This window comes from Tenacibaculum litoreum (assembly GCF_964513915.1).
In the GTDB taxonomy this organism is placed as follows: Bacteria; Bacteroidota; Bacteroidia; order Flavobacteriales; family Flavobacteriaceae; genus Polaribacter; species Polaribacter litoreum.
In genome coordinates this window covers 576,716-634,386 of record NZ_CAZEQS010000002.1, presented here as the reverse complement: position 1 = coordinate 634,386, position 57,671 = coordinate 576,716, and the positions used below count along the sequence as shown (strand labels likewise).

Genomic DNA, 57,671 nt, shown 5'->3' with positions numbered 1-57,671 from the left:
CCGCTTTAGCTGATGCTGTAAATTTATGTACAGTTATATTTAATTTAGCTTTTAACTCTCCACCACCTAATATTTTAACTAAGTCGTTTTTACGAGCTAATCTGTTTTCTACTAAAACGTCTAAATTAACTGTATCTGTTATCTTTCCGTTATCTACTAATGATTGTAACTTGTCTAAATTTACACCAACATATTCTTTACGATTAATGTTAGTGAAACCAAATTTAGGCACACGTCTTTGAAGTGGCATTTGTCCTCCTTCAAATCCTATTTTACGAGAATAACCAGAACGAGATTTAGCTCCTTTATGTCCTCTTGTAGAGGTACCTCCGTGACCAGAACCTTCTCCACGAGCGATTCTTTTACCGCTTTTTGTAGATCCTGCTGCTGGTTTTAAGTTGTGTAAACTCATCTTTATATTGTCTTATTTAATTTCTTCTACAGAAACTAAGTGTGAAACTTTACTTACCATACCCAAAATTGTAGCTGATGCTTCATGTTCTACAGTTTGGTTCATTTTACGTAAACCTAACGCCTCTAACGTTCTTTTTTGATTTTTAAGGCGACCGATTTGACTTTTTACTTGTGTAACTCTAATTTTACTCATCGTCTTAAATTTTAACCGTTAAAAACTTTCTCTAAAGATATACCTCTTTGCTTTGCAATAGTAGCAGCGCTACGTAATTGTAATAAAGCGTCAAAAGTTGCTTTTACAACGTTATGAGGGTTTGATGATCCTTGAGACTTTGATAATACGTCTTTAATACCTACAGCTTCTAATACTAAACGTACAGCACCCCCGGCAATAACTCCGGTACCGTGTGAAGCAGGCTTGATGAATACTTTTGCTCCACCAAATTTACCTTTTTGTTCGTGTGGTAATGTTCCGTCTAAAATAGGAATACGTACTAAATTTTTCTTTGCATCTTCTACTGCTTTTGCAATTGCAGAAGAAACATCTTTAGACTTCCCTAATCCGTGACCTACAACTCCGTTACCATCTCCAACTACTACGATTGCAGAGAAACCAAATGCTCTACCTCCTTTAGTTACTTTGGTAACACGTTGTACACCTACTAATTTATCTACAAGCTCTAATCCGCTTGGTTTTACTCTTTCTACGTTTTTATATCCTAACATAATATAATTTCTTAAAATTTTAAACCAGCTTCTCTTGCAGCGTCTGCTAATACTTTAACTCTTCCGTGGTATAAATATCCGTTACGGTCAAAAGCAACAGTATCAACACCAGCCTTTACAGCTTTTTCAGCAATAGCTTTACCTACAGCTGTAGCCGCTTCTGCTTTAGAACTAGATGTAATTTCTTTATCTCTTGATGATGCAGATGCTAATGTAACTCCTGCAACGTCATCAATTAACTGAGCATAGATTTCTTTGTTACTTCTAAAAACTGATAACCTTGGTTTTTCAGCTGTACCTGTAACAATCTTTCTAATTCTATGCTTAATTCGTTGTCTTCTTTCAAGCTTTGATAATGCCATAATAATTTCTCTTATTTATTATGCAGATTTACCTGCTTTTCTTCTTAATACTTCTCCTACAAACTTAATTCCTTTTCCTTTGTAAGGCTCTGGCTTACGGAATGAACGAATTTTTGCTGCAACTTGACCAACTAATTGCTTGTCATGTGAAGTTAATTTTACGATTGGGTTCTTACCTTTTTCAGATACTGTTTCAACCTTAACTTCTGGAGCTAAATCTATTACAATATTGTGAGAGAAACCTAAGGCTAAATCTAATTTTTGTCCTTGGTTAGATGCTCTATAACCAACACCTACTAACTCTAACTCTTTAGTAAAACCTTTGCTAACACCCTCAACCATATTATTGATTAAAGCACGGTATAAACCATGTGCAGCTCTATGATCTTTACTTTCTGATGGTCTTTCTAAAGTGATAGTACCATCTTCAACTTTTACAGTAATTCCAGACTTAATTTCTTGAGTTAACTCTCCTAATTTTCCTTTTACTGTAACCACATTTCCGTCTACTTTAACTTCAACACCTTGTGGCAATGCGATTGGATTCTTTCCTATTCTACTCATCTTACAAAATGTTTTTTTAGTAAACGTAACATAATACTTCTCCACCAACGTTCTCTTGTCTTGCTTTTTTGTTTGTCATTACACCTTTTGATGTAGAAACAATTGCAATACCTAATCCGTTTAATACTCTTGGCATTTCTTTAGCGCCAACGTATCTACGTAAACCTGGTGTTGAAATTCTTTGAATCTTTCTGATTACTGATTCTTTCGTATCACGATCGTATTTTAAAGCTATCTTAATTGTTCCTTGAACTTTATCTTCATTGAACTGATAACTTAAAATGTAACCTTGATCGAACAAAATCTTCGTCATTTCCTTCTTCAACTTTGAAGCAGGAACTTCAACTACTCTGTGATTTGCTGCAATAGCATTTCTCACTCGAGTAAGAAAATCCGCGATTGGATCTGTATACATAGTTAATTAATTTTCGGTTTTGGTTTTTAGCATCTTTATCTTATCAACGTAAATACTAAACCTGAAACCAGTTAATACTTATTTAATTGTTTTTTGAGTAAAATCTCGTAGGCATTATACCATTTGATTAGTATTTACTTACAAGGCATAATTTACCCTATAAAAACAGAGTGCAAATATACATAAACTTTTTGAAAATCAAACCTTTTTGGTGATTATCATTTTTAGTATCAAAATATTACGTTTTAGTAGGTATATTTTAAGCTAAAATAAAGTTTGCTTATTTGTTAATTACAACTTTTCATTAAGCACAAAAAGGCGTACAACCTTGTTATGTTGTACACCTTTGTTTTTGTATTTAAAGAGCTATTTTACCAGCTTGCTTTCTTTACTCCTGGAATTAATCCTTGGTTAGCCATTTCACGGAAAGTAACACGTGAAATTCCGAACTGACGCATATATCCTTTTGGACGTCCAGTTAGTTTACAACGATTGTGCATTCTAATTGGTGATGCGTTTTTTGGTAACTTTTGTAATGCTTCGTAGTCTCCAGCTTCTTTTAAAGCTTTTCTCTTTTCAGCATACTTAGCAACCATTTTAGCTCTTTTGCGCTCACGCGCTTTCATTGATTCTTTAGCCATCTTATTAATTCTTTTTAAATGGTAATCCTAATTCTCCTAATAATGATTTAGCTTCCTTATCAGTGTTTGCAGATGTTACAAAAGTAATATCCATACCACTAATTTTTTTCACTTGATCAATATTAATCTCTGGGTAGATGATTTGTTCAGTAATTCCTAAATTGTAGTTACCTCTACCATCAAAACCATTTGCTTTGATACCGTTAAAGTCTCTTACACGTGGTAAAGAAGCTGTAACTAATCTATCTAAAAACTCGTACATTTTATCTCCTCTTAACGTAACTTTTGCTCCAATTGGCATTCCTTTACGTAATTTGAAGTTTGCAACGTCTTTCTTAGAAATTGTAGGTACTGCTTTTTGACCTGTAATAGTAGTTAACTCATCAATAGCGTATTCTATTAATTTCTTATCTGCTATAGCTGCACCAACACCTTTACTTACAACGATTTTTTGTAATTTAGGTACCTGCATTACATTGCTATAACCAAATTCATCAGTAAGAGCTTTGATAACTCTGCTCTTGTACTCTTCTCTTAATCTTGGTACGTAACTCATTGTTATATTGCTTTATCTGATTTTTTTGATACTCTTACTTTCTTATCTCCTTCAACTTTATATCCAATTCTTACAGCTTCACCATTTTCGGTTAAAGCTACGTTTGATATGTGTAATGGAGCTTCTTTCTTTACAATTCCTCCTTGTGGATTAGCAGCACTTGGTTTAGTGTGTTTAGACACCATATTAACACCTTCTACTACTACTCTATCCTTATCTTTAAGAATTTGTAAAACCTTTCCTTCAGATCCTTTGTGATCTCCTGCTATAACTTTAACAGTATCTCCTGATTTAATTTTAAATTTTTTCATTTTAAAATCTGATTTTATAACACCTCAGGTGCTAATGATACTATTTTCATAAATTGTTTCTCACGTAATTCACGAGCCACAGGTCCGAATACACGAGTTCCTCTCATTTCCTCTGTAGGATTTAAAAGTACACAAGCATTATCATCAAATCTGATATATGATCCGTCTTTACGTCTAACTTCTTTCTTAGTACGAACAACAACTGCACGAGATACTTGACCTTTCTTTACAGTTCCGTTTGGAGTTGCAGATTTAACTGAAACTACAATTTTATCTCCAACGCTAGCGTAACGCTTTTTTGTTCCTCCTAAAACTCTAATCACTAAAACTTCTTTTGCTCCAGTGTTATCTGCGACTTTTAATCTTGATTCTGTCTGTAACATATTATTTAGCTCTTTCTAGGATTTCTACTAATCTCCAACGCTTAGATTTACTCATAGGACGTGTTTCCATGATCCTTACAGTATCACCTTCGTTGCAATCGTTATTCTCGTCATGTGCAACGTACTTCTTAGTCTTTAATACGAACTTTCCGTACATTGGGTGCTTTACTCTTTTTACCTCGTTTACAACGATAGATTTCTCCATCTTGTTACTAGATACTACACCGATTCTCTCTTTTCTAAGATTTCTTTTTTCCATCTTTAAAACTGACTAGAATTATTGTAATTCTCTTTTAGTTAACTCTGTAGCAATTCTTGCTACAGTTTTTCTTAAGCTACGTAACTCTAATGGGTTTTCCAATGGAGTTATGGCGTGAGCCATCTTAAGATCAGTATAATTTTTCTTCAACGCCCCTAGCTTTTCTTGTAAGTCAGCTGTTGATAATTCTTTAATTTCTGATTGTTTCATGATCTAATAGAATTAAGCGTTATAATCAAAATCTCTTGCTATTACAAACTTCGTTTTTACAGGAAGTTTTTGCGCTGCTAAACGTAAAGCTTCTTTTGCTACTTCCATTGGTACTCCACCAATTTCGAACAAAATTCTACCTGGTTTTACAACTGCTACAAAGTGATCTGGTGCACCTTTACCTTTACCCATACGTACCTCTAACGGTTTCTTTGTTATTGGTTTGTCTGGGAAAATTTTAATCCAAAGTTGCCCCTCTCTTTTCATATAACGAGTTGCCGCAATACGAGCTGCCTCAATTTGACGAGAGGTAAGTAAGTTCTGGTCTAATGATTTGATACCAAACATTCCGTTAGAAAGTTGAGTACCTCTACCAGAGTTACCTTTCATATTTCCTTTCGCCTTCTGTACCTTACGGTATTTTACTCTTTTTGGCTGTAACATTGTTAATTTCTTTTAAAAATTATTTTCTTCTGCGAGGTTGACGTTTACCACCACCTTTGTTTCCACTACCTTTTTGCTTAGATAGTCCAACTAATGGAGATAATTCACGCTTTCCATAAACCTCACCTTTCATAATCCATACTTTCACACCGATTCTTCCGTATGTAGTATGTGATTCAACAAGTGCATAATCGATGTCTGCTCTAAAGGTAGAAAGAGGAATTCTTCCTTCTTTGTAATGCTCAGAACGTGCCATTTCAGCCCCATTTAAACGACCTGATAATTGCACTTTAATTCCTTCAGCATTCATTCTCATTGCAGCAGCAATTGCCATTTTAGTAGCTCGCTTGTAAGAAATTCTGTTTTCAATTTGACGTGCGATACTAGCTGCAACTAATTTTGCATCTAATTCTGGACGCTTAATCTCGAAAATATTAATTTGAACTTCTTTACCAGTAATTTTCTTAAGCTCTTCTTTTAACTTGTCTACCTCTTGACCTCCTTTACCAATAATGATACCTGGACGTGCAGTAGTGATAGTAACGGTTACAAGTTTTAAAGTACGCTCAATAATAACTCTTGATACACTTGCTTTAGATAATCTAGCATATAAATACTTTCTTATCTTATCATCTTCAGCAATCTTATCTCCGTAGTCATTTCCACCATACCAGTTAGATTCCCATCCTCTGATAATTCCTAAACGATTTCCTATTGGATTTGTCTTTTGTCCCATTTCTACTTTGATTAATTACTGTTATTTTTAGTTCCTAACTCTAAAGTTACGTGATTAGAACGCTTACGAATTCTGTGTGCACGACCTTGTGGAGCTGGTCTTAACCTTTTTAACATACCTGCGCTATCAACACAAATTGATTTTACGTATAATCCAGCATCTTCGATACTTGCATCTTCATTTTTAGCTTGCCAGTTGGCAATTGCTGATAATAATAACTTTTCTAAGTTACGTGATGCTTCTTTTGGACTGAACTTTAAGATTTGTAAAGCTTTTTCAACTTCTACTCCTCTTACTAAATCTGCTACCAAGCGCATTTTTCTTGGTGATGTAGGACAATTAGTTAATTTAGCGAAAGCTCTAGACTTTCTAGCTTCTTTTAACTGTGTTGCCATGTTATGTTTACGACTTCCCATAATTTCCTACTATTTTTTACCTTTATTTTTTGCACCAGCATGTCCTCTAAATGAGCGTGTTGGTGAAAATTCGCCTAATTTATGACCTACCATGTTTTCAGTAACGTAAACTGGTACAAACTGACGTCCGTTGTGAACTGCAATTGTTTGCCCAACGAAATCAGGAGTAATCATACTTGCTCTAGACCAAGTTTTGATAACTGACTTACTACCTGCTTCTACGTTAGCTAACACTTTTTTCTCTAACTTATAGTGAACGTAAGGTCCTTTTTTTAATGATCTTGCCATGGTTTATTATTTCTTTCTACGTTCTACGATATACTTATTACTAGCTTTGGTCTTTGATCTAGTCTTAAATCCTTTAGCAGGAATACCGTTTCTAGATCTTGGATGCCCTCCAGAAGAACGTCCTTCACCACCTCCCATTGGGTGATCAACTGGGTTCATTCTAACAGCATTTGTTCTTGGTCTTCTTCCTAACCATCTACTTCTACCTGCTTTACCTGAAACTAATAACTGGTGGTCTGAGTTAGACACTACTCCAATTGTAGCCATACAAGTTAATAAGATAAATCTTGTTTCTCCAGAAGGTAATTTAACTGTTGCATATTTACCTTCTTTTGCAACTAACTGAGCAAAAGCTCCAGCAGAACGAGCCATAACAGCTCCTTGACCTGGGTGTAATTCAATACAAGAAATTGTAGTACCTAAAGGAATTTCACTTAAGTACATAGCATTTCCTACTTCTGGAGATGCTTCTTTTCCTGAAATGATTGTTTGACCTACTTTTAATCCGTTTTGTGCGATTACATAACGCTTCTCACCATCAGCATAACTAACTAATGCAATAAATGCAGTACGGTTTGGATCGTACTCAATAGTTTTTACTGTTGCAGGAATACCTTGCTTATCTCTTTTAAAATCGATAATACGGTATTTTTGTTTATGACCTCCACCGATGTTACGCGTAGTCATTCTACCCTGGTTGTTTCGACCTCCAGATCGTTTTTTCGGAGCTAATAAAGATTTCTCCGGCTTATCAGTAGTAATGGTGTCGAACCCATTTACAACTCTAAAACGCTGACCTGGTGTTATTGGTTTTAATTTTCTAACTGACATTCTGTCTTTTCTTAAAGATTGTTATAAAAATCAATAGTTTCTCCTTCAGCTAACTGAACGATTGCTTTCTTGTATCCACCTGTTAATCCAGTTACTAAACCTTTTTTAGTGTATTTAGTTTTTCTTTGTACTGGATAATTCATTGTTTTTACAGATTCAATCGCTACACCATAAGCAGCTTCAACAGCTCCTTTGATTTCTAACTTGTTAGCTTTCTTATTTACAACAAATGTATAACGGTTGTTTAACTCGCTATCATTTGTAGCTTTTTCTGTAATAATAGGTTTAATTAAAATACTCATCTTGTTCCCTATTTACTTAAATTAGACTCAATTCCTTCTAGAGAGCTTTCAGAAATAACCACTTTGTTAGCATTTAAAACGCTATATGTGTTAATACCTGAAGCATCTACTACTTTAGAACCTTTTAAGTTACGAGATGATAAGTAAACATTTTTACTTTCTTCACCTAATACGAATAAAGACTTTTTAGAGTCTAATTCTAAAGCTTTTAATACATTGATAAACTCTTTAGTTTTTGGAGCTTCAAAGTTGAAGTCTTCAACAACTACTAAATTGTTTTCTTTTGCTTGAATACTTAAAGCTGACTTACGTGCTAAACGCTTTAAGTTTTTATTTAACTTAAAAGAATAGTTTCTTGGTCTTGGACCAAACATACGTCCACCACCTCTAAAAACACCAGACTTGATACTACCCGCACGAGCTGTACCAGTTCCTTTTTGTTTTTTTATCTTTCTTGTACTACCAGCAATCTCAGCTCTTTCTTTCGATTTATGAGTACCTTGTCTTTGATTAGCCAAATACTGCTTTACATCTAAATAAATCGCGTGATCATTTGGCTCAATTCCGAATACCTCGCTAGAAAGTTCAACTTTTCTACCAGTATCTTTTCCTGTAATATCTAATACTGCTACTTTCATTATTTCTCGATAGTTACATAAGAGTTTTTGTGACCAGGAATAGCTCCTTTTACAACGATAAGATTCTTATCTGCAACCACTTTTAAAACTCTTAAATTTTGAACTTTTACTTTGTCTCCACCCATACGACCTGCCATACGCATTCCTTTGAATACTCTTGCAGGGTAAGATGCTGCACCAATTGAACCTGGAGCTCTTAAACGGTTATGTTGACCGTGAGTTGCTTGTCCAACTCCGGCAAAACCATGACGTTTAACAACACCTTGAAAACCTTTACCTTTAGAAACTCCTGATACATCAACGAATTCCCCTTCAGCAAAGTGTTCAACAGTAATTGAGTCACCTAATTTGTACTCACCTTCGAATCCTTGAAATTCAATGACTTTTCTTTTAGCAGATGTACCAGCTTTTTTAAAGTGACCATCCAAAGCTTTATTAGAGCTTTTTGCTTTTTTGTCATCGAAACCAAGTTGTAACGCGTTATAGCCGTCAACCTCTTCGGTTCTGACTTGGGTAACAACGCAAGGACCTGCTTCGATTACAGTACAAGGAATATTCTTCCCGTTCTCATCGAATAAGCTGGTCATTCCTACTTTTCTTCCTATTAACCCAGACATATTTGTTAATTTTCAGACGATTAGATATTTTTTATCCAGCGCGTCTATTAATAAAATAAATATTTGAAACAAATGTTTCTTGTTTTTCCTTTGAATTTCTCAAAAAAAAAGAGCGAAAACACCTTCACTCTCTGAATTTGTTTTTTACCGTTTTTCCTTCGCGAAACCCTCAGGACATGTCGTTTCTGAAAACTTTTCAGAAATTTTCACACTCCGAAACCAAAATTTCGGTGTGCAAAAGTAAAAAAAACTTTCGGCTTAACAAAATTAAACCGAAAGTTATTGACTTACTTATACTTTGATCTCAACTTCAACTCCACTTGGTAACTCAAGTTTCATTAACGCATCAATAGTTTTTGAAGAAGAACTATAAATGTCTAATAATCTCTTGTAAGCAGATAATTGAAATTGCTCTCTTGATTTTTTGTTTACGTGTGGTGAACGTAATACGGTAAAAATCTTTTTATTTGTTGGTAAAGGAATTGGTCCGTTTACTACAGCACCAGTACTCTTTACTGTCTTTACGATTTTTTCAGCAGACTTGTCTACTAAATTATAATCGTAAGATTTTAACTTTATTCTAATTTTTTGACTCATCTTAATTAACCTTTAGCGTTTGCGATTACTTCTTCTGAAATGTTACTTGGAGTTTCTGCATAGTGAGAGAATTCCATAGTTGAAGTTGCTCTACCTGAAGATAATGTTCTTAAAGAAGTAACATATCCAAACATTTCTGATAAAGGAACGATAGCTTTTACTACTTTAGATCCAGCACGGTCGCTCATATCGTTTACTTGTCCTCTTCTTCTGTTTAAGTCTCCAACGATGTCTCCCATGTTCTCCTCTGGAGTTAACACTTCTAATTTCATCATTGGTTCCATAATTACAGCTCTTGCAGCTTTTGCAGCAGCTTTATAACCTAACTTAGCAGCTAATTCGAATGATAATTGATCAGAATCTACAGGGTGGAAAGATCCATCCTTTAAAGTAATCTTCATCGAATCCATTTCGTAACCAGCTAAAGGACCATTCTTCATTGCTTCTTTGAATCCTTTCTCTACAGAAGGTACAAATTCCTTAGGAACGTTACCACCCTTAATAATAGATTCAAATTGTAATCCTGTTACACCTTCATCAGCAGGCTCCATAGTAAATACAATATCAGCAAACTTACCACGTCCACCAGATTGTTTTTTATAAACCTCTCTGTGTTCTGCTGTAGCTGTTAAAGCTTCTTTATACTCTACTTGTGGTTGTCCTTGATTTACTTCAACCTTAAACTCACGTTTTAAACGGTCTACAATAATATCTAAGTGTAACTCACCCATTCCTGAAATTACAGTTTGCCCTGAAGCTTCATCTGTTTTTACAGTAAATGTTGGATCCTCTTCTGCTAATTTAGCTAAAGACATACCTAATTTATCAACATCAGCCTTTGTCTTTGGCTCAACAGCAATACCAATTACTGGATCTGGGAAATCCATTGATTCTAATACAATTGGATTCTTCTCATCAGATAAAGTATCTCCTGTTTTAATATCTTTAAATCCTACTCCAGCTCCAATATCTCCTGCTTCGATATAATCGATTGCATTTTGCTTATTAGAGTGCATTTGATAGATACGAGAAATACGTTCTTTTTTTCCTGAACGGTTATTTAATATATAAGAACCTGCATCTAAGCGACCTGAATAAGCACGGAAGAATGCTAAACGACCTACGAAAGGATCGGTAGCGATTTTAAATGCTAATGCAGAGAAAGGCGCTTTTGCATCTGGCTTACGAATTTCTTCTTCACCTGTATCAGGGTTAGTACCTATAATATTATCTCTATCTACAGGAGAAGGTAAATAACGACATACAGCATCTAATAAGAACTGTACTCCTTTATTTTTAAATGATGAACCACATACCATTGGAATGATAGACATATCCATTACAGCAGCTCTAAGTGCAGCATGCACTTCTTCTTCTGTAATTGAATCTTCATCTTCCATATATTTTTCTAATAAGTTTTCGTCATAAGCAGCAACCTCTTCGATTAACTTACCACGTAACTCACGAGCTTCTTCTTTTAATTCTTCTGGAATATCTACAACATCAAAAGTTGACCCATAGTTATCATCATGCCATACAATAGCACGGTTCTTTACTAAATCAACAATACCTTTAAAATCTGCTTCATCACCAATATTTAATACGATTGGCACTGCATTAGATTTTAACATGTCTTTTACCTGTTGACATACTGCTAAAAAGTTAGCTCCTTGACGGTCCATTTTGTTAACGAAACCTATACGAGGTACTTTATAGTTATCAGCTAAACGCCAGTTAGTTTCAGACTGTGGCTCAACTCCATCAACTGCAGAGAATAAGAACACTAATCCATCTAATACACGTAATGAACGGTTTACCTCTACAGTAAAATCAACGTGACCTGGAGTATCAATTATATTAAAATGATAATCTTTTGTTTCAGGTAATGGCTTAGCATTCTCTAATGGAAACTGCCAAGTACAAGTAGTTGCTGCTGAAGTAATTGTAATACCTCTTTCAGCCTCTTGCTCCATCCAGTCCATTGTAGAAGCACCATCATGCACCTCACCAATTTTATGAGAAACTCCTGTATAGAAAAGAATACGTTCAGTTGTTGTTGTTTTTCCTGCATCAATATGCGCAGCAATACCTATGTTTCTTGTAAATTTTAAATCTCTACTCATTTCTATTAAAATCTAAAGTGTGAGAATGCCTTGTTAGCCTCAGCCATTTTGTGAGTATCTACTCTTTTCTTAACAGCAGCACCTTCTTCCTTAGCAGCAGCTAATACTTCTGCAGCTAAACGCTGTGCCATTGTTTTTTCATTACGCTTACGCGCATACGAGATCATCCATTTAATCGCCATAGAAACCTTACGGTCTGGACGAATTTGCATTGGAATCTGAAAAGTTGCACCACCAACACGGCGAGAACGAACTTCTACGTGAGGCATCACGTTAGATAAACCATCTTTCCAAATCTCTAAAGCCGACTTTTCTTCGTCAGTTTTCTTTTCATTTACGATATCCATTGCATCGTAAAACACTTTGAACGCTACAGATTTCTTACCGTCCCACATTAAGTTATTCACAAAACGTGTAACTAATTGATCGTTGAATCTAGGATCCGGTAACAAAACTCTTTTTTTAGCTCTTCTTTTCCTCATGTCTTTACATTAAAAAAGTTACTAATTAATTTTTACTTTTTGTCTTTTGGGCGTTTTGCACCATACTTAGATCTACGTTGGGTTCTACCCTCAACTCCTGCAGTATCTAATGCTCCACGTACCACGTGATATTTAACACCTGGTAAATCTTTTACCCTTCCACCTCTAACTAATACTATCGAGTGCTCTTGCAAGTTGTGTCCCTCACCTGGAATATACGCGTTGATTTCGTTACCATTCGTTAAACGAACCCTTGCCACCTTACGCATTGCTGAGTTAGGTTTTTTAGGTGTAGTGGTATACACACGCGTACAAACTCCACGTCTTTGTGGACATGCTTGTAAAGCAGCCGATTTACTCTTCTTAGTTATTTTGGCTCTTCCTTTACGAACTAATTGTTGAATAGTTGGCATACTAAATTATTACTTGTTTTTAATTTGTACTTAAATTACTCTAATTTTAAGAGTGTGCAAATGTACGATAATTTTCTATTTATTCAAATATCAAGGAGTTATTTTTAAACACACAATTAAAAACACGAAACTTTACCCCAACACCACTCCTCGTTACCAAACACAATTAAAAACACACAAACCACCTTACTTTATGTTAAAAAAATAAACATTCCTCAAAACAAAAACTAAATCAATAAACCATAACCTAAAAACAAACATTTAAACTTAAAATATTTCAATATTTTTAGAACATTTTAACAAATACCTTGTTTTTTTAAGTTTTATTTATGACTTTTGACTCAATTAATTCAAATAATTACATAATGAAAACAAAGTTTAATGGAATTTTAACGCTACTACTAGCGTTAATTGTGCAAATATCCTTTGCACAAGAAAAAACAATTTCAGGTACAGTTTCTGACGGAACAGGTCCTTTACCTGGAGTTAACGTATTAATAAAAGGTACGACAACTGGTGTAGAAACAGATTTTGACGGAAAGTTTTCCATCAAAGCAAAAACTGGTGACATACTTGTTTTTAGTTTTGTAGGAATGAAAACTGTTGAAAAAACAGTTGGAACCTCTAACTCTTTCAACATTTCTATGACCAGTGATAATGTTCTAGATGAAGTTGTAGTAACCTCTTTAGGTATAAAAAGAGAAAAAAAATCACTTGGTTACGCATCACAAGAAGTAGGTGGCAAAGAAGTATCTACTGTTAAGCTTAACAACGTTGTTAACTCTTTAAGTGGTAAAGTAAGCGGTGTTCAAATTAAAGCAAACAATAACTTTGGTGGATCTGCTAATTTCTTAATTCGTGGTGTAAGCTCATTCACTGGTAACAACCAACCTTTATTTGTTATTGATGGTATTCCAATGTCTAACAGAATTAACAACTCTGCAAGACAAGCTGGAGGTAGTAAAGGTTACGACTATGGTAACGCAGCTTCAGATATTAACCCTGACGACGTTGAATCTATCAACATTTTAAAAGGTGCAGCTGCATCTGCAATTTATGGTTCACGTGGTGCTAACGGTGTAGTAATCATTACAACTAAAAAAGGAAAACAAGGAAAATCTAAAATTTCTATTAGCTCAAGTACAACAATAGGAACTATAGATAAAAACACCTTTATAGAGTACCAAGATGAATATGGTGCTGGTTACGGACCATACTACGGTAGTACTGGATACTTCGAAGATATTGATGCTAACGGTGACGGTGTAGCTGATTTAGTTGTACCAACATATGATGATGCTTCATACGGTGCCCCTCTGGACGGTAGCCTAGTATATCAATGGGACGCTTTTGTACCTGAGCACAGAAACTACCAAAAAGCCACTCCTTATCTTGCGGGTAAAGCTACTCCAGCAGACTTTTTTGAAACTGCTTTCCAATACAACAACTCCGTATCTTTTACAGGAGGAAATGAAAGAAGTACTTATAGGTTAGGTTACACTAATTATGACGCTACAGGTATGTTACCTAATTCTAAGATTAACAAAAACACTTTCAACATTAATGGTACATTAAAAGTTTCTGATAAACTAAATGTTGGTTCTAATGCTACCTTCATTGCCCAAAGAACAAAAGGTAGAAACTCTACAGGTTATAGCGACAACTTAATGTCTCAATTTAGACAATGGTGGCAAGTTAATGTTGACATAGATGAACAAAGAGACATCTTTAATCAAACTGGTAAAAATTACTCTTGGAACAGTGAAGCTGGTTTACCTACTAGCGGTGTTTCTGGTGGGTCTGCATTACAACCACACTACTGGGACAACCCATATTGGACACGTTATAAAAACTTCCAAACAGACAGAAGAAACCGTTTCGTAGGAAATGTTAACGCTACCTACTCTATAACTGATTGGTTAGATGCAACAGTAAAAGCATCTGTAGATACTTATTCTGAATTAAGAGAAGAAAGAAGAGCTAATGGCTCGGTAGCAACTCCATTTGGTATTTTAGGAGATGATGAAGCTTCTGGATATGACAGAATCGACATACGTTTTTCTGAATACAACTACGACTTCATGCTTAACTTTAATAAAGATTTAACTGAAGACCTTACATTAACGGGTGTACTAGGTATGAACATAAGAAGAGATAGCTACGACTACTTACACCAATCAACTGCTGGTGGTTTAACTATTCCTGGATTATATTCTTTAAGTAACTCTGCTAATCCAAATCCAAAACCTGTTGAAACTTTATCTAAAAAAGCCGTAAACGGTTATTATGTACAAGCTAACTTAGGCTACAAAGACATGCTTTTCTTAGACTTTACAGATCGTTATGATGTATCTTCTGCTTTACCTGCTAAAAACAATGGATACAACTATTTCGCAGTAAGTTCTAGTTTCATCTTTTCTGAATTTTTAAAAGATGCTACCTGGCTTAGTTTTGGTAAGATTAGAGGAGGTTATGCAGAAGTTGGTAACGATTTACCTGCTAATAATATTTTTGACACATACACAGTTTTAAATAACTTTGGTAGCTCAGCTTTATTCTCTTTCCCAGGAACAAAACAAAACGCTGACTTAGTTCCTGAAAGAACTAATGAAATAGAGTTTGGTTTAGAAACAAGACTTTTCAACAGTAGATTAGGATTTGATTTCACATGGTATAGAAAAAGAACTGAAGATCAGTTAATGCCTGTATCTACAACAACAGCAACAGGTTTCTCTCAAAGATGGGTTAACGCTGGTACTATGCAAAACAAAGGATTTGAGCTTGGACTAAAAGCAACTCCTGTTTCTACTGACAATTTTAAATGGGATATCGGTGTAAACTGGGCTAAAAATGAAAACTCTGTTATTGAGTTGTACGGAGATCAAACAAACCTAGTATTAAACTCATTCCAAGGAGGTATTTCTATTAATGCTACTATAGGACAACCATATGGAACAATTAGAGGTACAGGATTTAAATACCACGACAACGGTCAGAAGATTGTAGATTCTAATGGGTATTACAAAGCTGTAGCAGACCAAGTTATTGGTAACATCAACCCAGATTGGACTGGAGGTATCACGAACACGTTTACCTACAAAGATTTGTCTTTAAACTTCTTGATTGATATTCAAAAAGGTGGTGATGTTTACTCTCTAGACACTCACTATGGACAAGGTACTGGTTTACCTTACTACACTGCAGGTTTAAACGAGTTAGGGAACCCTAAAAGAGATCCTGTTTCAGCTGGAGGTGGTATTCTAAACGAGGGCGTTTATGAAGACGGCACACCAAACACAACTAGAGCAAGAGCAGATTTTTATGGAGGAGCATACTACTGGGGTAATGCCGACAGAAACCCTGCTGCTTTAACTATTTATGATGCTTCTTATGTAAAGTTACGTGAATTAGCTCTTACCTATAAACTACCTGTAGATAATTTATTTAATGGAGCTATAAGCAATGCGAACCTATCTTTAATCGGTAGAAACTTATGGATTATTCATAAAAACGTTCCTTTTGCTGATCCAGAATCAGGTTTAGGTGCAGGTAATGCTCAAGGTTATTTATCTGGTTCTTTCCCTACTTTAAGAACAATAGGTTTAAACTTAAACTTTGAATTTTAAAATAAAATAGAATGAAAAAATATATAATATCAGCTATCAGTTTATTCCTTGTTTTTACTTCATGTGAGGTAGATGAAGGCTTAAATATAGATACAAAAAACCCTACAACAGTTCCTGCTAGCGGTTTATTTACCAATGGTACTAGAAACATGTTTGACTTAATGAACTCAACGAGTGTAAATAATAATGTTTTTAGACTTTACGCTCAATACTTTGCTCAAACAACATACCCGGATGAAAGTCAATACAACCAAGTAACAAGGGATATTGGAGGAAGCATTTGGAATACTATGTACAGAGATGTTTTACAAGATTTAAAAGGTGCTAAAGAACTAGCTGCAAAAGAAGCTGAAGGCGATCCAGTAGCTTCACAACATTTACCAGCAAAACTTGCTCAAATTGATTTTATTCAAGTGTACGCATACTCTGTATTGGTTGATACATTTGGTAACGTGCCTTATACCGAAGCTTTAGACACAAACAACCCAACACCTGTATACGATGATGCCGCTACTATTTATACCGACTTATTAACTAGACTTGACAATGTAATAAGCAACATAAATACTGGTAATGGATTTGAAGCTACACAAGACCCTATTTACCAAGGAGACATGTCTAAATGGCTAAAAGCAGCTGTATCTTTAAAGTTAAGATTAGCAATGCGTTTAGCTGATAGCAATCCTACATTATCACAGCAAAAGGCTGAAGAAGCTGCTTCTGCAAGCCTTATCTTAACGAATGCTGATAACTTTGGTATTAAGTACTTATCTGCTGCCCCTAACACAAATCCTTTATGGACTGATTTAGTACAAAGTGGACGTACAGATTATATCGCTGCCAATACACTTGTTGATGCTATGAACCCAATAAAAGATCCTAGAAGGTATGGTTATTATGCTGAAGACATGACTTACGTCCTTGGTACTGTAGCCTCTGTAATTCCTCCTGTAAGCCCAAGCACAACAACACAAATTATCTTTGATTCTAACCTTGCAAACACGCCTGTTGACATGGATAGCAAAGTTTATATGGAAGATACTTTTATAGGAGTAGTTTCTAGTTCAACCTCAAATTCTATTTCTATTGATAACATATCATCAACTCCATCTGTAGGAGATGTATTACATTTCAGTAAATTTCTTGGAGGCACTTATGGTAGTGCCAATTCTCCAACAGGAGGGTCAGCTATATCTGACTTGATGAAAACCCCTGATTTACCTGGTAACATCTTAACAGCGGCCGAAGTAAACTTCTTATTAGCCGAAGCTGCAGCTAGAAACTACACCGTTTCTAACACTATTGAAGATTACTATAACGAAGGAATCACACAGTCAATTTTAGAATGGCAAGGTTCAGCAACTGACGCTACAACTTATTTAGCACAACCAAGCGTAGCGTACTCTACCGCCGCAGGAGACTGGAAACAAAAAATTGCAACTCAAAAATGGATTGCAATGTATAACAACGGTTTTGAAGGATGGACTACTTGGAGAATATTTGATGCTCCAACTTTAAATGCTCCTACAGGAATGAGCCTTAGCGACATCCCTACAAGATTTACCTACCCTGTAGTTCAAGCACAGCTTAACAATGAAAATAATGCTGCTGCTGGAGCTGCTATTGGTGGAAATTTCAAAACAACAAAGTTATTTTGGGATTTAAACTAAAAAAAATAACTCATTAAAAATTAAGCTGTTAGTTTGCGAACTAACAGCTTTTTTTTTATCTTTAGTTCCTTGAAAATTTTAAATTAACTAAATAATAATAATAATAATAATATCTTTTATTAAAGTCTAAAATAAATCTCAAACCATTAAAAAAACCAATATATAAAGCTTATAATATATTTAACTCAAATAACACTTATAAAACAACAAAAAACTTAATTATTAAATAATCAAATATGAAAAAGGTAATCACTATTTTAGTTCTAACATTAATTCAATTCTCTTCATTTTCTCAAACAAAAAACTGGAACACTTCAGCTGGAACCAACCCGAGAAACCTAAACTTTAAAAATGGTGTTTTTAACAACAACATGGAATACTTCGCTATGGCTAAAGTCTCTGATAAAAACAGCACCGATTATTATAAAAATGCAACTGGTCAATACTACCTTAGTAAGGATTGGAAAAAGTGTAGAGTGATTACAAAAGAAAACAAAGACTATATTTTCAACACATGTAATTATAACATATTTGATAAAAGATTCGAGTATATCATCGACAACACAACATTTTTCTTAAAAAAAGAACAAATATCTTCTGTCTTTATTAATCAAATGAAATTTGAACCTTCGATATTTAACCATGAAAATAATTACTATCGATTAATCTATAAATTCAACGAAACTTTCAAACTTATAGAACTATATAAACTAAAGAAAAAAAGTATTCCTTCTTCATCAAGCTTAGGACTGTATGTTAATAAAGTTGAAAAAAAGTCTAAAAAGTTTATACTGAAAGATGGTGAACTTATTGAATTACCAAAATCTAAAAAGAAAATACTAAGATTACTTAATAAAAAACATGATAAAAAGAAACATAAAGACCTAAAAATAAGCAAAGAAGAAGACCTTATTAATCTTATAAAATCTTAATTCACAAAACCTTAAAACAATATATATTTATTATTGGTCATTCTTTAGTTTTTCTAACTTTAAATATTTTATAAACATTTTTTAGTAACACTTCCTTTGTTAATGCAGGTAACACCTATGTCTGGCCTAAAAATAAACTTCTTTTGTGTTAAAAAATTGTTTATTTAAGATATATTTATGATTTTAGCGCTTAATTAATTCAAATAATTACATAATGAGAACAAAGTTTAATGGAATTTTAACGCTTCTTTTGGCGTTAATTGTGCAAATATCCTTTGCACAAGAGAGAACGATTTCAGGTACTGTTTCAGATGAATCTGGTCCATTACCGGGGGTTACGATTTTAAAAAAAGGTACTACACAAGGTACTGAAACAGATTTTGATGGAAATTATTCTATTCAAGCAAAGACAGGAGATATTCTTGTTTTTAGTTTTGTCGGTATGAAAACTACAGAAAGAACTGTTGGAGCTTCAAATCAAATTAATATTGTATTAGAAACTGACAACCTATTAGAAGAAGTTGTAGTTGTAGGTTATGGTACGACTACAAAGAGAGCTTATGCTGGTACTGCTGCTGTCGTTGACACAGAAAACCTTGAAGCTAAATCATTTTCAAATGTATCTCAAGCCTTAGCGGGTGAGGTTGCTGGTGTAACTGTAATTAACACATCTGGTCAACCAGGTACAGTTGGTACTGTTCGTATTCGTGGTTATGGTTCACCTTTAGGAAATAGAGCTCCATTATATGTAATTGATGGTATAGCTTTAGGTAGTACATTTAACTTAAACTCTATCAATCCTTCTGATATTAAAAGTACTACTGTTTTAAAAGATGCAACAGCAACTGCTATCTATGGATCTAGAGGGGCTAATGGTGTAATCTTAATCACTACTAAGTCAGGAACTTCTTCAGCTGAATCATCTTACATTGAAGCTGATGTAAAAACAGGGGTTAACTTTCAATCTATTCCTAGATATAATGTTATGCAAAGCCCTGAAAAATACATAGGTTTAGTTTGGGAAGGGCTATACAACAGAGGTGTTAGTACAGGGCAAGCGGATCCTATATCTTATGCCAATGGATTATTATTATCGGATAATGGTATAGGTTCTGGTTACAATATGTGGGATGCTTCTACTGCATCTGATTTAATAGACCCTAATACAAGGTCGGTAAGAGAAGGTGTAAACAGATTATTTACTCCTAAAAGGTATGCTGATGAAGCTTTTGGTACTGGAATTAGAACTGAAGCTAATTTAAGATTAGGTGGAGGATCAGAAAAATCTAAATATTTCTTCTCTATGGGGTATTTAGACGACTCTGGATATTCAATTAATTCTGATTATAACAGAATTACGACAAGATTAAACTTAACTTCTGACATTAAAGATTGGTTAGAGGTAGGTGCTAATATGGGCTATGCTTATTCTGAGAGCAATAACAATGGACAAACTGCTGGATCAGAAAACTTGTTTGAATTTGCGGATAAAATGGCTCCTATATATCCTATCTACGCAAGATACCCAAATACGGGAAATCTAATTCCTGATCCTATATATGGTGGTTATCAATATGATTATGGTAGCCCTACTGGTGCTACAAATGGTTTTGACAGAACAAGACCTAATGCCAATCTTTTAAACCCTATTGGATCAGCTATACTTGATATTAACAGAGCTGAAACTCATTCTTTGAACGGTAATGTTAATGCTAAATTCAAGTTATCTGATGAAATTACTTTTGAAACTAGATATGGAGGCCAATACTCATTCGAAAGATTTGCATCTGCAGGTAGTCATGCCTATGGTACAGCCGCACAAAATGGAGGTACTCTATTTTTAAGAGACCGTATTAGATGGTCTCAAACATTTACACAATTACTACGTTATAATAAATCTTTCGGAGACCATAATTTCGATGCTTTAATTGCACACGAAACTTTCGAATACAGATTTGAAGAGTCTGGTCAGACTAAACAAGATGTTATAGTTCCTGGTTTATTAAATTTAGATAATTATTTAAGCCCACAAACACCTGCTTATGGTAATAAAAATGGTTCTGCAATAGAATCTTACTTCGGTCAGGTTAATTATAACTACTTAAATAAGTACTATTTAACAGGTTCTTTGAGAACTGATGGATCTTCTCGTTTCATCAAAGATAAATGGGGAGTTTTTGGTTCTATAGGAGCTTCTTGGGTGGTTAGTGAAGAAGACTTTATGTCTAACAGTATATTCTCTTACTTAAAAGCTAAAGTTTCATGGGGTGTTACTGGTGATCAGGACGGAGCATCAACAACTGATGCATTTAGTGTTTTTGGTTCTGATGTTGCAGGGGGAAAGCTAGCCTTATTTGAAGACAGACCTGGACGTGATTCATTAACTTGGGAAACCTCTAGAATGTTACAAGGGGGAATTGAAGCTTCTTTAGGTAATTATTTAGATGCTAATTTTGACTATTATAGAAAAAATACAGATAACCTTTTCTTTAACCAAAGAGTTGGCCCTTCTGCTGGTTTCTCTTCTATCGTAGTAAACGATGGTGAAGTTTTAAACCAAGGTTTTGAATTTGACTTAACTGGTCATATTATTAATAAGCAAGATTTCAAATTAGATTTATCTGCTAACGGTGAAGTTTTAAATAATGAATTTATAACTTTACCTATAGACCCTACAACAGGTAAGCAAAAAATCATTGATGAGAACTCTAGTTTAGATGGTGCTTATGCTTATGCTCCTGGGAGATCTATGTTTGATTTCTACATGAGAGAGTGGGCTGGGGTAGATCCTGTTGATGGAGCTCCTATGTGGTACCAATACTATGATGATAAAAATGACAATGGAGTTTTAGATGCTGGTGAAGGAGATTTTTCAACTCTTGAAAACGGTGATGCTTCTTCTACAAGTTCATTATACGAATATGAGAAGTTATCTTCTAATACCAATATCAAAAGACAGGTTACTAAAAATTATTCTAATGCAACTCAGAAGTATTTAAACAAGTCTTTTATACCAGACTTAAGAGGTTCTTTTAGATTATCAGGTAAAGTTAAAAGTTTTGACTTCTCTACTCAGTTTACTTATAGCTTAGGTGGATATGCTTATGATGGTCAATATGCAGAGTTAATGAGTGATCGTTTTGGGGCAGCTGGAAATAATTTCCATAGAGATATCCTTAATAGATGGCAACAACCTGGAGACATTACTAATGTTCCTGCTTTAACAGATAACTTTATTACAAACAGTACGTCTCAGTCTTCTAGGTTTATTACTAGTACAGATTATATAGCTTTAAACAATGCTAGAGTAGGCTACACAGTACCTAGTAAGTTTATGGGTGAGTCTGGTATTGACAATATCAATATTTGGTTATCTGGAGACAATTTATACTTAGATAGTGCAAGAAAAGGTTTCAATCCAAGTGTAAGAGAAAATGGTAGCTCTGCTAGAAGGATTTATGCACCAGCAACTACTATTACATTAGGAGTTAGAGTTAAATTTTAAAAATTTACAAGATGAAAAAAATATTAAATATAACTTTATTAGCAGCAGCTTTAAGTATTTCTTTTAGTTGTAGCGATGAATTGTTACAAAACAATGGTGTCTCTGGAGAGTCACAACCCACTGATACATTTACAGACGCACAATTAGCCCAAGGAGCTACAACAAACGATGCTGTTCCTGCTGGTTTTATTAATGGTATATATGCTCAAATGTTCCAAACTGAAACAGGTGGTACTACTGGTCATGACGATTTTGGGCAAAAAGGGTATGATATTTTTGGTGATATGCTATCTGGCGATATGGCTTTAAGTGTAAGCTCCTATGGTTGGTATCGCTCAGATATTACAGAGTTTCAAGCGCCATTAGATTTCACTAGAGGTAGAAACAGAATGGTATGGAGATATTATTACAGAATCATTAGATCTGCTAATAACGTTATTCAAAGTCTTGGTGGTAATGATGCTACTCCTGATTTACAGGAAAATAAATTCAACTTAGGACAGGCTAAAGTAATGAGAGCTCACTCTTATTTCTACTTAACTCAGTATTTCCAAAAAGAATATAATGGAGCTGAAGAAATTTTACCTATATACATTGAACCCATCACTTCAAACCTTCCTAAATCTACTGCTTCTGAAGTATATGATTTAATGGAAAATGACCTAACAGAGGCAATAAGTCTTTTAGAAGGATTCAATAGAAGTAACAAAGTTCAAGTTAACCAAGATATTGCCAGAATGATGCTTGCCTATGTTCTTGGTGCTAAAGGAGGTAGAGATGTTGAAGTTGCAACTTTAACTCAACAAGTTATTGACGCAGGTAATCATGTTATGTTAGCCGCTGATGAAGTCACTAATGGTTTTAATAATTATCAAAACCCAAGTTGGATGTGGGGTGTTGACGTTACAGAAACTAATGGATTAGGTTTAGTTTCTTGGTGGGGTCAAGTTGATGCATATTCATACAGTTATGCTTGGGCTGGTGATTACAAAGCTATGGATTCAGATTTATATGCTGCTATTCCCAATGACGATTCTAGGAAAAAACAATTTTTAAATGTTCCTACAAACGGTAGATATTTACAACCTTTGTTAAAGTTTTATTATTCTGACGAAGCCATTAAAGACCCAGAGGATTTTGGTACAGGACCTCAAACTGGTCTAACTGCTGATTACGTATATATGCGTATTGAAGAAGCATACTTATTAAATGCAGAAGCTAACGCTAAAGCTGGTGCTGAAAGTGCTGCTAGAACGTCTTTAAAAGCTTTAGTTGAAAGAAGAATGCCTGACGCCTCATACATAGATGCTTTAACTGGACAGGCTTTATTAGATGAAATTTACTTACAAACTCGTATAGAGTTATGGGGTGAAGGTAAAAGCTACTTAGCCATGAAACGCTTTAAAGCTACCACTACAAGAGGAGCAAATCACCTTTCTTATGTAGGTGAAGCTATACCTTATAATGATGAAAGAATGCAATTTGAAATTCCTTTAGATGAAATTCAAAATAATCCTTTTATTACAGATCAAAATCAATAATATTTAAAAAAGTTAACAATCCAGTAATCAAATCTGGATTGTTGCTTTTATACAACTTAACACAATAATTATGAAAAATATAAAATTATTTTTTCTTTTTGCTTTCACTTTTTTAGCGCTTAGCAGTTGTGATGATAATTCTGCCGAAGAAGTAGGTTTAAAATACATTACAATTAATGAAACTAGTAAATCTGTGGTGGTTGAAGAAAACTTATCTACCGATACAGAACTAAAGATTTTTACAACTCAAAAAATGAGCTCTGATATGGTTGTTAACATAACTGTTAACACCTCTATGGCTGCTGAAAATTTTTCAGTCCCAACCTCAGTTACTATTCCTTCAGGATCTAATGAAGCTATAATTCCAATTAGTATTACTGATAATAGTCTAAACAGAAAAGGAGAAACAATGTCTATCAGCTTTGATAATCAAGAAGGTTATTTTTCTGGTGATACTATTGCTAACTTAACCATTAGTGTTTTGTGCCCTTCTGATTTAGCTGGTAGCTGGACTTACACTAATGGTAATGGAAAAACTGTTTCAGTAACAGAAACAGGTAATGGTATGTATACAATTTCTGGAGACAACCAATTTGGTACAGACTATTCGTTTAATATTACTGATTCTTGTGGTAACATCACTGTTACTGGAGGAGAAATAGAAGAATTCGATATTCCTGTAAGTGGTAGTGGTTCAGTTTCAGAAGATAAAAACACTATGACCATAAAATATACTGTTGATGGTTTTTTTACTGATGAAGAAATGATTTTAAATAGAAATTAAATTATATTGATTACTAAAGTAAACCTGAAAACCACCTCTTTTCGAGGTGGTTTTTTTATACCATAAAATCAACTACATTTGCAGCATGGAACAAAACACAAACATTTTTGGTATTAGAGCCATTATTGAAGCTATAGAAAGTGGAGCTTCTATCAATAAAGTATATCTTCAAAAAGGCTTGAGAGGAGACTTATTTTTTCAATTAGATAAACTCTTGAAAAAAAATAAAATTTCAACTAGTGTAGTTCCTACAGAGAAGTTAGACCGTTTATCTAAACATAATAACCATCAAGGTGCCGTTGCTAAGATCTCTCCTATTGACTTTTATAATTTAGAAAGCTTAATTGAAGAAACATTAGAATCAGACAATACTCCTTTATTCCTATTACTTGATCAAGTATCAGACGTAAGAAACTTTGGAGCTATTATTAGAACTGCAGAATGTACCGGTGTAAATGGAATTATCATTCAGAAAAGCGGTAGTGCACCTGTAAATGCTGAAACCATTAAAACTTCAGCCGGTGCAGCGTTTAAAGTTCCTATTTGTAAAGTAGATCACATTAAAGATGCTATCTTTCAATTGAAAGCCGCTGACATCAAACTAGCTGCTGCTACTGAAAAAACTGAAGATTCTGTTTTTGATGTTGATTTTAATCAACCGATTGCTATTGTAATGGGTTCTGAACACAAAGGAGTAAGTAACTCAGTATTAAAAATGGCAGATTACAAAGCTAAATTACCATTACTAGGAGAAATAGAATCTCTTAATGTATCGGTTGCATGTGGCGCATTTTTATACGAAGCCGTAAGACAACGTTTATAAAATTTAAAATCCTGCTTTATAGCGGGATTTTTTATTCCTCTTCTTTCTTATAAATATAACGGTACTTTATTTCCTTTAACTCAACCTCTTCTTCTTCTCCTTCAACAATTGGTGGAGCATAATTTCCATCTTCATCGAACATATCATCAAATTCAGTTTTAGAAAACTGGAATTTTTCTCTTATTATTCCTTTTTTTCTATACAATAATGATAGAGCAAAGCCTGTAATTAATCCTGATAGGTGTCCTTCCCAAGACATTCCTTCTTTAATTGGTAATACATACCAAACCATGCTTCCATATAAGAAAATAGTAATAAAAGAAACTGCTACTAACCGATAGTTCTTTTTTATTATTCCACTAAAAAGCACAAAGCTAAAAAGTAAATATACTACTCCACTTGCTCCAATATGATAGGATTCACGAGCAATAACCCATGTTAATAATCCAGTTACAATACCTCCATATATCAAAACTTTGACAGCTACTTCCTTATAAAAGTAAAAAAGACACGCAGAAAGCACGAATAAAGGAACCGAATTATTAAAAAGGTGATTTGTATCACTATGAATAAAAGGAGAGCAAAAAACCCCCTTTAAACCACTTAAATTTCTAGGGAATACTCCAAATTTATTAAAATTCCATCCAAACTTAATTTCCAACCAATAAACAATCCATATTGTAAAAACAAAAAGGAGAGGAATGGTAAAAACAGTTGTAGAAAATTTTAGTTGCTCATCAGTTTTCATATCAATGAAAATAACAAAAATAAATCCAAAGTAGTATTTCTGAAGTTCTGTCATAAATCTTTGCTATTTTTACATTATGAATCAACCTTTGGCAGAAAGAATTCGTCCACAAAACTTAAATGATTATATCAGTCAGCAACATTTAGTAGGCGAAAATGGAATTTTAACCAATCATATTAAACAAGGAATCATTCCTTCATTAATTTTATGGGGACCACCAGGAATTGGTAAAACTACTCTGGCAAATATTATTGCAAATGAGTCTGAACGCCCTTTTTATACTTTAAGCGCCATAAGTTCTGGTGTAAAAGATGTTCGTGAAGTAATAGAAAAAGCTAAAAAAAGTGGTGGTTTGTTTACTCAGAAAAATCCAATTTTGTTTATTGATGAAATTCATCGCTTTAGTAAATCACAGCAAGATTCTTTACTAGGTGCTGTAGAAAAAGGTTGGGTTACTTTGGTTGGTGCAACAACAGAAAACCCAAGCTTTGAGGTTATACCTGCCCTACTCTCTCGCTGCCAAGTCTATATTTTAAACTCTTTTGATAAGAATGATTTAATTGCTCTCTTGCATAGAGCTATGGATAAAGATGAGATTATTTCTAAGAAAAATATTAATTTAAAAGAGACGGATGCATTACTTCAGGTTTCTGGAGGTGATGCACGTAAACTCTTAAATATTTTTGAATTATTAGTTGCTGCTGATGATGAAATTGAGATTACTAATGAACTTGTATTATCAAAAATTCAGAAAAATACAGTTCGTTATGATAAAACTGGTGAACAACATTATGATATAGTTTCAGCCTTTATAAAATCTATAAGAGGAAGTGATCCTAATGCTGCTGTTTATTGGTTAGCTCGTATGATTGAAGGTGGTGAGGATGTGAAGTTTATTGCTCGCAGAATGCTTATTGCTGCTTCCGAAGATATTGGTAACGCAAACCCCACAGCTTTAATTTTAGCTAATAATACGTTTCAAGCTGTTTCTGTAATTGGTTATCCAGAATCTAGAATTATTCTAAGTCAATGCGCAGTATATTTAGCGAATTCAGCTAAAAGTAATGCTTCTTATATGGCAATAGGTGAAGCGCAAAACTTGGTAAAAACCACAGGAGATTTATCAGTTCCCTTACACCTGAGAAATGCTCCTACCAAATTGATGAAAGACCTAGACTATGGTAAAGAATACCAATACTCTCATAACTATGCAGGTAATTTTATAAATCAGGAATTTTTACCCGATGAGATTAAAAACACAAAATTGTATGAACCAGGTAACAATGCTCGTGAAAATCAATTTAGAGAATTACTTAAACAACGTTGGAAAGACAAGTATAATTATTAAAAAAGAGAGCTAAGTAAAAGCTCTCTTTAATTTTTTTGCTAAAATTTTATTTGATATTTCTCAATTACCTTCATATTATTATCATAATACTCAGCAAACCAAGAATCTCTGTTTTTATATAAAATCCCATTTTTATCCTTAATTACAAAAACATCCTTTACACTAGTTTTTAATACTTGGAAAACAACTTCAGGTTTTGTGTTTACTAACTGGAATCCGTTAACTATTGATTGTGCATATAATACATTCTTTGTAGTGTTCTCTTCATTAACTTCCACTGTCTTATTTTTTACTACCTCAACAGCTGAAACCACTGGAGCTACTACTTCTTTTTTTACAATAGCTACTTCTTTTGATGGTGTAAACTTATACTTTAATGCTTGTACTGATTTAAAAGCATTACGAATAGCTTCATGATAAGCTTTTTTATAATCTTTTTCTTTACTTCTACCTACTTGTGAAGTAAACACGACCTTGTCATAACAATCTCTTAATTCTACAATACTTTTTGTTGTAAACAAACTTGAATCATCTCTAACATCTCCTGTTAAAACTAAACATCTATTGTTTACAGCCTCTTCAGGTAACTTTTCATCTTCTAAAAGAGCAGTAAATCCGTACTTATTAAATAGAAACTTTGTTAATGAGCTTGTTTGATATTTATCTTTACCTTTTACAAAATCAAACTGAGTAGGTACTATAACATATTTATAGCTATTAATAGATTTTTGTGCAAAACTTGCTGATGTTATAAATAACACTATTAAAAGTATTTTTTTCATTCTTGTTGTTTTTATTAAGTATAGCTTTAAACTTATAAATATTTTTTTAACTCTACCAAAGTAGTTATCCGTTGTACTTCATTATTTCTATCCTCTTGAGAAAAATGAATAGCTTTCATTCCGGAGTTTATTGCCCCCATTACATCTGCTTCATAACTATCTCCAATCATAACTGATTGATGCGCTTTTGCTCCTGCTTTATTTAAAGCAAATTCAAAAACTTTGGGGTTTGGCTTTTTAACCCCTACACATTCAGATGTAATTATTTGTTTGAAAAACTTATGAATTCCTGATTTTTCTAGTTTTAAATTTTGTACTTCTTCAAAGCCATTAGTAATAATATGCAAGTGGTACTTATTTTCTAAATATTGCAAAACTTCAATAGCATCATCAAACAAATAGTTGAAATATGGTAAATAACGGATATAGTCTTCTGATATTAGGTTGATTAAATCATCAGAAACTATATGCTTTAAACTATCAAATGTTTCTTTTAACCTATGATATCTTAACGATGTTTTTTCTATTTTATCTTCTCTATACAATCTCCAATATTTTAAATTTACTGGAATATAAGCTTCCAAAAACTCATCTATTGGAATGGTAATTTGTTGCTCTTCAAAAATTCGTTGAAATGTAAGTTTAGAATTCCTATCAAAATCCCACAATGTATGATCTAAATCAAAAAACAAATGTTTTATTTCTGTTTCTTCTCTAAACATTTCCTACTATTTTAAGCATTGAATTGTATAATCTACTCCAGCCTCTCCATCTTAAATAGTTGCTCAAACTTTCATTATGGAACACTGTAATAAAAGTACCATTTACAGCTTTTACTTCATTTTTTAAATCTCTAATTTTTCCTAAAGACTGTTTTGGTGTCAACTTCATGTAATCATTTAACGTTGCATCCATCACTGCAAAAGGAAATATTTTTAAAGGTGTTTGAATTTCAAAATCTAAATCATAAAAATAAAATGGTGTACAAGTACTTGCACGGAATCCTACATGAGTTGCATATCCCATTGAGTAATCTTCTTCTATTTCTAAGTCTATTAACTGTTGATACGTTTCTGGTAAAGATACTCTTAAGTAATGTTGTCTTGAACGCTTAATAGGTATGTTTGTTATTGCTTCTAATCGTTCTTTTTCTTTTTTTAACATTACTGGATTATTCATCGTGTAATATGACGGATGCAATCCTACACGGGCATAATCAACCATATCTTTTATTAATAATTTGAATTTTCTTTTTGAAGCTGATACATTAGTATCAAAAGTAGTATAATCTCCTATTAAAAAGAAAAATATAGTTCTTACATTATAGTTTTTCTTTAGCTCTATAACTCTTTGAAATGTATCAAAAGGATCTTTCTTAATATTAAAAAGTACAGCAAATCGATCCCAAATAGTAAAAATCTTAAATTGCGAAATATCTTTTAAAAAACCTCCAAGAGTTCTTATAAAACTTTTATACTTATATGCATAAGCATTGTCAACATCAATAGTAGATATATATTCAAATTTTCTTGTTGTATGTTCAAAATCAGGAAACTTTTGCTTCAAGGTTTCTAAAAACTTATATGCCCAAATGTCAACTAAGGGTTTTTCTAAAAAACCATTTTGATAAGCTATGCTTTCACTTGCTGTAAACCGTCCATGTTTGTCTTTTATATGCGGTAGATACTCTTCATATCTCGAAATTAGGAAGAAACTGGCAGCAAAAATGTCAAACGGAATTTCAGAGGCTTCAACTGCTGGAAAGAAACAAGGAACTTCATCCCATTTTTGAATAATTATTTCTACGTCCTTTACCCCCTGTTGAAACAACAACTCATTACTCTGAACAAAAAACTCTTTTCCCAAAGGTACATTTGTGTATGAAAACTTAGGTCCATTGTACGCTACAAATTCTTCTACTTTGCCTGTAAAATCAATTTGAACTTGTAAAATACGAGTAAATATATGTTTGAAAATATAACGTACTCTAGGGGTAACTTTATGGGTATAAATAAGTATCATAAACATTAACTAGTAATCGTAAAACGACTATAAAATTCCTTCATCTGCAAAGCTAAAATAAGCTTTTTCAGTTACTATTAAGTGATCTAATAATTTAATATCTAAAGTAACACCTGCTTGTTTAATTTTTTTAGTGATCTCAATATCTGATTTACTTGGTGATAATTTTTCTGAAGGATGATTATGACAAACAATTATTCCAATTGCTGAAAGTTCTAAAGCTCTTTTGTACAATAACCTTACATCTACCAGAGTAGCTGTAAAGCCTCCTTTACTTAACTGATGTTTTGCTAATACTTTATTTGAATTATTAAGATATAATACCCAAAATTCTTCATACTGCAAATCGCCTATAAGTGGTTGCATAATTTTTGCTACATCAGTAGAACTTTTTATTTTAGGCACACTTGCTTTTTCTTCAAATTGTCTTCTTTTTCCAAATTCCAAAGCTGTTACCACAGATATCGCTTTCGCTTCCCCTATTCCTTTAAACTTCATTAATTCCTCTACTGATAGTTTTGCCAATGTATTTAAGTCATTGTTTACTGACAATAATATTCTTTTTGCCAAAGCAACTGCACTTTCGTCTCTATTTCCAGAACCAATCAAAATAGCAATTAATTCGGCATCTGATAATACTGTTTTTCCTTTAGACATTAACTTTTCTCTTGGCCTATCATCTAATGCCCACGATTTAATAGAGATCTTTTCCATATGTTTTTCTTTTTTTATAGCTCAATATATAAATTCTATCACTTAGCCATAATTATTTAATTACTTTTTCTTATTGACTTATAAATATAATTCATTTTTTGCACAACCAAAAGAAGCACAGTATCTTTGCACTCTATCTTTTTTAATTTTTAATATGAAGATTATTATAGCCGGGGCTGGAGACGTTGGTTTCCATTTGGCTAAACTCCTTTCTTACGAAGCGCAAGACACATATGTAGTCGATTTTGATGGTGAAAAATTAGAATATCTAAACAATCACTTAGATGTTATCACCAAAAAAGGAGATGCTACCTCTATAAAATTATTGAAAGAAATAGGTGTAAGTTCTGCCGATTTATTATTAGCAGTCACTGAAAGTCCTAATACAAACTTTACTATTTCTGTGATAGGTAAAGCATTAGGTGTTAAAAAAACAATTGCTCGAATTAGTAATCCTGAATTTTTAAACAACCCTTGTATCAATTTTAAAGATTATGGTGTAGATTTTATGATTTCTCCTGAAGAATTAGCTGCGGAAGAAATTAAATCTCTACTGAATCAGTCTTCGTTTAACGATACTGTTGCCTTTGAAAATGGAGTTTTCAATATCATGGGAACAACACTTGGGTATAAATCTCCTATTCTAGACCTTACTGTTAAAGAAACTAAAGAGAAGTTTTGTTTAGTAGACTTCATTACTATTGCTATAAAACGTGAAGGTACTTCTCAAACAATCATTCCTCGTGGAGATACTGAGTATAAAATAAACGACCAAGTATATTTCTCTGTACCAAAATATAGTATTGATAAACTATACCCTATCATTGGAAAAGAATATATAGATATTAAAAATGTGATGATCTTGGGAGGAAGCCGTGTTGGGAGAAAAACAGCGAGAAAGCTTTGCAAAGATAATTTTAAAGTAAAGCTAATAGAAAAAGATAAAGACAAAGCATTACAACTTGCCGAAGACCTACGTAATACATTAGTCATTTACGGTGATGGTAGGGATTTAGAATTATTAGAAGAAGAAAGCATTAGAGAAATGGATGCTTTTGTCGCTGTTACTGGAGACTCTGAAACCAACATCATGTCTTGTTTAGTAGCAAAATCTAAAGGTGTAAAAAAAACAGTAGCTTTAGTAGAGAATATGGATTATATTAATATTTCTCAAACTATTGGTATTGATACGTTAATCAATAAAAAATTAATTGCTGCAAGTAATATTTTCCGTCATATTAGAAAAGGAGAAATTGTAGCCTTAGCTAACCTACATAATGTTGATGCTGAAGTTTTTGAATTTGAAGTGCATCCTGGTGCTAAAGTAACTCAAAAAATAATTAGAGAATTACGCTTTCCTAGAGAAGCTATTATTGGTGGTGTAATTAGAAATGGAGAAGCATTAATGTCTTTTGGTGATTTTCAAATGCAAAGCGGTGATAAAGCCATTGTTTTTTGTTTACCTGAGGCCATAAATATTGTAGAAGACCTATTCAAGTAATGGAAAGCCTTAATCTTAAATTAGTCTATCGCTTTTTAGGAGTTACAGCCATCCTTAATGGGTTATTTATGTGGCTTGCTCTTCCTCTAAGCTTTTACTATGATGAGTCTGCTAAATTAGGGATTTTAAATGCCGGAATTATAACTATAGCCATTGGCTCTTTATTGTTTTTTTTCAATAAACCTGATAATAAAAACATTCATAAAAAAGAAGGATATCTTATCGTTACTTTAGGATGGCTTACCTTGTCATTTACAGGAATGCTTCCCTATTTACTCACAGAAAGTATACCTAATGTGACTAATGCTTTTTTTGAAACAATTTCTGGATACTCAACCACAGGTTCATCTATTTTAACTGATATAGAATCTATGCCCAAAGGCATTTTATTTTGGCGTAGCTGTACTCACTGGATTGGAGGTATGGGAATTATTGTACTCACCATTGCTATTTTACCACTATTAGGTATTGGAGGAATGCAGCTTTTTATGGCAGAAGCTCCTGGACCTTCTGCAGATAAACTACATCCAAGAATTACTGATACTGCAAAACGCTTGTGGTTAATTTACGTATTATTAACTGCCATTGAATTTATATTATTAAAGGCAGCTGGAATGACATGGTTTGATGCTATTAATCACGCTATGGCAACCGTAAGTACCGGTGGTTTTTCTACCAAAAATGCTAGTGTAGCCCATTGGAATAGTGCTCCGTTAATTCAATATATTATTATATTTTTCATGTTTATTGCAGGAACCAATTTTGTACTTACTTACTTTGCTTTAAAAGGAAAAGTTAGAAAGGTTATACAAAGTGAGGAGTTTAAATACTACTTTTTTGGAATTCTTGGAATTTCTACTATTGTAGCTTTAATGATTATCTTTTTTCAAGATCCTAATCTACAAACTAGTATAAAACACCCTAAAGTATGGGGAGATATTGAAAGCGCTATAAGGCATTCTTTATTCTCTGTAATATCTGTGGTAACTACAACTGGTTTTGTTACTGCTGATTTTACAATGTGGAGCTTTTTTGTTACCGCAATATTTTTCTCTTTATTTTTCTTAGGAGGTTCTGCAGGATCTACATCTGGAGGTGTGAAAATTGTTCGTCACATTATTATGTTGAAGAATAGCTTTCTAGAATTTAAAAAATCATTACACCCAAATGCAATAATACCTGTTCGCTATGATGGTAAAGCAGTTAATCAAACGATTATATTCAACATACTTTCGTTTTTTGTGTTGTACATGCTGATTTTCATAATTGGTACTGTTGCTCTAGCCCTTTTAGGTTTAGACATAAAGTCTGCTTTAGGAGCATGTGCTTCCTCATTAGGTAATATCGGACCTGCAATAGGTAGTGTTAGTCCTGTAGATAATTTTAACCATTTATCATCAGGCGCTAAATGGTTTTGTTCTTTTCTAATGTTAATTGGCCGTCTAGAGCTATTTACTGTGTTAATTTTATTAACTCCTTTTTTCTGGAGAAAAAACTAACCGAGATAACACACAGTAACTAGTAAATATTATTTCTACTTAAACGTATATACCTTAAAAATATACGTTCACATATCAATCAAACACGCTTAAACAATAGAATTAAAGTTTAGTTCAGTTTGTCTTTAAATTTGGTTTTAGAAAACAAATATTCAACATTTAGCAATTTCACAAACTTGCAACCAAAACTATAATTAGCAAATAATTAAACAGTTACGTAAAGCATATTGTTTTTTTTACTAAATTGTTGTTCTTAACATTAACTACTAAACTTTTATTACTTATGGATCCATTTATAGGAGAAATTGTTATGTTCGGAGGAAACTTCGCTCCAAGAGGTTGGGCATTTTGCGATGGCCAATTATTATCAATTGCACAAAACACTGCTTTATTTTCAATTTTAGGAACCACTTATGGTGGAGACGGAAGAACAACTTTTGCTTTACCTGATTTAAGAGGAAGAGCCCCTATAGGTCCTAGACAAGGACCAGGTTTATCTGATTATAGATTAGGTCAAAGAGGAGGGGTAGAAACAGTTACCTTAAACATTACTCAAATGCCAAGTCATAATCATGCAACTCAAAACAATACAGCTGCTGACCAACATATTCAATTAAGTACAGATGCTGGTATTCGTAGCACTCCTCAAGCAGGAGATGTCCCTGCTGGCGCAAGTTTTGGGTCTGGTATAGGTGCAACACCTGTAAATGCTTATGGGCCAGCTAACAACACTGTTAATGGGCAAACTATTAGTGCTAATGCTGGTTTGAATATACTTAATACAGGTGGAAATCTACCACATACTAATGTACAGCCTTATTTAGCTGTTAATTACATTATTGCTTTGGTAGGTATTTTTCCTTCTAGAAATTAACTTATTTACTACAATTCACTTATAAAATAAAACTCTGGTGGAAATCATTAGAGTTTTATCTATAAAATAGCTTTAATATTTATTAACCAATCATATACTAAATAAAATGAGACATTATTACTTCAAATTCTTTTTGAATGCAATTGTTTATTCTGTGCTATTGTTCGCAAACGACCAATTAAGAGCTCAAACCCCTAGTACTATGGAATTTGGTTCATCAACAGTAGTTTTAACTACTGGTATAGATCCTAGTGCAGATCAATCTGCTAGTTCTCTATTAAACAACTTTGATATATCTAGTACATCAAATGGAAATATTACTCTTGCTTTTGCTACAAGTGGGAATGGAGTCGGTACTGATGCAATTGGCGGAGCTACAGATGCTGTATTAGCTTGGGCTGGTAATGGTAGTTCAGCAGTGTCTTCAGCTACATTATCAACAGATAGTGGTGGCGAAGTAGGTATAACATCAATGCAATTTGCTTACGAGCAAGCTGTAGGCGGTACTATTATTGATTTTACATTCACTGGTAAAAAAGATAATGTTATAGTTGGTACGCTTAGCTTAGTATCACCTACTCATAGTTCTGCTATAAGTATAGACTTTACATCCCCTACAACTGGTTCATTTTCTGATATTGACGAATTAATTATCACACCTGATACTGAAATTTTTGGAGGATTCTCTATAGATGAAATGATAGTTACGTCTGCTGTTTCAAATACAGCTCCTGTAATTGGAGGTACAACCGCTGGTCAAAGTGTGAATGATAATAGTACAATTTCTCCTTTTTCAAGTATTACAACCACAGATACTGATGGAGATAATTTATCAGCAACTATTACTTTAGACAATAATGCAAAAGGAATATTAACAGGTACAGGACTTTCTGGTACTGGTCCTTATACTATAGCTAGTACTACACCTACTGATTTACAAACAAAACTAAGAGCTTTATCTTTTAATCCAACAGACAATAGAACATCAACAACAGAAACCACCACTTTTACAGTAGTTATTAATGATGGTACTGTTGATGATACTGATAACACAACAACTGTGGTTTCAAGTGCAGTTGCACCTTCTGTTTCTAGTGTGAATGTACCTGCCAATGCTACTTATATAACAGGACAAAATTTAGATTTTACTGTAAATTTTGATGAAAATGTAACTGTAAATACTACAGGAGGGATACCGCAAATAGCTATTACTATAGGCGCTACCACACGCCAAGCAACCTATATTAGCGGTAGCGGAACAAGTGCTTTAGTTTTTAGACATACTGTCCTTACAGGAGATCTTGATACTGACGGTATTGCTGTTGGTTCGTTAGCTGCAAATGGGAGTACTTTAAAAGATGCTGGTGGAAAAGATGCAAACCTAACTTTAAATAGTGTAGGTTCTACAGCCGCTGTTTTAGTAGATGCTGCTGCTCCAACTGTAACAAGTGTTAGTGTTCCTGCAAACGGTAATTATCTTACAGGTCAAAACTTGGACTTTACTGTAAATTTTGATGAGAATATAACTGTGAATACTACAGGTGGAACTCCTCAAATAGCTATCACTATTGGAGCTACTACGCGTCAAGCAGTTTACCAAAGCGGAAGCGGAACTAGTGCCTTAGTTTTTAGATACACAGTACAATTAGGTGATTCAGATACTGATGGTATAGCTGTTGGTACATTAGCTGCAAATGGAGGTACTTTAAAAGATGCCGCTTCTAACAATGCTGTTTTGACATTAAACAGTATAGGTGCTACCACTGGTGTTTTAGTAGATGCTGTTGCTCCAACGGTAACAAATGTTAGTGTACCCGCTAATGGCACCTATAGTGCAGGACAAAATTTAGATTTTACCGTTAACTTTAATGAAAATGTTACTGTTAACACCACTGGAGGAACTCCCCAAATAGCTATTACTATTGGAGCAACTACGCGTCAAGCAACTTACCTAAGTGGGAGTGGAACAACTGCCTTAGTTTTTAGATATACTGTACAATCTGGAGATTTAGATACCGACGGTATTACTGTTGGTACATTAGCTGCAAATGGAGGTACTTTAAAAGATGCTGCATCTAACGATGCTAATCTAACTTTAAATAGTATAGGTGCTACCTCTGGTGTTTTAGTAGATACTATTGCTCCAACCGTAACAAGTGTTAGCGTTCCAACAAACGGTAATTACCTTACAGGACAAAATTTAGATTTTACCGTAAATTTTGATGAGAATATAACCATAAATACTACAGGTGGAACTCCTCAAATAGCTATCACTATTGGAGCTACTACGCGTCAAGCAGTTTACCAAAGCGGAAGCGGAACTAGTGCCTTAGTTTTTAGATATACAGTACAATCAGGTGATTCAGATACTGACGGTATAGCTGTTGGTACTTTAGCAGCAAATGGAGGAACGTTAAAAGATGTCGCTTCTAACGATGCTGTTTTGACATTAAACAGTGTAGGTAGTACCACCAATGTTTTAGTGGGTATAGAAACCATAACTTGGTCAGGATCTACTGATAACGATTGGAATACAGCATCAAACTGGAGCCCTAGTGTAGTTCCCCCAACCAATGCTAATGTTATTATCCCATCTAATTTAACAAATTACCCAACAGCTTCATCAGCTGTTACTTTTAACTCTTTAACTATTAACAATGGTGCTTCTTTTATACCACAAAGTACTGTTACTGGTACTGTAACTTATAAAAGAAGTATACCAACTACAAACTGGTACTTAGTATCATCTCCTGTTACTGGTGAAACTTTAGAGGATATTATTGCTAACCATACCTTGGCTTCTGGAACTGGCGGCAATTTAGGGTTAGCTCCTTATAGCAATATTACTGGGCCTGCATGGTTATACGTTCAAAGTGGCAATACTGGAACAGTAACTAGTGGAACAGGTATTTCTATTAAGTTAGCTACTCCCGGAGAGGTTTCAATTAGTGGAACAGCTAATACTTCTAATATTGCTAAAGCTATTTCTACAGGTAGTAGAACTAATTACAACCTTGTAGGGAATCCGTATACATCATATATTAATTCTGCTAGTTTTACAGCGGCAAACTCATCTATACTTACTAGTGAGACCATTTGGTTATGGAATGGCACGCAATACATTACCCGAAACGCAGTTACTCCAATTGAAATTGCTCCAGGTCAAGGATTCTTTGTGGAAGCTGCAGCAAGCAATAATGTTATCTTTGCCTTTTCAAACCAAAGTCATCAAAATTCAGATACATTCATGAGACAGGAACCTATTCCTTCAATTGAATTATCTGTTAATGATAACGATATCAAGAGGTCTACACAAGTCTTTTATGTATCAGGAAAAACTACGGGATATGATAGAAGTTATGATTCTAAAATGTTTGGAGAAGACACTTCTGGTTTAGCTGTTTTTACTGAGCTACTCACCAATAATCAAGGAAAAAAATTAGCTATTCAAGCGTTACCTGATAATGATTATGAAAATATGGTAGTTCCTGTTGGTTTAAGAGCATTAAATGGTGAAGAGGTAACTTTTTCAATCAATACTAAAAATATACCAACAAATATTAAAGTGTATTTAGAAGATAGAATAAATAATGTTTTTACTAATTTATCTGAAGAAAACTACACTATTACTCTTAACAAAGATTCAAACAGTATTGGACAGTTCTATTTACATACTAGTTCTAAAAACCTAGAAATTCCTGCTATAGTTCCTTCTTTAGACAACGTTAGTATTTATAACTCTTCAAGCAACGAAATTACAATTGTAGGACTTCAAGCTAAAGCCAATGTATCAGTTTATTCTGTTTTAGGTAAAGAGATTTTAAATAAAAACATTACCTCTAATGGAGTTAGTAATATAACTCTTCCTAAAATATCTACTGGAATATACATTGTTAAGTTAAACTCTGATTTAGGAGAAATTTCTAAAAAAATAATTTTGAAATAATCGAACTATTAAAGTCTGATAACCATGAAAAAAAACATAAAAAATACAAATCAAAATTCTAAAGATATTACTCGTAAAGAAGCCCTAAAAAAAATAGGAAGTTATGGTAAGTATGCCGCCTTAACTGCTTTAGGAACTTATATGATCTTAAATCCACAAAAAGCGCAAGCAGCAAGTCCTGAAAACCCAGGAAATGGGTTTTAAAAAATATTTTCATTCAAAAGAACCCCGAAGAGTTTTCGGGGTTTTTGTATTTTGACAAGTATATGACCACAAAAAAACTCGAAAATAAACAGGTAATTTGGTTTCAAGATAATAACGAATATCTCGTTGTAGACCCCTTGATTGCTGAAACGCTGTCTCTTTTAGATAAAAAAATTAACAAAGAAGAAATTGTTTCTCAAATAACTAAGCAAGTTAACATTCCTTCTCAACAAGCAATTGACCTTGTTGCTGATATTGAGACTTTACTTATTTCTTCAGAAGAGAAAAATAATCAAAAGTTACTACCAGTAACCAAACCTAAAACTTTTGAGGTTATAAAATACTACAATATAAACAGTTTGCTTTTTAAAGTAAGTTACGCTTCTGATACCGAAGCCTTTTTAATACACCCAAAATTTGCTCATTTAGAAATTGACAAAATAGCCAAAACACATCATCATTTTGAGGTATATAATGACTCTAAATCTATTTCTTTTTCTGTTGATGATACCCTTGTTGGTACCTGGAGCTTAAAAGAAGTGCATTACTTTCAAGGAAAATTTTCAATGGAACTAGTTCAAAAAATTCACAAAAAAAATGAAAATGAATGGATAGGTGTTTTTCACGCTTCTGCAGTTAGTAATAACAACAGTTCTATTCTATTTTTAGGAGACTCTGGAAATGGAAAGAGTACTTCATTGGCATTGTTACAAGCCAATGGCTTTACTTGTTTAGCCGATGATTTTGTACCTGTTGATAATTCTTTAAATGTACATAGTTTTCCTTCTGCCATATCTATTAAAAAGAATAGTTTAGAAACGCTACTTCCAATTTATCCTGAATTAAAAACTTCTGCTGAATACCATTTTGAAAAATTAAATAAAATTGTTCGTTACTTACCCACAAACAATCACGATTACTCACTAAAGCTTCCTTGTAAAGCTTTAATTTTTATTAAATATCAAAAAGATATTGATTTAATCATTAATAAAATTTCAAGCATTACAGCTTTTGAACAATTAGTTCCAGATTCTTGGTTATCTCCATTACCTCAAAATGCTGAACTTTTTTTAGATTGGTTTGAAAAATTACCTTGTTATCAATTAACCTATTCTAATAATGAAAAAATGATTGAAACTGTAAAAAAAATATTTACGGATGAATTATAAAGAAGCGCTGCTATTTATTGGAAAATGTTTAACAATCACTCATGATAAGCATAATTATGAATTGGTTGAAGAAAAAATTAAATCAGGATTAGTTGACTGGGACACTATAGTTAAAGTAAGTACAGCCCATTATGTTTTCCCCGCATTATATTGCAATTTAAAACGTGCTGATTTTTTACACTATTTGCCTTCTGATTTAGTAGAATACATGCAACACATTACTGACCTAAACAGAGAACGAAATGAACATATTATAGCTGAAGCTAAAGAAGTCAACCAGCTTTTACTCTCAAATAACATCACTCCTGTTTTTTTAAAAGGAACTGGTAATTTACTAGAAGGATTATACATAGATATTGCCGAACGTATGGTGGGAGATATTGATTTTTTAGTAGAGAAAAAACATTTTGAAACTACTTTTAAAATCCTAAAAAAACAAGGATATATTAATAAAAAGCCTGAAGTTTTTGATGATGATAGACACTTTCCAAGGGTTACACATCCTAAAAAAATAGCTGCTTTAGAAATTCATCGAGAAATGTTACGAAAAAACAAAACAAACCTCTTTAACTATGAAACAATTAAAAATTCTTTATTAAAAACAAACAATATAACTATTCTTTCTATTAAAAATCAAATCAAATTAACCATTTTTTCTAAGCTAGTAAATGATAATAATTACTTTTTAAAAAGCATCAATCTCCGAGGTGCCTATGACGTTTTTTTACTGGGTAATAAGTTAAAAGTACAAACCGAAATATCTGACAACAAACTATCTAAAGAATTAAATACTGGTTTAGATTTATATAGTAAGCTTCTGTCAAAACCTAAAAACCTTCAATATACTTCTGATAAAAAAAGTCAACAATATGTATCCGATTGTTTACAGAATTTGTCTCCAAATCGATATAACAAAATAAAGAAAGTGCTATTGAAACACTACTTGAAAACATTGACAAGGCTTCAAATTTTATTCAAAGCTTTATTTAACAAATCGTACTTTAAGTTTGTCTTTTCTAAAATAACAGATTTTAACTGGTTAAAAAAGAAATTAGGCTTTACACCAAATTCTTAACCTCATCAAAGTCTAAACCTCCGTAGTTACCAGAACTCATTAATAACAAAGCTGTGTTTTCAAGGTTTTCATTGAATAAAAACTCTTTAAACTTTTCTGGACTTGTATAAATAATTAAATCGTTGCGTTCAAACGCTTTAGCTATTTGTTCTTCTGAAACTTCTTCCAACTGTTTAATTTTTACAGCGTGTGGAGAATAAAAAACTACTGCTTTATCTGCTTTATCTAAAGCTCCTTTATATTCTGATAAAAACTCAGCATTTAAGCTCGAATAAGTATGTAGCTCTAAACATGCTAACAAAGTTCTATTTGAATATTGATCTTTAACCGCAGCAGTAGTTGCTTCAACTTTAGATGGTGAATGTGCGAAATCTTTAAACACAACTGTTGAAGAATTTTCAGCAATCTTTTCTAAACGCTTACTAGCGCCTTTAAAACTAGCAATCGCCTCATAAAACTCATCTTCATCAATTCCCATGTGCTGACATATCCACTTCGCTCCCGCCAAGTTTTGTAAATTATGTTCTCCAAAAATTTCCAACGGTAAATCTCCTTCTTCAGTTTCCAAGTAAGTAATTCCATTATCAATGAAATAGTTAGGAGTTTTATAAGGGTATTTTTTTATTGGATGATTTGAACTTTCAACAACTTCTTTTAAAACGGCATCTTCCTCATTATACACCATAATACCACCATTGGTCAAAGAATCTGTAAAAATTGAAAATTGTTCTACATAATTTTCAAACGTTGGGAATACATTGATATGATCCCAAGCAATTCCACTTAACAATGCTATATTTGGTTTGTACAAATGAAACTTCGGACGCATATCTATTGGAGAACTCAAATATTCATCACCTTCCAAAACAATAAACTCATTTTCTTCGGTTAAATGCACCATTGTATCAAAACCATCTAACTGAGCCCCCACCATGTAATCTACATCTCTATCATGATAATTTAACACATGTAAAATCATAGAAGTTATCGTTGTTTTCCCATGAGAACCACCTATAACCACACGGGTTTTATCTTTAGATTGCTCATGTAAAAATTCTGGATATGAATAAATTTTCACTCCAAGCTCCTGTGCTTTTAATAACTCAGGGTTATCCTTTTTTGCATGCATTCCTAAAATTACTGCATCTAAATCGGTAGTTATTTTTTCTGGAAACCAACCAAACTCATTAGGTAATAAACCATTATTTGCTAAACGAGTTTTTGAAGGATCGTGAATCGTATCATCACTACCCGTTATTTGGTATCCTTTTTGTTGTAATGCGATTGCTAGGTTATGCATTGCACTACCTCCAATAGCTATAAAGTGAATTTTCATAGTGTTGTTATCTGTGATATAGGCATCAAAAATACAAAACCAAGCGAGAATTTTAAGTATCTTTAAATCGAAACTCTTTAACTAGCTATGTTCACTCACTCAAATAGTACCTTTACAAACTTCAACTTGTAAAAAACCACTATTTTTTAGTGCTTTGTTCATATATGTATACTCACGACTAGTATCAAAAAATTAAGATTATTGAACTATTCAAAAAAATATAAAATTTAGATAGATGAAAAGAATAACCCCCCTTTTACTAATGATTTTATTTTCAACCTTAGTACACGCCCAAGAAAACTATAACAACCTGTGGGAAAAAGTTCACAAGTTTGAAGCTGAAAACCTACCTAAATCTGCTTTAAAAATAGTAAACACTATTTATGATAAAGCTGAAAAAAGCAACAATGCTCCTCAAATTATAAAATCATTATTTTATAAAAGTAAATACGCTCTAACTTTAGAAGAAAACGCACAATTAAAAATTATTGATGAGTTTAAACAACAAATTAATCAAAGTGATTTTCCGACAAAAAATGTGTTAGAAAATGTATTAGCTAACTTATACTGGCAATATTTTAATCAAAACAGATGGAAATTTTACAATCGTACCCAAACACAAGAAAAAGTAGATGAAAATGACTTTAGAACATGGGACTTAAATACGCTGTTTGCAGAAATTCATTGTCACTATCAAAACTCTTTAGAAAATGAATCTGAATTACAAAAAACAGATATTTATACTTTTAAAGATATTATCCAAGCAGAAAAAGACTCCAAAAAATACCGTCCTACCCTATTTGATTTTTTAGCGCACAATGCCTTAGAATTTTATAAAACCACAGAAACCAACATTACAAAACCTACTTATCAATTTAAAATTGATGACGCTTTATACTTAAGTGAAGCTAACAAGTTTTCTGTATTAAGCCTTAACACAAAAGATGATTTATCATTACAGTTTAATACCTTAAAAATCTATCAAAAATTAATTAACTTTCATTTAAAAAACAAGAATCTTAATGCGCTTGTAGATGCTGATATTCAACGATTACAGTTTGTTAAGCAGCATATAACTTTAAATAACAAACAAGAGTTATTGTTACAAACACTGAAAACATCAGTTAACAATTACAAAAACAATGAAGTTTCTGGATTATATAACTATGAAATAGCTAGAATTTATAATCAACAAGCTGGATCTTATAAAACTAAAAAAAACAAAGAGTTTCGTTTTAAAAACAGAGAAGCTCTTACCATTTGTGAAAAAGTTATTAAACAATTTCCTAAGAGTTTAGCTACTGAAAAATGTGAAGCTTTACAACAACAAATCACAGCTACATCACTCAGTATTCTTTCTGAAAAATTTGCACCAATCCAATCTCACTCTAGGTTACTAGTTACTTACAATAATATTGATAAGCTATACTTCTCTGCTTATAAAATTGACCATAAACAATTAGAAGAGCTTCAAAAAATTTACAAAGAAGAAGAACGCTTTAACTTTATAAAAAAGCTTACAAAAACTACTTCATGGAATAGTAACTTACGAAATGAAAAAGATTATTTATTGCACACGACTGAAGTAATAGTTCCCGAATTAACTCAAGGAAATTATTTAATTGTAGCTCACCAAAATGCTACTTTTAACTCTGAAGACTTATATGCTACTGCTCATTTACAAGCAACCAATTTAGTTTTAGTAGAAAACAATAATGATGGTGTAAAAACGTACCAAGTTGTTGATAGAAACAATGGAAAACCAATTAAAAATGCTGAATTATTATTACAAAACAAACAGCGCAGATATGGAAAATCGATTCACAAAAAACTAACAACCGACAAAAAAGGATTTGCTTCTTTTAAAAGTGATGCTAGTTATGGTAATGTATATGTTACAGTGACATACAAAAACGATACTGCTATTTTTGGTAACTACTACCTGAATAAATATCAAAAACAAGTCTCTCCAACTGCAAATGATAGTTATACCTCTATAAAGCCCTTTATTTTTACAGATAGAAGCATTTATCGACCAGGGCAAACTGTATACTTTAAAACTATTTTTATTCAAGAAACAGAAGACAAATCAATACCTTTCACCAATGAATTTGTACAAATAACATTAAATAATGTTAACGGAGAAGCAGTAAAAACACTAGATATAAAGCTAAACGAATACGGATCAGCTTCAGGAGAAATTATACTACCAAACACAGGATTAACTGGTGAATATTGGTTTTCTATTGATAAGAGTAAAAAGCAAAAAAGTACCTTTTATGATACTATAGATTTTGATTTTGAACATGAAGACTACATTACTCGTATTTCAGTTGAGGAATATAAGCGTCCTAAGTTTGAAACAGAATTTAAACCTGTAACAAAAACCTATAAGTTACATGATAGCATTACAGTAAACGGATTTGCTAAAGCTTTTGCAGGATCAACTATCACAGATGCTAAAGTAGTATATCGCGTACATCGTAAAGTACAATATCCTATTTGGTGGTACTGGCGTAAACCTCAGTTTACTTCAGAAGCACAAGAAATTACACACGGTGAATTAATAACTGATGCACATGGCAACTTTTCTATTACTTTCAAAGCTTTACCTGATGAAAGTGTAAACAAAGAAAACTTACCTGTTTTTGAGTATGAAATTACTGCAGATGTAACTGATGTTAATGGAGAAACTCGCTCAGCAACCTCTATTGTAAAAGTTGGGTATCATGCATTACTTGCTACAGTACAAATTCCTTCTACAATACATAAATCGGATAACGAAACAAAAATTGAAATATCAAGTAAAAACTTAAACGGTGAGTTTGTTCCTTCTAAAGGAAACATTAAAATATACAAATTACAAGCACCTAAAAATCCGCTACGTAAAAGACCATGGGATACTCCAGATTATCAAGATATTTCAGAAAGTGAGTTTAGAAGCTTATTCCCTCATGATGCTTATACTTCGGAAGAGCAAAACCCTCAAAATTGGAAAAAAAGGAAACTGGTTTTTGAACAAAATTTCAATACAGAAGAATCTAAAGAAATTATACTTAATAACTATAAAAAATGGGCTTCTGGTAAATACATAACCGTATTAAGTTCTAAAGATAAATTTGGACAAGATGTTACAGACAAAGCTCTCTTTACAATAATTGATAACAAAGAAAAAAGTGTAACCGACAATCAGTTGTTCACGTATAACACAAATAAAACGACTTACAAACCAAATGACATTGCTGAGTTACAAATTGGTTCTGCTTCAAAAGATGTTACGGTTATAATTCAAATAGAAAAGAATCATACCATCGTAAACACAGAGCTTATTCATTTAAATAACAAAATCAAAACAATTGAAGTTCCTGTTACTAAACAAGATGTTGGTGGGTTTGTTATCAAATATTACTTTGTGAATTACAATAGTTTCGTAAGTGGAATAATTCCTATCTCTGTTCCAAATGAACAAAATAGCATTACTATAGAAACCAATACGTTTAGAGATAAATTACAACCTGGAACCCAAGAAACGTGGAGTTTTACCATTAAAAACGATAAAAACAACAAAGTAGCTGCAGAGGTGTTAGCGAGTATGTATGATGCTTCTTTAGATGAGTTTAAGCCTCATAATTGGGAGTTTTCACCTATCTCAACTTCTACATATTACTCTTATAGTGGTAACGCTAATGCTTATCAAAGTTTTGGTAATGAACGTTTCAGAGTTTTTAATAATAACTACCCTACTTCATTTAAAACTCAACGATACGACCAATTAAACTGGTTTGGTTTTTACTTCGGAATGAATAGAGATATTCGTTTAAGAGGCTTAGCCATGAGTTCTAAAATACAACCTTCTCCAGAAAGAGAAATCATTGTTGAAGAAGAAGCTCTTTTAAATACTCAAGAAAACTTACTAGATGAAATGGTTGTTACTGCTCTAGGTAAAAACGAAACAGGAGAAGAGAAAACTTCTTTAGATGGAGTTCAAATTCGTAAAAACCTTCAAGAAACTGCTTTTTTCTATCCTCATTTACAAACCGATAAAGAAGGAAATATTACTTTTAGTTTTACAACTCCAGAAGCTTTAACACGATGGAAATTGCAGCTGTTAGCACACACAAAAGAATTGCAGTCAGCTACCAAGACATTAACTACTGTTACTCAAAAAGAATTAATGGTAATGCTTAATGCTCCTAGATTCTTAAGAGAAGGGGATCAAATTACATTCAGCTCTAAAATTGCAAACATTTCTGATAAGAACTTACACGGTACAGCTCAACTTGTATTAACCGATGCTATTACAGGAAAAGAAATCAACTTATTAAGTAATTCTTCTAAAAATCAGTCTTTCAGTGTTGATTCTAACGGAAACACGAATGTATCTTGGAACTTATCAATTCCTGATACTTATCAAGCAATTCAATATAAAGTAATTGCCAAGGCAGGAGATTTTTCAGATGGTGAACAAAATGTGTTACCAGTATTATCAAACAGAATGTTGGTTACAGAAACGCTACCTATGTGGGTTCGTTCAAATCAAACCAAAACATTTACATTAGATAAGCTTAAAAATCAGACTTCGACTACGCTTAGTCACCATAAATTAACGTTAGAAGTTACCTCAAACCCTGCATGGTATGCTGTGCAAGCTTTACCTTATTTAATGGAATATCCATACGAATGTAGTGAACAAACCTTTGCACGTTATTATGCTAACATACTCGCTAGTCATATTGCAAATTCAAATCCAAGAATACAAGAGGTGTTCAATACTTGGAAATCTTCAGATGCTTTGTTGAGTAACTTAGAAAAGAATCAAGAGTTAAAATCATTGATTATCCAAGAGACTCCTTGGTTACGTGATGCTCAATCTGAAACCGAACAAAAGAAGCGTATTGCTTTGTTATTTGATTTAAACAAAATGAAAAACGAGCAACAAAACGCCTTTAATAAACTATTGCAAATGCAATTAAACAATGGAGGATTCCCTTGGTTTAAAGGGAATGATAATCCTAATGTTTATATCACGAATCATATTGCTACTGGTTTTGGACATTTACAAAAATTAGGTATTGATAATAAAGATGATTCTTTACAGAAAATGCTTGTGGATGCTATTCACTTTTTAGATGCTGAAATTGAACATACGTACAAGAGATTATTAGAAAGCGCTGAACGTATTAAAGCTGAAAAAGGTCAAAAAAAATATACTGAGTACTTAAAGAAAAACCATCTAAACTATTTCATTATTCAGTATTTATACATGCGTTCTTTTTATACTAATATTGAAATTAACGATACGACAAAAACCGCTTTTGAATACTATAAAAGTCAAACAGCAACTTACTGGAAAGAGTTTAGTTTATATGGAAAAGGACAAATTGCCTTGCTACAGTTTAGAAATGGTAATACACAAATTTCTTCTAAAATTTTAAAATCTTTAAGAGAGAACAGTATTACTTCTGATGAATTAGGAATGTATTGGAAAGAAAATCAACCGAGTTGGTATTGGCACCAAGCCCCTATTGAAACCCAATCGTTATTAATTGAAGCCTTTTCAGAAATTGAAAATGATACCAAGACTATTGACAATCTAAAAATATGGCTACTAAAAAATAAGCAAACCAACCGTTGGAAAACTACCAAAGCAACTACTGAAGCTGTATATGCATTATTATTACAAGGTAGTGATTGGATTTCAGTAACTGATATGGTAGATATTGAAATAGGAAACCAGACTATTAATCCAACAAAATTAGAAAACACCAAAGTTGAGGCTGGTACTGGTTATTTTAAAACCTCATGGAATGGTTCTGAAATTACTCCTAATATGAGTACTGTTAGTATTAGTAAAAAAGGAAAAGGTATTGCTTGGGGTGGATTGTATTGGCAATATTTTGAAGATTTAGATAAAATTACCTCTGCTAAAACACCTTTACAATTAAAGAAAAAACTATTTAAAAAAGTAAATACTAATACGGGGAAACAACTTCAAGAAGTTACAGAAAACACACAATTAAATGTAGGAGATTTAATTACTGTTAGGATTGAACTTCGTTCTGATAGAGATATGGAATTTGTACACATGAAAGATATGAGAGCAAGTGGAGTTGAGCCTATTAATGTATTATCACAATACAAATGGCAGGATGGTTTAGGGTATTATGAAAGTACAAAAGACGCTGCAACAAATTTCTTTTTTGATCGTTTACCTAAAGGAATCTATGTATTTGAGTATGACGTACGTGTAAATAATTCAGGAAACTTTAGCAATGGAATTACCACAATCCAAAGTATGTATGCCCCTGAATTCACTAGTCATTCAAAAGGAAAAAGATTACTAATTAAATAAAATAACTATCTTAGCAACACATAACATTAAATTAAAAATTATGAAAAAATTATTTTTATTCATTGGTTTTTTAACCCTTTCGTTTTTTACAGCAAATGCCCAAGAAATTTCTGATAATGCTATTGGTATTCGTTTGGGAGATAACGATGGTTTTGGAGCTGAAATCTCTTACCAACGTAGATTAAGCGATAACAATCGTTTAGAACTTGACTTAGGTTTAAGAAATGGTAGTGGTTATGATGGATTCAAAGCCACAGCTTTATACCAATGGGTATGGCAGTTAGAGAACCGTTTTAACTGGTTCGCTGGTGCTGGTGGTGGTTTAGGACACTGGAGCGCGAAGAATATTGATGTATCTGAAACATACGTTTTTGTTTCTGGTGTAATTGGAATCGAATATAATTTTGATATTCCATTAATGATTTCTTTAGATTACAGACCTGACATAGGGTTTGGTGATTATTATAAAGATTTTAACTCTGACTTCGGTTTAGGTATCCGTTACCAATTCTAAAAACGTTAGACTACATATAAAAAAAGCCTCCAAAATTATTTTGGAGGCTTTTTTGTTTGAAAACTTCTAAAGTTAAATATCAAGTGTTTTTAAAAGGTAATTTTTACATTAAATAAAGAACACTTAAACATTATAAAAACCTCAACTAATTAACATACAATCAACCTTATGTATAAGTTTTAATAATTTTTTACTAACAAATTTGAAATCTGGTTGCTAGTTATCATAAATAATTTCGCCGTGGATAATTCACTAAAGATTTCAAAATGAAAAAATTAATTTTAATTACTATTTGCTTTGTAAGTATTTTAGGATACTCACAAAGCAAATCTGGTTTAAAAGGGAGAGTTTTAGACGAAACCAATCAACCTTTACCTGGAGCTACGATTAGCATTCCTTCTTTACAAGTTGGATTTTCTACCGACTTTAATGGAAACTACGAACTTTTAAATATTCCTGTAGGAAATTATGAAGTTCAAATATCATTCTTAGGTTATCAGACCTTAACAGAAACCATTATACTTACAAACAACATTCAATCTAAAAACTTTTCTCTAACACCTAAAATAGATAGGTTGGATGAAGTTGTTATTAAAGGAAGCATAGGTAAAGGGCAAGCTAAAGCCTTAAATCAACAAAAAAACAAAGAGAATATAACCAACATTATTTCTGCCGATCAAGTAGGAAAGTTTCCTGATGCCAATATTGGTGATGCCTTAAAACGTGTTCCTGGTATTTCTATGCAAAACGACCAAGGTGAAGCTAGAGATATTGTTATCCGTGGATTGGCCCCTCAATTAAACTCGGTAACCTTAAACGGTGATAGAATTCCGTCTGCCGAAGGAGATAATCGTAGAGTTCAAATGGACTTAATTCCTTCTGATATGATTCAAACCATTGAGGTTAACAAAGCTGTTACACCTGATATGGAAGGAGACGCTATTGGTGGTTCCGTTAATTTAGTTACACGCTCTGCTCCTACTACTTTTAGAGCTTTCGTTGCTGGTTCTTACGGACAAAATCCTGTAAGAAATACGCCTAACTATAACGTTTCTGCATTAGTTGCTAACAGAGCTTTTAAAGACAAACTAGGCTATGTAATCAATGCTTCATATAATTCTAACGATTATGGTTCGGATAATGTTGAGTTTGAATGGGAAAAAGAAAACGATAAAACTTACATTGGAGAACACGATATTAGACGTTACGATGTAAAAAGAAATAGAATGAGTGTTGCTGCCAACTTAGACTGGACACCTGACAACAACAATACGCTTTTCTTTAAATCAATGTACAACCAAAGAAATGATTATGAAAACCGTTATAGAATTCGTTTTAGAAAAATAGATGAACCAGACGCTACAGGATTATCAAAAGCTGAAGTACGTCGCCAAACTAAAGGTGGTATCAACAATGATACGAATGACAACACACGTTTAGAGCGTCAGAGTACTTACAACATATCTGTAGGTGGTGAACATATTATTTTCGGAAACATTAAACTAAACTGGAAAACAGGAACTGCCAAAGCTAAAGAAGAACGTCCAGACGAACGTTATATCAGTTTTGAAAACGATGATATTGAAGTTATGCAAGACTTATCGCGAACAAACTTCCCTGTATTACGACCAACAAACAATGACTTTAACGATCCTTCAACTTTTGAATACAAAGAAGTAACCCAACAACAAGGATTTACACAAGAACGTAAAATCAATTCTAATTTTGATGTTTTGGCTCCTATCAATGCTACAGGAGCTTACAAAAACTCTTTAAAATTTGGTTTTAAATACAAGTACAAAGAAAAAGTAAGAGACAATAGCTTTTATGAGTATGATTTAGAAGATCAATTTCCAACTATGAATACTACCACTACTAATGACTATACTATTAATGGTTATTTAGCAGGTGACGATTACAAATCAGGTCTTTTCGTTTCAAAAGAATTCTTAGGAAGTTTAAACCTAACAGGTGGTGAACTAGTGCTTGATGAGTTTGTTCCTGAAAACTACGATGCTAATGAAAACATTTATGCAGCATACGGAATGTTACAACAAAGTTTAGGTAACAACTTTTCTTTTATTGCTGGGGTAAGAGTTGAAAAAACAACAATAGATTATAACGGTTTTGCTATTGATGTTGAAACTGCTGATGATTTAAGTGATGTAACTAAAACATCAGGAACTCGAAACTATACCAACTGGTTACCTAATTTACAAGCTAAATACAATATTAACAAAAACACCATTGTTAGAGCTGCTTGGACAAATACTATTGCAAGACCAAACTATTACGATTTAGTACCTTACAGAAATATTAATAGTGATGATATTGAAGCTGAGTATGGGAACCCTAATTTAGATCCTACTGAAGCGATGAACTTTGACTTAATGTTTGAACACTATTTTAGTAATGTAGGTATTATATCTGCCGGAGCATTTTACAAAGATTTAGATCAATTTATTTACAATTCAGTTACTGAAGAACCAATTACCATTGGAGGTGTAACAGAAACCTATGATGTTACACGACCTTTTAACGGAGGTACTGCCGAAATTTATGGTTTTGAAGTGGCTTTACAACGCAAATTAAACTTCTTACCAGGTTTCTTAAGAAACTTAACAGTGTATGGTAACTATACCTATACAGATTCTAAAACAGATGGAATTACTGATAGAGAAGATGGCTTGCCTTTGGCTGGTGCTGTTAAAAACATGTTTAACGGATCGTTGGCCTATGAAAGTTCTAAACTATCAATTAGAGCCTCTTTAAACTTTGCTGATGATTACATTTTTGAATACGGAGACGATGCTTTTACGGATGTATTTTATGACGAACAATTGTTTGTAGACCTAAATGCTTCTTACCGTATTACTAAAAACTTACAAATCTTTGCTGAAGCAAAAAACTTAACCAATCAAGAATTACGCTTTTACCAAGGAGCAAAGCATCAAACAATGCAAGCTGAGTTTTATAACTATAACTGGAATGCTGGTTTAAAATACAATTTTTAAGAATGAATAAAGTATACAGAATAATACTTACTTGCCTTATTTTAAGCGCTTGTAAAGTTGAAAAAATAATACATCAAAACCCGCAAGCTAAACCAGTAGTAGCTTTAGTTGCTGATGCTGAAACAGATCCTGTTACTTCTTTTGACGACGCTGCTGATGATCCGTGTGTATGGATAAACCCTGTTGATCTAACAAAATCAACCATAATTGGTACAAACAAAAAAGAAGGTTTAGAAGTTTATAATTTAGAAGGAAAACGTTTGTATTCTTATAAAATAGGACGTGTAAACAATGTTGATATTCGTGATGGATTCTTATTAAACGGAAAAGAAGTTTCCGTTGTTACTACTAGTAATAGAACACACAATACTATTTCTATATTAATTGTAAAACCAACAGGTGAATTAGAAGATGCTGCTGCTAGAAAAATAACTTCTAACTTAAAAGAAGTATACGGTTTAGGAATGTATAAAAGCCCTAAAACTAACAAATTTTATGTTTTTATGGTTGGTAAAAAAGGCGGTGTTGAACAATGGGAACTGTTTGAAAACAACACTCAAATTGATGCCAAGTTAGTTCGTGAATTTTCATTAGGAAGTCAAGGAGAAGGTATTGTTGCCGATGATGTACATGCCAAAGTATATATTGGAGAAGAGAACAAAGCTTTGTGGAAGTACGATGCAGAACCTAATGCTGAAAACAACCGTATAAAGGTTATCAGCACCAACGATTTGAATATGAAAGATGATTTTGAAGGCGTTACCTTATACGATGCTGGAAATGGAAAAGGATATATTATTTTATCCTCACAAGGAAATAACAGTTATGCTGTTTTTGATAGAATTAGCAATCAATACTTAGGAAGTTTTTCATTAAAAGATGGTGCTATTGATGGTACCTATGATACGGATGGAATTGATGTAACTTCTGTTAATTTTGGTACAAAATACCCTAAAGGATTCTTTATTGCGCAAGATGGTGCTAATACCCAAGGTAAGGACAGTTTACATCAAAATTTTAAGATTATTGATTGGCAAAAAATTTCTAAAAGTCTACATTTAGATTAGTATACATAGTGTCTTTGTTGTGTAATTTGAAAAGCCTTTTGGTAAAACCAAGAGGCTTTTTTATTTGTATACAAAAGTTCCCTTTTAAGAGATAGATAAACCTTCTTCGCATTTTATTTCCCAATGATAATTTTCTTTTTCTAGATAAATAAGTGTAGAGAAACCATTTAATCTTTCAAAAGTTACTCCAACAACTAACAATGCCCTAGTATAATCTTTATTAAAGGTTATGTTAGAAAAACTTAACAGCATATCTATTTCATTAAAACCTCTTCCTAACATTTTTTTATGTTTTTCTGTATAATAAATTAAAGAGTCTTTCTTTGAATTTCCTACTTTGTTTATATCTATCTTAATATTTTTTTCTGATTCTAAAAATAAATTTATTAGAGCCTTATCATTTGTACATTTATTTATTGTTTGTAACTCATTTTTCTTTTCTGAAGCGTAAATTTGAGGCAAAAAAGCTATTATTTTTTTCCTTACAGTTTGTTTATAAAAATATTTATACCTTCTAAGACTGTCTCTTGTTGTAAACTCATAAATATCTTCACCTGGTGGTGGTGGAAACCCTGGAGGTAATACCGTTGATCCTCTTAGGTCACTTAATAATAGCCCAATAATTTGATAGGTGTTTTCTTCTTCGTAATTTCTTGTTTTCATTTTTTTACAAGATGAAAACAAAAGAAGAAAAATTGTTAAAATCATTAATAGCCTTTTCATTCTTTAAGAAATAGATAAACCTTCTCTACATTTTATTTTCCATTCCCCCTTCTCTTTTTCTAAGAAGTACAATGCTGAAAAACCATTTAATCTACCAAAATTTGTAGCCATAATTACTATAGCTTTATTTTCTTCTTTATTAAAAGCTATTCGTGAAAAAGTTAAAACCATATCACATTTATCAAACCCTTTATTAGACATTTCGGGATAATAATCATCATAAGGTATAATTACAGAATACCTATTATCTTTTATTTTTGTTAAATCTAAAGCTTGTGTTCCTTTTATTTTGATAAAATCATTATATAAGCTGTCAAAGTTCTTTGTTATATATGGTATTTTTCTTTTACTTAAACCTATACTAGGACTTTGCTTTTTATCAATACATACAACAGACCTTCCTTCTTTCTCTAAATAAGAGTTAACAATTTTGGTTGTATCTTTTATAATTTCCTTATCCCTTTCCAATATTTTCTGTAAAGAATCAGACTCAATTTTAGGGTCTGGAGGAGATACAGGAAAGGCTAAGATATGGGTGTGATATTTAGTGATGTAATTATAAAGTGTTTGTACAACTTCATATTTAGCCTCTTTCTGTGTTTCCTTACAATTAAGAAAGAGTAACAATGGTAAAATTATTAATAGTTTTTTCATTTATCTAATAGTTTTTATTTACAATCTAATCCAAAATTAGATGAGGCTGCAATATTATACGATTTCTTTGTAATTTTATCTAACATTTCTGGTGTCATAGTTTGTTCTTTTCCATTTGCATCAAGGTATGTATCATATTTATACACTTTTAAACCATCCCAACCAAAACCTAAGTACTCCTCAAGAGGATATTTATAATTATCAAGTTTTCTTATTGCTTGGGCTATGGGGATAACATATTTATCTTGCATATGCTCATGCTGAGCATAAGTAGTACCCTGATCTAATGCATTTTGAGCTTTAAAATAATTATAGTAATATAATACATTAGGTCTATTATTAGGATCAATTCCTTTTTTATGTTCGTCTACATATTTGTAAATTTCAGCATGTATTCCTTCATGAAGTATTGAAGCTGCTAAACCTAAATTATTATTTCCTAAGCTTTGAAAGTTTATAGTTATGTTACCGTTCTCTAAATCTTCTGCATCTGTACATGCTTCTACTGATGTATTTTGACAATTATTACCACTTTGTAAAGTAAGGTTGTAAGTTTCACTATTTTCAAATTTTTTAATGGTAGCTTTAAATAAATTAAGGTTTTTTAATTTATTAAAAATACAATTAGCTTTACCATCTAACTTATTTATTATTTGTTCTTCTGTATCAACACAATAACCATTGTATGTTACATTATCATACCCCGGTCCACAATCCATAAGTATTTGCTCTCTCATATATTCTGATTTGTAAATAGAGTCTCCTGTATCGGGAGTATCACAAGAAAAACTTGTATAGGTGTATGTTTGTGTTGTTGAACCTAAATATATTGATTTATAAGGTACATCTGCTACCGTCATACTCCCCTCTATAATGTTACCGCTTGAATCCACCCTATAAGATGCTTTGTAATAGTCTTTATAATGGTGTGTCGTTTCATGAATATACAAGATTGAAGGAACTTCTGTACAGGGTTGAACTCTTGCTTGGAAACTCCCTTCCTCTTTGGCTTTTTGTAAGGTATTTCTTTTTACAGGTAGGTAGTTCTCTTGGCTTGCTTTGATTAAATATCCTTCTATAAAAGCTTCTGAGTTTTCTAACTTTCCCTTTTCATTAAAATACCTAAACGAACCAGAAAAAGCTCCTAGATTAATAAAATCTTCGGGAAACTTTGTTAAACTATAATCGTATGCCCTAACCTCTATATACTTTATTACAACTGTATTATTTTCTTTGTAGGCTACTACATAAAAAACTTGGGCTACCAAAATTTTCAGAAGCACTTTTTAAAGAAGTAATTTGTGCTGTTTTAAACTCATAAAACTCTACATCGTTACTTTTAATAATGTTGTAGTTATTCCAATCTACTGTTAAGTTATCTTTCGTATAAGGTAAATCTATTAAATCAGTATTTACCTTGCTTTTGACTTTATTTATAAAGCTGTTTTGTGTTTCTAACAAAGATTCTTTTTCACAACTCCATAACAATAACGAAAACCCGAATAGGAAAACACCTAATTTTAAAAGGTTTAGTCTTTTTCTTTTTTTCATGGTGTACAAATTTAAATTAATTACAATTTTTATTTAAAAGTAGTTGTTCATGGTTTTTTGCACAATAAGGGTTTTCCCTAGTCGTTTTAAGTTCTTCTCAGGGATAACCCTGAGTTTTCTTTAACATTTCATCATAAAAACCTAATAATCTGCTACTTGAATTCAAAGTAAAGCATAAAAATTTAGAAACAGGTAAGTCAGTGACCTACTTTTAGTAAGTCACTGACTTACTTTTAGTGCGTCAATTGTACGGTTATCAGTATTTTAAAACAAAAAAGGAGGTTATTTCGGCGGATAATTATTGATTACTTTTCCAACTACTTTTTGAAAATGTAATTTCTTTTGTTCTGGTGTTGCTTTTTCTCTTACTTCACTAGTAGCAATTCCTTGCCATATTAACTGATTGTCTTTACTTTTAACAAAATCAATGGTTAATTGCTGGTTAATTTTTCTACTTTCAATAGGGATACCTCCTGATATTCCAAAACCAACGTTTCCTCCTCCACTTCCTAAGCCAACACCTATCGTATTTCTATTAACAGACTCTCTTTCCTCAGCTAAAATATTAATATACATATCTGGGTTTTCAGTTAACTGCATCCCTTTGGCTTCCAAAGCTGTCGTTATTTCATAAGTGACTCTTTTTACATCTAACTCATTTAAACCTTTACCAGCATCTTCAAAAAAATTGAAGGTCTTATACTGACTGAAATCTGTTTGACTATCGTAGTCATATACTACTTTAGAAGAGGCACAACCAATAATAACTAACAGAAAAAAATATTTGTAATACTTCATATATAAATTCTTTACAGTGTACTAAATCAAAAACTATACCTCATAAAAATACAAAAAGCCTCGTTTACACGAGACTTTTTTCTAAGGTTAGTTAATTGATTTTTATTGAACTGCTTTTAGAGCATCAATATTTCCATATCCAAACTCTGAATGTTTGTTCGGATAAAAATC

The 57,671-nt window shown here is 32.7% G+C and carries 55 protein-coding genes (2 of these 55 running past the window's edge); 19 read left to right on the top strand and 36 right to left on the bottom strand.

Going from position 1 to position 57,671, the window contains the following annotated elements:
• The 24 genes from rplO to rpsL form a co-directional block, all read right to left on the bottom strand.
• Window positions 1-412 carry the 5' portion of a 50S ribosomal protein L15 gene (rplO, locus tag ACKTTR_RS04295; RefSeq protein ID WP_047789821.1) on the bottom strand. 38 nt of this gene lie to the left of the window's left edge, so 412 of the gene's 450 nt are visible here — the first part of the coding sequence; the start codon lies at window positions 410-412; the stop codon falls past the left edge of the window.
• A gap of 12 nt (window positions 413-424) precedes the next feature.
• Window positions 425-607 (bottom strand): 50S ribosomal protein L30, encoded by a 183-nt coding sequence (rpmD, locus tag ACKTTR_RS04290; protein ID WP_047789822.1) that lies wholly within the window; start codon window positions 605-607, stop codon window positions 425-427.
• Window positions 608-618: 11 nt separating this feature from the next.
• The gene (rpsE, locus tag ACKTTR_RS04285) at window positions 619-1,143 is read right to left on the bottom strand and encodes a 30S ribosomal protein S5 (protein WP_125064354.1); all 525 of its coding nucleotides are present in this window, start codon (window positions 1,141-1,143) and stop codon (window positions 619-621) included.
• A gap of 8 nt (window positions 1,144-1,151) precedes the next feature.
• Entirely contained in the window at window positions 1,152-1,502 is a 351-nt protein-coding gene (rplR, locus tag ACKTTR_RS04280) for a 50S ribosomal protein L18 (protein WP_047789824.1), read from the bottom strand.
• An 18-nt stretch (window positions 1,503-1,520) separates the two neighbouring features.
• A complete protein-coding gene (rplF, locus tag ACKTTR_RS04275; RefSeq protein WP_274639398.1) occupies window positions 1,521-2,066 on the bottom strand; it encodes a 50S ribosomal protein L6 in 546 nt (181 codons plus the stop codon).
• Window positions 2,067-2,082: 16 nt separating this feature from the next.
• The gene (gene rpsH / locus ACKTTR_RS04270) at window positions 2,083-2,481 is read right to left on the bottom strand and encodes a 30S ribosomal protein S8 (RefSeq protein WP_099215307.1); all 399 of its coding nucleotides are present in this window, start codon (window positions 2,479-2,481) and stop codon (window positions 2,083-2,085) included.
• Between the two features lie 371 nt (window positions 2,482-2,852).
• On the bottom strand, window positions 2,853-3,122 hold the full coding sequence (rpsN, locus tag ACKTTR_RS04265; RefSeq protein ID WP_028890738.1) for a 30S ribosomal protein S14: 270 nt from the start codon (window positions 3,120-3,122) through the stop codon (window positions 2,853-2,855).
• Between the two features lie 4 nt (window positions 3,123-3,126).
• Window positions 3,127-3,678 carry a 50S ribosomal protein L5 gene (gene rplE / locus ACKTTR_RS04260; protein WP_125068407.1) on the bottom strand — a complete coding sequence of 184 codons (552 nt, stop codon included), beginning with the start codon at window positions 3,676-3,678 and terminating at the stop codon, window positions 3,127-3,129.
• Window positions 3,679-3,680: 2 nt separating this feature from the next.
• Complete coding sequence (gene rplX, locus ACKTTR_RS04255; protein WP_408026669.1) at window positions 3,681-3,989, bottom strand: 50S ribosomal protein L24; 309 nt, start codon at window positions 3,987-3,989, stop codon at window positions 3,681-3,683.
• A gap of 14 nt (window positions 3,990-4,003) precedes the next feature.
• On the bottom strand, window positions 4,004-4,372 hold the full coding sequence (rplN, locus tag ACKTTR_RS04250) for a 50S ribosomal protein L14 (protein WP_099215305.1): 369 nt from the start codon (window positions 4,370-4,372) through the stop codon (window positions 4,004-4,006).
• A gap of 1 nt (window position 4,373) precedes the next feature.
• Window positions 4,374-4,631, bottom strand: a complete 258-nt coding sequence (gene rpsQ / locus ACKTTR_RS04245; protein ID WP_099215304.1) for a 30S ribosomal protein S17 — start codon at window positions 4,629-4,631, stop codon at window positions 4,374-4,376.
• An 18-nt stretch (window positions 4,632-4,649) separates the two neighbouring features.
• Window positions 4,650-4,841: a 50S ribosomal protein L29 gene (gene rpmC, locus ACKTTR_RS04240; protein ID WP_028890733.1), complete on the bottom strand. Its 192-nt coding sequence runs from the start codon at window positions 4,839-4,841 to the stop codon at window positions 4,650-4,652.
• Between the two features lie 12 nt (window positions 4,842-4,853).
• Window positions 4,854-5,285, bottom strand: a complete 432-nt coding sequence (rplP, locus tag ACKTTR_RS04235; RefSeq protein ID WP_047789830.1) for a 50S ribosomal protein L16 — start codon at window positions 5,283-5,285, stop codon at window positions 4,854-4,856.
• Between the two features lie 19 nt (window positions 5,286-5,304).
• The gene (gene rpsC / locus ACKTTR_RS04230) at window positions 5,305-6,021 is read right to left on the bottom strand and encodes a 30S ribosomal protein S3 (RefSeq protein WP_125068412.1); all 717 of its coding nucleotides are present in this window, start codon (window positions 6,019-6,021) and stop codon (window positions 5,305-5,307) included.
• An 11-nt stretch (window positions 6,022-6,032) separates the two neighbouring features.
• Window positions 6,033-6,437, bottom strand: a complete 405-nt coding sequence (gene rplV / locus ACKTTR_RS04225) for a 50S ribosomal protein L22 (RefSeq protein WP_028890730.1) — start codon at window positions 6,435-6,437, stop codon at window positions 6,033-6,035.
• Between the two features lie 9 nt (window positions 6,438-6,446).
• Window positions 6,447-6,725 (bottom strand): 30S ribosomal protein S19, encoded by a 279-nt coding sequence (gene rpsS / locus ACKTTR_RS04220; protein WP_028890729.1) that lies wholly within the window; start codon window positions 6,723-6,725, stop codon window positions 6,447-6,449.
• 6 nt (window positions 6,726-6,731) lie between these two features.
• The gene (gene rplB / locus ACKTTR_RS04215; RefSeq protein ID WP_408026668.1) at window positions 6,732-7,556 is read right to left on the bottom strand and encodes a 50S ribosomal protein L2; all 825 of its coding nucleotides are present in this window, start codon (window positions 7,554-7,556) and stop codon (window positions 6,732-6,734) included.
• Window positions 7,557-7,567: 11 nt separating this feature from the next.
• Complete coding sequence (rplW, locus tag ACKTTR_RS04210) at window positions 7,568-7,858, bottom strand: 50S ribosomal protein L23 (RefSeq protein WP_125343660.1); 291 nt, start codon at window positions 7,856-7,858, stop codon at window positions 7,568-7,570.
• Between the two features lie 8 nt (window positions 7,859-7,866).
• On the bottom strand, window positions 7,867-8,496 hold the full coding sequence (rplD, locus tag ACKTTR_RS04205) for a 50S ribosomal protein L4 (RefSeq protein WP_408026667.1): 630 nt from the start codon (window positions 8,494-8,496) through the stop codon (window positions 7,867-7,869).
• A complete protein-coding gene (gene rplC, locus ACKTTR_RS04200) occupies window positions 8,496-9,113 on the bottom strand; it encodes a 50S ribosomal protein L3 (protein WP_303506792.1) in 618 nt (205 codons plus the stop codon). Before rplC ends, rplD begins: the two co-directional genes overlap by 1 nt.
• A 291-nt stretch (window positions 9,114-9,404) precedes the next feature.
• Window positions 9,405-9,710, bottom strand: a complete 306-nt coding sequence (gene rpsJ / locus ACKTTR_RS04195) for a 30S ribosomal protein S10 (RefSeq protein WP_024740605.1) — start codon at window positions 9,708-9,710, stop codon at window positions 9,405-9,407.
• A gap of 5 nt (window positions 9,711-9,715) precedes the next feature.
• Window positions 9,716-11,833, bottom strand: coding sequence for an elongation factor G (fusA, locus tag ACKTTR_RS04190; protein ID WP_408026666.1), 2,118 nt, complete (start codon window positions 11,831-11,833; stop codon window positions 9,716-9,718).
• Window positions 11,834-11,838: 5 nt separating this feature from the next.
• Complete coding sequence (gene rpsG / locus ACKTTR_RS04185; RefSeq protein WP_100925426.1) at window positions 11,839-12,315, bottom strand: 30S ribosomal protein S7; 477 nt, start codon at window positions 12,313-12,315, stop codon at window positions 11,839-11,841.
• Between the two features lie 32 nt (window positions 12,316-12,347).
• Window positions 12,348-12,728, bottom strand: coding sequence for a 30S ribosomal protein S12 (gene rpsL / locus ACKTTR_RS04180; protein WP_028890722.1), 381 nt, complete (start codon window positions 12,726-12,728; stop codon window positions 12,348-12,350).
• A 365-nt stretch (window positions 12,729-13,093) separates the two neighbouring features.
• On the opposite strand from rpsL, the gene ACKTTR_RS04175 reads away from it, so the two are divergent.
• The 7 genes from ACKTTR_RS04175 (at window position 13,094) to rlmB (ending at window position 25,609) form a co-directional block, all read left to right on the top strand.
• Window positions 13,094-16,354 (top strand): SusC/RagA family TonB-linked outer membrane protein, encoded by a 3,261-nt coding sequence (locus tag ACKTTR_RS04175; RefSeq protein ID WP_408026665.1) that lies wholly within the window; start codon window positions 13,094-13,096, stop codon window positions 16,352-16,354.
• 11 nt (window positions 16,355-16,365) lie between these two features.
• Window positions 16,366-18,024 (top strand): SusD/RagB family nutrient-binding outer membrane lipoprotein, encoded by a 1,659-nt coding sequence (locus tag ACKTTR_RS04170; RefSeq protein ID WP_408026664.1) that lies wholly within the window; start codon window positions 16,366-16,368, stop codon window positions 18,022-18,024.
• Between the two features lie 236 nt (window positions 18,025-18,260).
• Window positions 18,261-18,956 (top strand): hypothetical protein, encoded by a 696-nt coding sequence (locus tag ACKTTR_RS04165; protein ID WP_408026663.1) that lies wholly within the window; start codon window positions 18,261-18,263, stop codon window positions 18,954-18,956.
• Window positions 18,957-19,170: 214 nt separating this feature from the next.
• The gene (locus ACKTTR_RS04160) at window positions 19,171-22,461 is read left to right on the top strand and encodes a SusC/RagA family TonB-linked outer membrane protein (protein ID WP_408026662.1); all 3,291 of its coding nucleotides are present in this window, start codon (window positions 19,171-19,173) and stop codon (window positions 22,459-22,461) included.
• An 11-nt stretch (window positions 22,462-22,472) separates the two neighbouring features.
• Window positions 22,473-24,002: a RagB/SusD family nutrient uptake outer membrane protein gene (locus ACKTTR_RS04155; protein WP_408026661.1), complete on the top strand. Its 1,530-nt coding sequence runs from the start codon at window positions 22,473-22,475 to the stop codon at window positions 24,000-24,002.
• Window positions 24,003-24,072: 70 nt separating this feature from the next.
• Window positions 24,073-24,786, top strand: a complete 714-nt coding sequence (locus ACKTTR_RS04150) for a hypothetical protein (RefSeq protein ID WP_408026660.1) — start codon at window positions 24,073-24,075, stop codon at window positions 24,784-24,786.
• Between the two features lie 85 nt (window positions 24,787-24,871).
• The gene (rlmB, locus tag ACKTTR_RS04145) at window positions 24,872-25,609 is read left to right on the top strand and encodes a 23S rRNA (guanosine(2251)-2'-O)-methyltransferase RlmB (RefSeq protein WP_408026659.1); all 738 of its coding nucleotides are present in this window, start codon (window positions 24,872-24,874) and stop codon (window positions 25,607-25,609) included.
• Window positions 25,610-25,640: 31 nt separating this feature from the next.
• Here rlmB and ACKTTR_RS04140 read toward each other — a convergent pair whose 3' ends face one another.
• Window positions 25,641-26,411 carry a rhomboid family intramembrane serine protease gene (locus ACKTTR_RS04140; RefSeq protein WP_408026658.1) on the bottom strand — a complete coding sequence of 257 codons (771 nt, stop codon included), beginning with the start codon at window positions 26,409-26,411 and terminating at the stop codon, window positions 25,641-25,643.
• Window positions 26,412-26,433: 22 nt separating this feature from the next.
• Here ACKTTR_RS04140 and ACKTTR_RS04135 point away from each other — a divergent pair, with 22 nt between their 5' ends.
• Window positions 26,434-27,705: a replication-associated recombination protein A gene (locus ACKTTR_RS04135; protein ID WP_408026657.1), complete on the top strand. Its 1,272-nt coding sequence runs from the start codon at window positions 26,434-26,436 to the stop codon at window positions 27,703-27,705.
• 38 nt (window positions 27,706-27,743) lie between these two features.
• On the opposite strand, the gene ACKTTR_RS04130 is transcribed toward ACKTTR_RS04135, so the two are convergent.
• Genes ACKTTR_RS04130 through radC form a run of 4 tightly spaced genes read right to left on the bottom strand, consistent with a single transcriptional unit; the run spans window position 27,744 to window position 31,223 of the window.
• Window positions 27,744-28,487: a hypothetical protein gene (locus ACKTTR_RS04130; protein ID WP_408026656.1), complete on the bottom strand. Its 744-nt coding sequence runs from the start codon at window positions 28,485-28,487 to the stop codon at window positions 27,744-27,746.
• Between the two features lie 32 nt (window positions 28,488-28,519).
• The gene (locus ACKTTR_RS04125; protein WP_408026655.1) at window positions 28,520-29,209 is read right to left on the bottom strand and encodes a YjjG family noncanonical pyrimidine nucleotidase; all 690 of its coding nucleotides are present in this window, start codon (window positions 29,207-29,209) and stop codon (window positions 28,520-28,522) included.
• Window positions 29,202-30,509, bottom strand: a complete 1,308-nt coding sequence (locus ACKTTR_RS04120; RefSeq protein WP_408026654.1) for a polysaccharide deacetylase family protein — start codon at window positions 30,507-30,509, stop codon at window positions 29,202-29,204. The genes ACKTTR_RS04125 and ACKTTR_RS04120 overlap by 8 nt, the downstream gene beginning before the upstream one ends.
• A 27-nt stretch (window positions 30,510-30,536) precedes the next feature.
• Window positions 30,537-31,223, bottom strand: coding sequence for a RadC family protein (gene radC, locus ACKTTR_RS04115; RefSeq protein ID WP_408026653.1), 687 nt, complete (start codon window positions 31,221-31,223; stop codon window positions 30,537-30,539).
• A 154-nt stretch (window positions 31,224-31,377) separates the two neighbouring features.
• Here radC and trkA point away from each other — a divergent pair, with 154 nt between their 5' ends.
• From trkA to ACKTTR_RS04080, 7 genes are all read left to right on the top strand, one after another.
• Entirely contained in the window at window positions 31,378-32,724 is a 1,347-nt protein-coding gene (gene trkA / locus ACKTTR_RS04110; RefSeq protein WP_125068441.1) for a Trk system potassium transporter TrkA, read from the top strand.
• The gene (locus ACKTTR_RS04105) at window positions 32,724-34,223 is read left to right on the top strand and encodes a TrkH family potassium uptake protein (protein ID WP_408026652.1); all 1,500 of its coding nucleotides are present in this window, start codon (window positions 32,724-32,726) and stop codon (window positions 34,221-34,223) included. Before trkA ends, ACKTTR_RS04105 begins: the two co-directional genes overlap by 1 nt.
• A 283-nt stretch (window positions 34,224-34,506) precedes the next feature.
• Window positions 34,507-35,097: a phage tail protein gene (locus ACKTTR_RS04100; RefSeq protein WP_099215286.1), complete on the top strand. Its 591-nt coding sequence runs from the start codon at window positions 34,507-34,509 to the stop codon at window positions 35,095-35,097.
• 106 nt (window positions 35,098-35,203) lie between these two features.
• Window positions 35,204-39,043, top strand: coding sequence for a beta strand repeat-containing protein (locus tag ACKTTR_RS04095; RefSeq protein WP_408026651.1), 3,840 nt, complete (start codon window positions 35,204-35,206; stop codon window positions 39,041-39,043).
• Window positions 39,044-39,067: 24 nt separating this feature from the next.
• The gene (locus ACKTTR_RS04090) at window positions 39,068-39,247 is read left to right on the top strand and encodes a hypothetical protein (protein WP_408026650.1); all 180 of its coding nucleotides are present in this window, start codon (window positions 39,068-39,070) and stop codon (window positions 39,245-39,247) included.
• A gap of 62 nt (window positions 39,248-39,309) precedes the next feature.
• Window positions 39,310-40,416, top strand: coding sequence for a phosphoenolpyruvate carboxykinase (ATP) (locus ACKTTR_RS04085; RefSeq protein ID WP_408026649.1), 1,107 nt, complete (start codon window positions 39,310-39,312; stop codon window positions 40,414-40,416).
• Window positions 40,406-41,491, top strand: a complete 1,086-nt coding sequence (locus tag ACKTTR_RS04080) for a nucleotidyltransferase family protein (RefSeq protein ID WP_408026648.1) — start codon at window positions 40,406-40,408, stop codon at window positions 41,489-41,491. The genes ACKTTR_RS04085 and ACKTTR_RS04080 overlap by 11 nt, the downstream gene beginning before the upstream one ends.
• Here ACKTTR_RS04080 and ACKTTR_RS04075 read toward each other — a convergent pair.
• Complete coding sequence (locus ACKTTR_RS04075; RefSeq protein ID WP_408026647.1) at window positions 41,475-42,827, bottom strand: UDP-N-acetylmuramate--L-alanine ligase; 1,353 nt, start codon at window positions 42,825-42,827, stop codon at window positions 41,475-41,477. The two genes, ACKTTR_RS04080 and ACKTTR_RS04075, sit on opposite strands and share 17 nt — an antisense overlap.
• Before the next feature lie 235 nt (window positions 42,828-43,062).
• Between ACKTTR_RS04075 and ACKTTR_RS04070 the strand changes: the two genes are divergently transcribed.
• The 4 genes from ACKTTR_RS04070 (at window position 43,063) to ACKTTR_RS04055 (ending at window position 53,774) form a co-directional block, all read left to right on the top strand.
• Window positions 43,063-49,179, top strand: coding sequence for an alpha-2-macroglobulin family protein (locus ACKTTR_RS04070; protein WP_408026646.1), 6,117 nt, complete (start codon window positions 43,063-43,065; stop codon window positions 49,177-49,179).
• A gap of 40 nt (window positions 49,180-49,219) precedes the next feature.
• Window positions 49,220-49,693 carry a hypothetical protein gene (locus ACKTTR_RS04065; RefSeq protein ID WP_408026645.1) on the top strand — a complete coding sequence of 158 codons (474 nt, stop codon included), beginning with the start codon at window positions 49,220-49,222 and terminating at the stop codon, window positions 49,691-49,693.
• A 266-nt stretch (window positions 49,694-49,959) separates the two neighbouring features.
• Complete coding sequence (locus ACKTTR_RS04060; protein ID WP_408026644.1) at window positions 49,960-52,707, top strand: TonB-dependent receptor; 2,748 nt, start codon at window positions 49,960-49,962, stop codon at window positions 52,705-52,707.
• Window positions 52,708-52,709: 2 nt separating this feature from the next.
• The gene (locus tag ACKTTR_RS04055) at window positions 52,710-53,774 is read left to right on the top strand and encodes a phytase (protein WP_408026643.1); all 1,065 of its coding nucleotides are present in this window, start codon (window positions 52,710-52,712) and stop codon (window positions 53,772-53,774) included.
• Window positions 53,775-53,858: 84 nt separating this feature from the next.
• Here ACKTTR_RS04055 and ACKTTR_RS04050 read toward each other — a convergent pair whose 3' ends face one another.
• The 6 genes from ACKTTR_RS04050 to ACKTTR_RS04025 form a co-directional block, all read right to left on the bottom strand.
• Window positions 53,859-54,437, bottom strand: a complete 579-nt coding sequence (locus tag ACKTTR_RS04050; protein WP_408026642.1) for a hypothetical protein — start codon at window positions 54,435-54,437, stop codon at window positions 53,859-53,861.
• Between the two features lie 63 nt (window positions 54,438-54,500).
• Entirely contained in the window at window positions 54,501-55,151 is a 651-nt protein-coding gene (locus ACKTTR_RS04045; RefSeq protein ID WP_408026641.1) for a hypothetical protein, read from the bottom strand.
• Between the two features lie 14 nt (window positions 55,152-55,165).
• Window positions 55,166-56,434, bottom strand: coding sequence for a hypothetical protein (locus ACKTTR_RS04040; RefSeq protein WP_408026640.1), 1,269 nt, complete (start codon window positions 56,432-56,434; stop codon window positions 55,166-55,168).
• Window positions 56,376-56,702: a hypothetical protein gene (locus ACKTTR_RS04035; protein WP_408026639.1), complete on the bottom strand. Its 327-nt coding sequence runs from the start codon at window positions 56,700-56,702 to the stop codon at window positions 56,376-56,378. The genes ACKTTR_RS04040 and ACKTTR_RS04035 overlap by 59 nt, the downstream gene beginning before the upstream one ends.
• Before the next feature lie 282 nt (window positions 56,703-56,984).
• Window positions 56,985-57,500 carry a DUF4136 domain-containing protein gene (locus tag ACKTTR_RS04030; protein WP_408026638.1) on the bottom strand — a complete coding sequence of 172 codons (516 nt, stop codon included), beginning with the start codon at window positions 57,498-57,500 and terminating at the stop codon, window positions 56,985-56,987.
• A 102-nt stretch (window positions 57,501-57,602) separates the two neighbouring features.
• Window positions 57,603-57,671: the 3' portion of a S8 family peptidase gene (locus tag ACKTTR_RS04025; RefSeq protein ID WP_408026637.1), read on the bottom strand. Its footprint extends 1,416 nt past the window's final position; the window shows 69 of its 1,485 coding nt (coding positions 1,417-1,485); its start codon lies off the right edge, out of view; it ends in the stop codon at window positions 57,603-57,605.

Bases quoted from the DNA above. Each gene is read 5' to 3' on its own strand.
- trkA (WP_125068441.1), top strand. From the start codon at position 31,378: ATGAAGATTATTATAGCCGGGGCTGGAGACGTTGGTTTCCATTTGGCT.
- ACKTTR_RS04090 (WP_408026650.1), top strand. From the start codon at position 39,068: ATGAAAAAAAACATAAAAAATACAAATCAAAATTCTAAAGATATTACT.
- ACKTTR_RS04130 (WP_408026656.1), bottom strand. From the start codon at position 28,487: ATGAAAAAAATACTTTTAATAGTGTTATTTATAACATCAGCAAGTTTT.
- ACKTTR_RS04120 (WP_408026654.1), bottom strand. From the start codon at position 30,509: ATGATACTTATTTATACCCATAAAGTTACCCCTAGAGTACGTTATATT.
- ACKTTR_RS04035 (WP_408026639.1), bottom strand. From the start codon at position 56,702: ATGAAAAAAAGAAAAAGACTAAACCTTTTAAAATTAGGTGTTTTCCTA.
- ACKTTR_RS04085 (WP_408026649.1), top strand. From the start codon at position 39,310: ATGACCACAAAAAAACTCGAAAATAAACAGGTAATTTGGTTTCAAGAT.
- rpmD (WP_047789822.1), bottom strand. From the start codon at position 607: ATGAGTAAAATTAGAGTTACACAAGTAAAAAGTCAAATCGGTCGCCTT.
- ACKTTR_RS04175 (WP_408026665.1), top strand. From the start codon at position 13,094: ATGAAAACAAAGTTTAATGGAATTTTAACGCTACTACTAGCGTTAATT.
- ACKTTR_RS04160 (WP_408026662.1), top strand. From the start codon at position 19,171: ATGAGAACAAAGTTTAATGGAATTTTAACGCTTCTTTTGGCGTTAATT.
- rplP (WP_047789830.1), bottom strand. From the start codon at position 5,285: ATGTTACAGCCAAAAAGAGTAAAATACCGTAAGGTACAGAAGGCGAAA.
- rpsN (WP_028890738.1), bottom strand. From the start codon at position 3,122: ATGGCTAAAGAATCAATGAAAGCGCGTGAGCGCAAAAGAGCTAAAATG.
- ACKTTR_RS04060 (WP_408026644.1), top strand. From the start codon at position 49,960: ATGAAAAAATTAATTTTAATTACTATTTGCTTTGTAAGTATTTTAGGA.
- rpsH (WP_099215307.1), bottom strand. From the start codon at position 2,481: ATGTATACAGATCCAATCGCGGATTTTCTTACTCGAGTGAGAAATGCT.
- rplC (WP_303506792.1), bottom strand. From the start codon at position 9,113: ATGTCTGGGTTAATAGGAAGAAAAGTAGGAATGACCAGCTTATTCGAT.
- rplW (WP_125343660.1), bottom strand. From the start codon at position 7,858: ATGAGTATTTTAATTAAACCTATTATTACAGAAAAAGCTACAAATGAT.
- ACKTTR_RS04105 (WP_408026652.1), top strand. From the start codon at position 32,724: ATGGAAAGCCTTAATCTTAAATTAGTCTATCGCTTTTTAGGAGTTACA.
- ACKTTR_RS04065 (WP_408026645.1), top strand. From the start codon at position 49,220: ATGAAAAAATTATTTTTATTCATTGGTTTTTTAACCCTTTCGTTTTTT.
- ACKTTR_RS04055 (WP_408026643.1), top strand. From the start codon at position 52,710: ATGAATAAAGTATACAGAATAATACTTACTTGCCTTATTTTAAGCGCT.
- ACKTTR_RS04070 (WP_408026646.1), top strand. From the start codon at position 43,063: ATGAAAAGAATAACCCCCCTTTTACTAATGATTTTATTTTCAACCTTA.
- rplE (WP_125068407.1), bottom strand. From the start codon at position 3,678: ATGAGTTACGTACCAAGATTAAGAGAAGAGTACAAGAGCAGAGTTATC.
- rlmB (WP_408026659.1), top strand. From the start codon at position 24,872: ATGGAACAAAACACAAACATTTTTGGTATTAGAGCCATTATTGAAGCT.
- ACKTTR_RS04140 (WP_408026658.1), bottom strand. From the start codon at position 26,411: ATGACAGAACTTCAGAAATACTACTTTGGATTTATTTTTGTTATTTTC.
- rplB (WP_408026668.1), bottom strand. From the start codon at position 7,556: ATGTCAGTTAGAAAATTAAAACCAATAACACCAGGTCAGCGTTTTAGA.
- rpsC (WP_125068412.1), bottom strand. From the start codon at position 6,021: ATGGGACAAAAGACAAATCCAATAGGAAATCGTTTAGGAATTATCAGA.
- rplD (WP_408026667.1), bottom strand. From the start codon at position 8,496: ATGAAAGTAGCAGTATTAGATATTACAGGAAAAGATACTGGTAGAAAA.
- ACKTTR_RS04155 (WP_408026661.1), top strand. From the start codon at position 22,473: ATGAAAAAAATATTAAATATAACTTTATTAGCAGCAGCTTTAAGTATT.
- rpsG (WP_100925426.1), bottom strand. From the start codon at position 12,315: ATGAGGAAAAGAAGAGCTAAAAAAAGAGTTTTGTTACCGGATCCTAGA.
- ACKTTR_RS04030 (WP_408026638.1), bottom strand. From the start codon at position 57,500: ATGAAGTATTACAAATATTTTTTTCTGTTAGTTATTATTGGTTGTGCC.
- ACKTTR_RS04095 (WP_408026651.1), top strand. From the start codon at position 35,204: ATGAGACATTATTACTTCAAATTCTTTTTGAATGCAATTGTTTATTCT.
- ACKTTR_RS04100 (WP_099215286.1), top strand. From the start codon at position 34,507: ATGGATCCATTTATAGGAGAAATTGTTATGTTCGGAGGAAACTTCGCT.
- rpsJ (WP_024740605.1), bottom strand. From the start codon at position 9,710: ATGAGTCAAAAAATTAGAATAAAGTTAAAATCTTACGATTATAATTTA.
- radC (WP_408026653.1), bottom strand. From the start codon at position 31,223: ATGGAAAAGATCTCTATTAAATCGTGGGCATTAGATGATAGGCCAAGA.
- ACKTTR_RS04170 (WP_408026664.1), top strand. From the start codon at position 16,366: ATGAAAAAATATATAATATCAGCTATCAGTTTATTCCTTGTTTTTACT.
- rpsQ (WP_099215304.1), bottom strand. From the start codon at position 4,631: ATGGAAAAAAGAAATCTTAGAAAAGAGAGAATCGGTGTAGTATCTAGT.
- ACKTTR_RS04165 (WP_408026663.1), top strand. From the start codon at position 18,261: ATGAAAAAGGTAATCACTATTTTAGTTCTAACATTAATTCAATTCTCT.
- ACKTTR_RS04075 (WP_408026647.1), bottom strand. From the start codon at position 42,827: ATGAAAATTCACTTTATAGCTATTGGAGGTAGTGCAATGCATAACCTA.
- rplV (WP_028890730.1), bottom strand. From the start codon at position 6,437: ATGGGAAGTCGTAAACATAACATGGCAACACAGTTAAAAGAAGCTAGA.
- rpsS (WP_028890729.1), bottom strand. From the start codon at position 6,725: ATGGCAAGATCATTAAAAAAAGGACCTTACGTTCACTATAAGTTAGAG.
- ACKTTR_RS04080 (WP_408026648.1), top strand. From the start codon at position 40,406: ATGAATTATAAAGAAGCGCTGCTATTTATTGGAAAATGTTTAACAATC.
- ACKTTR_RS04045 (WP_408026641.1), bottom strand. From the start codon at position 55,151: ATGAAAAAACTATTAATAATTTTACCATTGTTACTCTTTCTTAATTGT.
- rpsL (WP_028890722.1), bottom strand. From the start codon at position 12,728: ATGCCAACTATTCAACAATTAGTTCGTAAAGGAAGAGCCAAAATAACT.
- rplX (WP_408026669.1), bottom strand. From the start codon at position 3,989: ATGAAAAAATTTAAAATTAAATCAGGAGATACTGTTAAAGTTATAGCA.
- ACKTTR_RS04050 (WP_408026642.1), bottom strand. From the start codon at position 54,437: ATGAAAACAAGAAATTACGAAGAAGAAAACACCTATCAAATTATTGGG.
- rplF (WP_274639398.1), bottom strand. From the start codon at position 2,066: ATGAGTAGAATAGGAAAGAATCCAATCGCATTGCCACAAGGTGTTGAA.
- rplN (WP_099215305.1), bottom strand. From the start codon at position 4,372: ATGTTACAGACAGAATCAAGATTAAAAGTCGCAGATAACACTGGAGCA.
- ACKTTR_RS04135 (WP_408026657.1), top strand. From the start codon at position 26,434: ATGAATCAACCTTTGGCAGAAAGAATTCGTCCACAAAACTTAAATGAT.
- ACKTTR_RS04150 (WP_408026660.1), top strand. From the start codon at position 24,073: ATGAAAAATATAAAATTATTTTTTCTTTTTGCTTTCACTTTTTTAGCG.
- rplR (WP_047789824.1), bottom strand. From the start codon at position 1,502: ATGGCATTATCAAAGCTTGAAAGAAGACAACGAATTAAGCATAGAATT.
- rpmC (WP_028890733.1), bottom strand. From the start codon at position 4,841: ATGAAACAATCAGAAATTAAAGAATTATCAACAGCTGACTTACAAGAA.
- fusA (WP_408026666.1), bottom strand. From the start codon at position 11,833: ATGAGTAGAGATTTAAAATTTACAAGAAACATAGGTATTGCTGCGCAT.
- ACKTTR_RS04125 (WP_408026655.1), bottom strand. From the start codon at position 29,209: ATGTTTAGAGAAGAAACAGAAATAAAACATTTGTTTTTTGATTTAGAT.